Annotated in this window: 46 protein-coding genes (1 of these 46 running past the window's edge); 27 read left to right on the top strand and 19 right to left on the bottom strand. The window is 67.0% G+C overall.

Translation table 11 applies throughout. The annotated features are described in order from the left end of the window. The 3 genes in view from AC07PA_RS09360 to AC07PA_RS09350 are tightly spaced (at most 42 nt apart) and all read left to right on the top strand, a layout consistent with a single transcriptional unit that may run on beyond the window. On the top strand, positions 1-2148 hold the 3' portion of the coding sequence (locus tag AC07PA_RS09360) for a sensor domain-containing protein (RefSeq protein ID WP_494604824.1). Its footprint begins 399 nt before the window's first position; only the last 2148 of its 2547 coding nucleotides appear in the window; its start codon lies off the left edge, out of view; its stop codon occupies positions 2146-2148. Between the two features lie 42 nt (positions 2149-2190). After that, positions 2191-7059, top strand: coding sequence for a PAS domain S-box protein (locus AC07PA_RS09355; protein ID WP_494604822.1), 4869 nt, complete (start codon positions 2191-2193; stop codon positions 7057-7059). Between the two features lie 26 nt (positions 7060-7085). Continuing rightward, positions 7086-8216 (top strand): response regulator, encoded by a 1131-nt coding sequence (locus AC07PA_RS09350; RefSeq protein WP_494604820.1) that lies wholly within the window; start codon positions 7086-7088, stop codon positions 8214-8216. A gap of 34 nt (positions 8217-8250) precedes the next feature. On the opposite strand, the gene AC07PA_RS09345 is transcribed toward AC07PA_RS09350, so the two are convergent. After that, the gene (locus tag AC07PA_RS09345; protein ID WP_494604818.1) at positions 8251-9180 is read right to left on the bottom strand and encodes an inositol monophosphatase family protein; all 930 of its coding nucleotides are present in this window, start codon (positions 9178-9180) and stop codon (positions 8251-8253) included. A gap of 158 nt (positions 9181-9338) precedes the next feature. Between AC07PA_RS09345 and AC07PA_RS09340 the strand changes: the two genes are divergently transcribed. Beyond that, positions 9339-10091 carry an RNA methyltransferase gene (locus AC07PA_RS09340; protein WP_494604816.1) on the top strand — a complete coding sequence of 251 codons (753 nt, stop codon included), beginning with the start codon at positions 9339-9341 and terminating at the stop codon, positions 10089-10091. 34 nt (positions 10092-10125) lie between these two features. After that, on the top strand, positions 10126-10905 hold the full coding sequence (cysE, locus tag AC07PA_RS09335; protein ID WP_007856437.1) for a serine O-acetyltransferase: 780 nt from the start codon (positions 10126-10128) through the stop codon (positions 10903-10905). 14 nt (positions 10906-10919) lie between these two features. Here cysE and AC07PA_RS09330 read toward each other — a convergent pair whose 3' ends face one another. From AC07PA_RS09330 to yjgA, 3 genes are all read right to left on the bottom strand, one after another. Then, complete coding sequence (locus AC07PA_RS09330; protein WP_494604814.1) at positions 10920-11813, bottom strand: hypothetical protein; 894 nt, start codon at positions 11811-11813, stop codon at positions 10920-10922. Positions 11814-11964: 151 nt separating this feature from the next. Next, positions 11965-12567, bottom strand: coding sequence for a molybdopterin adenylyltransferase (gene mog / locus AC07PA_RS09325; protein ID WP_494605253.1), 603 nt, complete (start codon positions 12565-12567; stop codon positions 11965-11967). After that, positions 12560-13219, bottom strand: coding sequence for a ribosome biogenesis factor YjgA (gene yjgA, locus AC07PA_RS09320; RefSeq protein ID WP_007856433.1), 660 nt, complete (start codon positions 13217-13219; stop codon positions 12560-12562). Before yjgA ends, mog begins: the two co-directional genes overlap by 8 nt. Before the next feature lie 63 nt (positions 13220-13282). Here yjgA and pmbA point away from each other — a divergent pair, with 63 nt between their 5' ends. Then, on the top strand, positions 13283-14713 hold the full coding sequence (pmbA, locus tag AC07PA_RS09315; RefSeq protein WP_494604812.1) for a metalloprotease PmbA: 1431 nt from the start codon (positions 13283-13285) through the stop codon (positions 14711-14713). Positions 14714-14884: 171 nt separating this feature from the next. Here pmbA and AC07PA_RS09310 read toward each other — a convergent pair whose 3' ends face one another. Next, entirely contained in the window at positions 14885-15595 is a 711-nt protein-coding gene (locus AC07PA_RS09310) for a TorF family putative porin (RefSeq protein ID WP_494604810.1), read from the bottom strand. A gap of 177 nt (positions 15596-15772) precedes the next feature. Here AC07PA_RS09310 and AC07PA_RS09305 point away from each other — a divergent pair, with 177 nt between their 5' ends. The 10 genes from AC07PA_RS09305 to AC07PA_RS09260 all read left to right on the top strand — a co-directional run bounded on the left by AC07PA_RS09305 (position 15773) and on the right by AC07PA_RS09260 (position 28590). After that, complete coding sequence (locus AC07PA_RS09305; RefSeq protein WP_494604808.1) at positions 15773-16747, top strand: magnesium and cobalt transport protein CorA; 975 nt, start codon at positions 15773-15775, stop codon at positions 16745-16747. Positions 16748-17090: 343 nt separating this feature from the next. Beyond that, on the top strand, positions 17091-17189 hold the full coding sequence (gene kdpF / locus AC07PA_RS09300; RefSeq protein ID WP_007858021.1) for a K(+)-transporting ATPase subunit F: 99 nt from the start codon (positions 17091-17093) through the stop codon (positions 17187-17189). A 1-nt stretch (position 17190) separates the two neighbouring features. Beyond that, complete coding sequence (gene kdpA / locus AC07PA_RS09295; RefSeq protein ID WP_494604805.1) at positions 17191-18996, top strand: potassium-transporting ATPase subunit KdpA; 1806 nt, start codon at positions 17191-17193, stop codon at positions 18994-18996. A gap of 10 nt (positions 18997-19006) precedes the next feature. After that, positions 19007-21100 (top strand): potassium-transporting ATPase subunit KdpB, encoded by a 2094-nt coding sequence (kdpB, locus tag AC07PA_RS09290; RefSeq protein WP_494604803.1) that lies wholly within the window; start codon positions 19007-19009, stop codon positions 21098-21100. A gap of 10 nt (positions 21101-21110) precedes the next feature. Continuing rightward, positions 21111-21683 carry a potassium-transporting ATPase subunit KdpC gene (gene kdpC, locus AC07PA_RS09285; protein WP_494604801.1) on the top strand — a complete coding sequence of 191 codons (573 nt, stop codon included), beginning with the start codon at positions 21111-21113 and terminating at the stop codon, positions 21681-21683. A gap of 62 nt (positions 21684-21745) precedes the next feature. Then, complete coding sequence (locus tag AC07PA_RS09280) at positions 21746-24508, top strand: DUF4118 domain-containing protein (protein ID WP_494604799.1); 2763 nt, start codon at positions 21746-21748, stop codon at positions 24506-24508. 4 nt (positions 24509-24512) lie between these two features. Continuing rightward, complete coding sequence (gene kdpE, locus AC07PA_RS09275; protein WP_007858026.1) at positions 24513-25217, top strand: two-component system response regulator KdpE; 705 nt, start codon at positions 24513-24515, stop codon at positions 25215-25217. Positions 25218-25395: 178 nt separating this feature from the next. Continuing rightward, positions 25396-25746 carry a hypothetical protein gene (locus AC07PA_RS09270; protein WP_007858027.1) on the top strand — a complete coding sequence of 117 codons (351 nt, stop codon included), beginning with the start codon at positions 25396-25398 and terminating at the stop codon, positions 25744-25746. Between the two features lie 200 nt (positions 25747-25946). Further along, complete coding sequence (locus tag AC07PA_RS09265; RefSeq protein ID WP_007858028.1) at positions 25947-27059, top strand: GNAT family N-acetyltransferase/peptidase C39 family protein; 1113 nt, start codon at positions 25947-25949, stop codon at positions 27057-27059. Between the two features lies 1 nt (position 27060). Beyond that, on the top strand, positions 27061-28590 hold the full coding sequence (locus tag AC07PA_RS09260; protein WP_494604796.1) for a RimK family ATP-grasp domain-containing protein: 1530 nt from the start codon (positions 27061-27063) through the stop codon (positions 28588-28590). A 267-nt stretch (positions 28591-28857) separates the two neighbouring features. Here AC07PA_RS09260 and AC07PA_RS09255 read toward each other — a convergent pair whose 3' ends face one another. The 3 genes from AC07PA_RS09255 to AC07PA_RS09245 all read right to left on the bottom strand — a co-directional run bounded on the left by AC07PA_RS09255 (position 28858) and on the right by AC07PA_RS09245 (position 32922). Further along, on the bottom strand, positions 28858-30732 hold the full coding sequence (locus AC07PA_RS09255; RefSeq protein ID WP_494604794.1) for a potassium transporter Kup: 1875 nt from the start codon (positions 30730-30732) through the stop codon (positions 28858-28860). Between the two features lie 332 nt (positions 30733-31064). After that, positions 31065-31826, bottom strand: coding sequence for an NAD(P)-dependent oxidoreductase (locus AC07PA_RS09250; RefSeq protein WP_494604792.1), 762 nt, complete (start codon positions 31824-31826; stop codon positions 31065-31067). Positions 31827-32157: 331 nt separating this feature from the next. Continuing rightward, on the bottom strand, positions 32158-32922 hold the full coding sequence (locus tag AC07PA_RS09245; protein ID WP_007858034.1) for an IclR family transcriptional regulator: 765 nt from the start codon (positions 32920-32922) through the stop codon (positions 32158-32160). Positions 32923-33019: 97 nt separating this feature from the next. Between AC07PA_RS09245 and AC07PA_RS09240 the strand changes: the two genes are divergently transcribed. From AC07PA_RS09240 to AC07PA_RS09220, 5 genes are read left to right on the top strand one after another with little or no spacing between them, the layout of a single operon-like run. Beyond that, a complete protein-coding gene (locus AC07PA_RS09240; protein ID WP_494604790.1) occupies positions 33020-33880 on the top strand; it encodes an SDR family oxidoreductase in 861 nt (286 codons plus the stop codon). A gap of 23 nt (positions 33881-33903) precedes the next feature. Further along, positions 33904-35271 (top strand): flavin-containing monooxygenase, encoded by a 1368-nt coding sequence (locus tag AC07PA_RS09235; protein ID WP_494604788.1) that lies wholly within the window; start codon positions 33904-33906, stop codon positions 35269-35271. Between the two features lie 16 nt (positions 35272-35287). After that, positions 35288-36220, top strand: a complete 933-nt coding sequence (locus tag AC07PA_RS09230; protein ID WP_494604786.1) for a bile acid:sodium symporter family protein — start codon at positions 35288-35290, stop codon at positions 36218-36220. Then, a complete protein-coding gene (locus AC07PA_RS09225) occupies positions 36217-37245 on the top strand; it encodes an SDR family oxidoreductase (RefSeq protein ID WP_494604784.1) in 1029 nt (342 codons plus the stop codon). The genes AC07PA_RS09230 and AC07PA_RS09225 overlap by 4 nt, the downstream gene beginning before the upstream one ends. Next, complete coding sequence (locus tag AC07PA_RS09220; RefSeq protein WP_494604782.1) at positions 37242-38168, top strand: EamA family transporter; 927 nt, start codon at positions 37242-37244, stop codon at positions 38166-38168. Before AC07PA_RS09225 ends, AC07PA_RS09220 begins: the two co-directional genes overlap by 4 nt. A 26-nt stretch (positions 38169-38194) precedes the next feature. On the opposite strand, the gene AC07PA_RS09215 is transcribed toward AC07PA_RS09220, so the two are convergent. After that, positions 38195-38686, bottom strand: coding sequence for a hypothetical protein (locus tag AC07PA_RS09215; RefSeq protein WP_494604780.1), 492 nt, complete (start codon positions 38684-38686; stop codon positions 38195-38197). A 101-nt stretch (positions 38687-38787) separates the two neighbouring features. Next, a complete protein-coding gene (locus AC07PA_RS09210) occupies positions 38788-39882 on the bottom strand; it encodes a tartrate dehydrogenase (RefSeq protein ID WP_007858041.1) in 1095 nt (364 codons plus the stop codon). A 115-nt stretch (positions 39883-39997) separates the two neighbouring features. Between AC07PA_RS09210 and AC07PA_RS09205 the strand changes: the two genes are divergently transcribed. Further along, on the top strand, positions 39998-40909 hold the full coding sequence (locus AC07PA_RS09205) for a LysR substrate-binding domain-containing protein (protein ID WP_494604778.1): 912 nt from the start codon (positions 39998-40000) through the stop codon (positions 40907-40909). Between the two features lie 7 nt (positions 40910-40916). Here the strand turns inward: AC07PA_RS09205 and AC07PA_RS09200 are convergent, their stop codons facing one another. Then, positions 40917-41366, bottom strand: coding sequence for a GatB/YqeY domain-containing protein (locus AC07PA_RS09200; protein WP_494604776.1), 450 nt, complete (start codon positions 41364-41366; stop codon positions 40917-40919). Positions 41367-41479: 113 nt separating this feature from the next. After that, on the bottom strand, positions 41480-41692 hold the full coding sequence (gene rpsU / locus AC07PA_RS09195) for a 30S ribosomal protein S21 (protein ID WP_007833691.1): 213 nt from the start codon (positions 41690-41692) through the stop codon (positions 41480-41482). 320 nt (positions 41693-42012) lie between these two features. Between rpsU and AC07PA_RS09190 the strand changes: the two genes are divergently transcribed. Then, positions 42013-45273, top strand: a complete 3261-nt coding sequence (locus tag AC07PA_RS09190) for an EAL domain-containing protein (protein ID WP_494604764.1) — start codon at positions 42013-42015, stop codon at positions 45271-45273. Positions 45274-45343: 70 nt separating this feature from the next. After that, positions 45344-46090, top strand: a complete 747-nt coding sequence (locus AC07PA_RS09185) for an ArsR/SmtB family transcription factor (RefSeq protein WP_494604762.1) — start codon at positions 45344-45346, stop codon at positions 46088-46090. On the opposite strand, the gene AC07PA_RS09180 is transcribed toward AC07PA_RS09185, so the two are convergent. After that, entirely contained in the window at positions 46084-47325 is a 1242-nt protein-coding gene (locus tag AC07PA_RS09180) for a BaiN/RdsA family NAD(P)/FAD-dependent oxidoreductase (protein WP_494604760.1), read from the bottom strand. The genes AC07PA_RS09185 and AC07PA_RS09180 overlap by 7 nt on opposite strands. 78 nt (positions 47326-47403) lie before the next feature. Here AC07PA_RS09180 and AC07PA_RS09175 point away from each other — a divergent pair, with 78 nt between their 5' ends. Beyond that, complete coding sequence (locus AC07PA_RS09175; RefSeq protein WP_494604758.1) at positions 47404-47883, top strand: DUF4124 domain-containing protein; 480 nt, start codon at positions 47404-47406, stop codon at positions 47881-47883. A 29-nt stretch (positions 47884-47912) separates the two neighbouring features. Here the strand turns inward: AC07PA_RS09175 and AC07PA_RS09170 are convergent, their stop codons facing one another. The 5 genes from AC07PA_RS09170 to AC07PA_RS09150 form a co-directional block, all read right to left on the bottom strand. Then, positions 47913-50369, bottom strand: coding sequence for a TonB-dependent siderophore receptor (locus tag AC07PA_RS09170; protein ID WP_494604756.1), 2457 nt, complete (start codon positions 50367-50369; stop codon positions 47913-47915). Between the two features lie 107 nt (positions 50370-50476). Beyond that, positions 50477-51502: a FecR domain-containing protein gene (locus AC07PA_RS09165; RefSeq protein ID WP_494604754.1), complete on the bottom strand. Its 1026-nt coding sequence runs from the start codon at positions 51500-51502 to the stop codon at positions 50477-50479. Next, a complete protein-coding gene (locus tag AC07PA_RS09160; RefSeq protein ID WP_494604752.1) occupies positions 51499-52092 on the bottom strand; it encodes a sigma-70 family RNA polymerase sigma factor in 594 nt (197 codons plus the stop codon). The genes AC07PA_RS09165 and AC07PA_RS09160 overlap by 4 nt, the downstream gene beginning before the upstream one ends. Next, positions 52061-54244, bottom strand: coding sequence for a TonB-dependent siderophore receptor (locus AC07PA_RS09155; protein WP_494604750.1), 2184 nt, complete (start codon positions 54242-54244; stop codon positions 52061-52063). Before AC07PA_RS09155 ends, AC07PA_RS09160 begins: the two co-directional genes overlap by 32 nt. 204 nt (positions 54245-54448) lie before the next feature. After that, entirely contained in the window at positions 54449-55582 is a 1134-nt protein-coding gene (locus AC07PA_RS09150; protein ID WP_494604748.1) for a sterol desaturase family protein, read from the bottom strand. Positions 55583-55699: 117 nt separating this feature from the next. Between AC07PA_RS09150 and AC07PA_RS09145 the strand changes: the two genes are divergently transcribed. Then, positions 55700-56203 carry an acyl-CoA thioesterase gene (locus AC07PA_RS09145; protein ID WP_494604746.1) on the top strand — a complete coding sequence of 168 codons (504 nt, stop codon included), beginning with the start codon at positions 55700-55702 and terminating at the stop codon, positions 56201-56203. Between the two features lie 276 nt (positions 56204-56479). Then, a complete protein-coding gene (locus AC07PA_RS09140) occupies positions 56480-56848 on the top strand; it encodes a nuclear transport factor 2 family protein (RefSeq protein ID WP_494604744.1) in 369 nt (122 codons plus the stop codon). 17 nt (positions 56849-56865) lie between these two features. Here the strand turns inward: AC07PA_RS09140 and AC07PA_RS09135 are convergent, their stop codons facing one another. Further along, a complete protein-coding gene (locus AC07PA_RS09135) occupies positions 56866-57549 on the bottom strand; it encodes a type IV pili methyl-accepting chemotaxis transducer N-terminal domain-containing protein (protein WP_494604742.1) in 684 nt (227 codons plus the stop codon). Positions 57550-57671: the final 122 nt, after the last annotated feature.

The following is a 57671-nucleotide window of genomic DNA, read 5'->3' as shown; positions in this document are numbered from 1 at the left end:
GCGAGCGAGGCCGAGAGCCTGCGCGCCGCGCTGGCCGCTGCCGAACATGCGCTGCAGGATGTGCGGCGCGAGTTGCGCGAGCAGACCGATGTGTTCAACACCATGGAAAGCCTGGCCCAGACCGGGCACTGGCGGCGCATCGAGGACCCGGGCGAGACGGTGCTGCTGTGGTCCCCCGGCCTGTGCGACATCGCCGGCGTGGAGCGCCAGGAGTGGATGAGCCCCGAGCGGGCCGTCAGCGGCATCCTGGCCGAGGACCGCCATGTGTTTGAGACCGCGCGCGAGCGCGGCACCGGCGCCGATGTCGAGTACCGCTGGAAGCGCCCGGATGGCGAGATCCGCTGGATGCGCTCGCGCGTGCGCCGCCTCACGGCCAAGGATGGCATGCGCGTGGACATGGGCGTGGTGCAGGACGTGACCGACGAGCGCCGCGCTGCCGAGCAACTGCGCGAGCAACTGCTGTTCATCCAGCGCATTGCCAGCCGCATCCCGGGCTTCATCTACCAGTACCGCCTGCACCTTGACGGTGTCACCAGCGTGCAGTACATCAGCGACGCGGTGCGCGACTTCATGGGCGTGGAGCCGCACGAGGTGACGGCCGACCATGGCGTGCTCTCCAACTGGGTGCTGGCCGAGGACCGGCCGGTGCTGCAGCGCTCGGCCCTGCAGTCGGTGCGCAAGCTCGTGCCCTGGCAGTGCGAGTACCGGGTGCGCATGCCCGATGGCAGCATCCGCTGGCACATGACGAATGCCGTGCCGCACCGCGAGGCCGACGGCTCGGTGATCTCGCATGGCTTCACCATGGACATCACCGACCGCAAGCGCGCAGAGCAGGAGATCGAGCGCCTGGCCTTCTACGACGCGCTCACGGGCCTGCCCAACCGGCGCCTGCTGCTGGACCGCCTGCAACGCTCCATCGCCGCCTGCCAGCGCAGCAAGAACCTGGGTGCCCTGCTGTTCATCGACCTCGACAACTTCAAGGACCTCAACGACACCCTGGGCCACGACATGGGCGACCAGCTCCTGTCCCAGGTCGCCACCCGCCTGGTGGGCAGCGTGCGCGAAGCCGACACCGTGGCGCGCTTTGGCGGCGACGAATTCGTCGTCATGCTGGACAACCTGAACCCCGAGCTGCAGGACGCCGCCGCCCAGGCCGAAACCGTCGCCGAAAAACTCCTGGCCAGCCTGAACCAGCCCTTCGCCCTCGGGGGCCAGCAGCACTACAGCACCCCCAGCATCGGCATCACCCTGTTTGGAGACGAACGCCTGTCGGTCGACGAACTCCTCAAACGGGCGGACCTCGCCATGTACCAGGCCAAGGCCGCCGGGCGCAACACCCAGCGCTTCTTCGACCCGGACATGCAAGCGGCCGTCAACGCCCGCTCCAACCTGGAAGCCGACCTGCGCCAGGGCCTGGCCCGAAACGAGTTGCTCGTGCACTACCAGCCCGTCGTCGACCACCAGGCACGTCTCGTAGGCGCCGAAGCCCTGGTGCGCTGGCGCCACCCCCAGCGCGGCATGATCAGCCCCGGCGACTTCATCCCCCTGGCCGAGCAGACCGGCCTGATCCTCCCACTGGGCCAGTACGTGCTGGAAACCGCCTGCAGGCAACTGCAGCGCTGGAGCCAATCGCCCGCCACCGCCCAGCTGTCCATCTCGGTGAACGTCAGCGCGCGCCAGTTCAGGCAGCCGGGCTTCGTCGCCGAAGTGCTGGGCACCTTGAAGGACTGCCAGGCCCGGCCCCAACTGCTCAAACTGGAACTCACCGAAAGCCTGCTGCTCGGGGACATCGAAGACACCATCGTGCGCATGGAGCAACTCAAGGCCGAAGGCGTGGGCTTCGCGCTCGATGACTTCGGCACCGGCTACTCGTCCCTGTCCTACCTCAAGCGGCTGCCGCTGGACCAGATCAAGATCGACCAGAGCTTCGTGCGCGACGTGCTGAGCGACCCCAATGATGCGGCCATCGTGCGCACCATCCTGGCGCTGGCCAAGAGCCTGGATTTGCAGGTGGTGGCCGAGGGGGTGGAGACGACGGGGCAGCTGGGGTTCCTTCGGCTGCATGGCTGCGAGGGGTTCCAGGGCTATCTGTTTGGCAGGCCTGTGCCGGTGGAGGAAATCGATGCAATGCTGGATCCGACGCGTTGATGATGGTCCTTGGGCGGTACCCCCGCCTGGCGGAGGCTGCGCATGGCGCAGGTGAGCAAGAACGACGGTGGCGGAAGATTCCTGGATCGCGTGCTCGAACGCGATCCCGCCTGGACGCGGGGCCTGGCACTGGTGGTGGCGCTGTCGCTGCTCGGGGCCTGGCTGGTGGTGCAGGCCGTGGTCTACTGGCGCGGCCAGGAGCGTGCGCTGGAGCGCACGCGCATCGTGCAGCAGGCGGCCGATGCGTTGATCACGCAGACCACGGGGGGCGGCCTGATCGGTGCCGTCTCGCTCATGGGCCTGAGCGAGCCCCAGCTCAAGGACATGGCGCGCGGCTACACGCCGCCGGACGATCCGGGCTCGCTGGCGCGGCTGGCCGTGGCACGCGGGCGCTTTCTGATCAGTGGCGTGTACGTGATGTCGGCCGATGGCACCGTGGTCGCGCACGAAACCGCCGGTGAGCGTGCGACCGGCTCGAACCTGGCCTTTCGCCCCTACTTCCAGTCTGCCATGAAGGGCGCCATCAGCGTCTATGCGGCCATCGGCGTGAACAGCCAGGAGCGGGGCCTGTACTACGCGGCGCCCCTGTACGAGACCGACTCGCCCACCAGCGCCATCATCGGGGTGGTGATGTTCAAGGTGGGGTTCGAGGTGGTCGATGCGCTGCTGGCGAGCACCGGCATCCCGGCCCTGCTGCTGTCACCCCAGGGCGTGGCCTTCTCGTCCACCCGGCCCGAATGGCAGTTCGCCGTGGCGCCGCCGCTCACGCAGGCGCGCATCGACGCGATCCGTGCATCGCGCCAGTTCGGGCGCCATTTCGAGAACGGCGTGGCCTCCGCCCTGCCGTTTGCACCCGATGCCAGCGAGGTGCTGCTCAATGGGGTGACCTATGCGGTGGCGAGCCGCGGCATCGAGTGGAACGACCCGGGAGGCCAGTGGCAGCTGGTGGTGCTCGACGATGTCAGCACCCTGGTGCCCACCCTGCTGCGCTGGCAGGTGGGCACAGCCGCCTTTGTGCTGCTGGCCTTGCTCGGGCTGCTGCTGCTGGACCTGCTGCGCAGCCGCGCACGCATGGCGGCTGCGCTGGAGCGTTTCCGGGTGCTGGGCGCGGCGCTGGAGAGCAGCCCCGTGGCCGTGGTCATCACCGATGGCGAGGGGCGCATCGACTGGGTGAACCCCCAGTACGAACGCAACACCGGCTATGCGCTGGACGAGGTGCGCGGCAAGAAGCCGTCCATCGTCTCCACCGACCAGACGCCGCCTCAGACCTACAAGGACATGTGGGCCACCTTGCTGTCGGGCCGGTCCTGGCGCGGCAGCTTCGTCAACCGGCGCCGCGACGCGAGCATCTACCACGACGAGGCCACGCTGTCGCCCGTGTTCGATGAGCGGGGCAAGCGCATCGCCATCGTCGGGCTGCACGAGGATGTCTCGGAGCGCATGCGTGCGCAATCCGAACTGGAGCGGCGCGAGCGCCTGCTCAACGAGCTGCTGGAGCAGCAGACGGCCATCTTCGACAATGCGCCGCCGATCCTGCTGGTCTGCGAAGGGCAGTTCCGCCAATTCAATCCGGCCTTCGTGGAGCTCATGCGCGGCACGGCTTCGCAACTGCTGGGCGGCGAGGTGACCACGCTGTTCGGCGACCAGGCGCAGTCGGACAGCTTCACGGCGCTCATCGCGCAGCGGCTGGCTTCGGGCCAGGCGCTGCGCGAGCGGGCCACGCTGCGCCGCCTGGATGGCAGCAGCTTCGAGGCCCGGCTGGCCGGGCGGCGCATCAACATGGAGGGCTACCGCTCGGCCTCCATCTGGGTCATCGAGGACGTGACCGAGGCGCGCAAGGGCGAGATCGCCATCCAGCAGGCCAATGAGCGGCTGGAAATCGCCCAGGAGGCCGGCAAGGTGGGCGTGTTCGATATCGACCTGGTGGCCGATACCGTGGTCTGGTCCGACAAGCTCGTGTCCATGCTGGGCCTGCCCGCCGGCACGCAACCCATGGGGCTAGGTTACTGGCTCGATCGCCTGCATCCGGATGACCGCGAAGAAGCCAGTGCGCACTTCAGGGCCAGCCTGGAAGGCGGCGCTACCGATCTGCGCAACTCCTGGCGCATCGTGCGCCCGGACGGCGAGGTGCGCTGGTTCCTGCTGGCCGCGCGCATCCTGCGCGACGATGCGGGCCGTGCGGTGCGCGTGGTGGGCGTGAGCGTGGACATCCAGGACCAAAAGCAGCTCGAGGAGCAGGTGGAAGAGCAACTGGGCTTCCAGCAGGCGCTGATCGATGCGATTCCCGTGCCGCTGTTCTACAAGGGGGCGGACGGGCGCTACATCGGCTTCAACCGCGCCTACGAGCAGGCCTTCGGGGTGCGCCGCAGCGACCTGGTGGGCAAGACGGTGCTCGACCTCGACTTCCTGCCGCCCGAGCAGCGCACGCGCTTCCAGGGCGACAACCTGCAGGCGATGAACGGGCTGGACTCGGTGCACCGGGAAGTGGACCTGCCGTACGCCGACGGACGGGTGCACCACACCCTGTTCTGGCTGCACGCCTTCGCGCGTGCCGATGGCTCGCCCGGTGGCGCCATCGGCACCTTCGTGGACATCACCGACCGCCGGCGTGCCGAGGAGGACCTGCGCCGCGCCAAGGAACTGGCCGAGGAGTCCACGGCACTCAAGTCCAACTTCCTGGCCAACATGAGCCACGAGATCCGCACGCCGATGAACGCCATCATCGGCATGTCGCACCTGGCGCTCAAATCGGGGCTGAACACGCGCCAGCACGACTACGTGAGCAAGATCCAGCAGGCCGGCCAGCACCTCCTGGGCGTGATCAACGACATCCTGGACTTCTCCAAGATCGAGGCCGGCAAGCTCACGGTGGAAAAGCAGCCCTTCGTGCTCGACCGCATGCTCGAGAGCGTGACCGACGTGGTCGGCTACAAGGCCGGGGCCAAGGGGCTGGAGCTGGTGTGCGACGTGGCCGCCAACGTGCCGCCCAACCTCTTGGGCGATTCGCTGCGCCTGGGCCAGATCCTGATCAACTTTGCCAACAACGCGATCAAGTTCACCGACCAGGGCGAGATCAGCATTGCCGTGCGGTTGCTCGAAGAGAGCGAAAAGCGCGTGAGCCTGCGTTTCGAGGTGCGCGACACGGGCATCGGCCTCACGGCCGAGCAGATGGGGCGCCTGTTCGAGAGCTTCCAGCAGGCCGACACCTCCACCACGCGCCGCTATGGCGGCACCGGCCTGGGCCTGGCCATCTGCAAGAGCCTGGCCGAGCTGATGGGCGGCGAGGTCGGGGTGATCAGCGAGTTCGGCAACGGCTCGACCTTCTGGGTCAGCCTGCCGCTGGAGCGCGGCGCACCGGCCCGGGTGGTGCTGCCGCCACCGGACCTGGTGGGGCGCCGGGTGCTGGTGGTGGACGACAACCACACGGCGGCCACGGTGCTGTCGGACATGCTTCAGGCCATGGGCTTCGAGGTCGAGCAGGCCTATTCGGGCCTGCAGGCGCTGGAGATCCTGCGCGAGGCCATGGCCAAGAACCGCTTTTTCGGCCTGCTGCTGCTCGACTGGCACATGCCGGGCATGGATGGTGTCGAGCTGGCCGGGCACATCCGCAGTCTGGGCATGCCCCAGGTGCCGCAGATGCTCATGGTCACGGCCTACGGGCGCGAGGACGTGATGCGCGCCGCGCGCGCGCAGGGCATCGAGACGGTGCTGATCAAGCCCGTGAATGCCTCGCTGCTGCTCGAGACCCTGATGCAGCCGCTGGAGCATGCCCTGCCCGCGCTGCAGCGCCAGTACGTGCCGCCGCCCGTGGCCGACGAGCTGCCGCTGGCCATCCGCGGTGCGCGGGTGCTGCTGGTCGAGGACAACGAGCTCAACCAGATGGTGGCCGTGGAACTGTTGCGCGATGCGGGCTTCGACGTGGATGTGGCCGGCAACGGGCAGGTGGCCATCCAGCGGCTGCACGAGGACAGCTACGACCTGGTGCTGATGGACATGCAGATGCCCGTGATGGACGGCGAGACGGCCACCCGGCACCTGCGCGCCGACCCGCGCTTTGCGCGCCTGCCCATCGTGGCCATGACGGCCAATGCCATGGATGCCGATCGCCAGCGCTGCTTTGATGCCGGCATGAACGACCATGTGGCCAAGCCCATCGACCCGGCCGCCCTGTGGAAGGCACTGGCGCGCTGGATACAGCCGCGCCCCGGGCTGGGCGTGCCCCAGGGATTGCCGCCGCCGCCGCTGCGCAACGGCGCTGGCGTGCCACCCAGCCCCCCCAGGCCCGTGGCCTGGCCCCAGGTGGCCGGGCTGGATACGGCGCTGGGGCTGCAGCGTGCCCTGGGCAAGCCGGCGCTCTACGGCGACATGCTGGGCCGGTTCGCACAAGGGCAGGCGACGGTGGTGCGTGAGATACAGGCTGCGCTCGATGCAGGCGAGGTGGGCCTGGCGGAGCGCCTGGCGCACACGCTGCGTTCGGTGGCCGCCAACATCGGTGCGCAGCCCGTGGCAGACCGCGCCTACCAGCTCGAAGACCTGCTGCGCAAGGGCCCGCAGCCGCCAGAGACCACCGCCCCCTTGCTGGCGGCGCTGGATGCGGTGCTCGCGCCCCTGATCGGCGCGCTGGAGCAGTGGCTTGCCAGTGCGCCGGGCCTGGGCGATGCCGACGGTGCGGTGCCGACCAAGGCCCCCGCGGAGCTGCTGCACCAGCTGCGCACCCTGTTGTTGCAGGACGACCCGGCAGCCGCCGAGTTTTTGCAACACAATGCCATCGTGTTGGAGGGATTCCTGGACCCGGTGTTCAAGGCAGTGGACGTGCACATTCGGAACTTTGATTTCGAACAGGCGCTGGATACCATCGCCTCTGTGGTCCCCGAGCCGCCGTCCTCGCCTGATTCCGCCACCGCCCCCTGAATGGTTCCCCCTTCGCAGGAAAGCCCATGGACAACGCGCCCTTCGCTTCTCAGCAGCCGACCCTTGTGGACAAGCCGATTGCCACGGTACTGGTGGTGGACGATACGCCCGACAACCTCACGCTGATGGGCAGCCTGCTGCGTGAGCACTACCTGGTCAAGGTTGCCAACCACGGGGAGAAGGCGCTCAAGATCGCCCAGTCGGGCACGCAGCCCGACCTCATCCTGCTGGACATCATGATGCCCGAGGTGGATGGCTACGAGGTCTGCCGGCGCCTGAAGGCATCGCCCTCCACGCGCGACATCCCGGTGATCTTCCTCACGGCCCGCTCTGACCCCGATGACGAGCGCATGGGCCTGGCGCTGGGCGCTGTGGACTACATCACCAAGCCGATCAGCCCGCCCATCCTGCTGGCGCGCGTGAACACCCACCTGGCGCTCAAGGCCACGGCCGACTTCCTGCGCGACAAGAGCGCCTACCTGGAGCGCGAGGTGGCCCTGCGCACGCTGGAGGTGCAGGCCATCCAGGACGTGACCATCATGGCCATGACCTCGCTGGCCGAAACCCGCGACAACGAGACCGGCAACCACATCCGGCGCACCCAGCTGTACGTGAAGACGCTGGCCGAGCGCCTGCGCCACCACCCGCGCTTCGAGCATGTGCTCAACGACCGCATGATCGACCTGCTGTACAAGTCGGCGCCGCTGCACGACATCGGCAAGATCGGCATTCCGGACAGCATCCTGCTCAAGCCCGGCAAGCTCACGGTGGAAGAGTTCGAGGTCATGAAGACCCACACCACGCTGGGTCGCGCCGCCATCGAGGATGCCGAAAAGCGCCTGGGCATGCGCGTGGCGTTCCTGAGCGTCTCCAAGGAGATCGCCTACAGCCACCAGGAAAAGTGGGACGGCTCGGGCTACCCGGAGGGCCTCGCGGGCGACGCCATTCCCGTGTCGGCCCGGCTCATGGCCGTGGCCGACGTGTACGACGCGCTGATCAGCAAGCGCGTGTACAAGCCCGCCTTCTCGCACGACCAGGCCTGCAGCACCATCGTGCGCGGCCGGGGCTCGCACTTCGACCCGGACATGGTCGATGCCTTCGTGGACATCGCCGAAGACTTCCGCGTCATCGCCCAGAAGTACCCAGATCCGGGGTGAGGGCAGGGCGGCGCACAGCCGCCCTGTGGATCCATCAGAGCGGGGCGCTCTGGTCCTGGCCGTCCTGGCCTTCAGCCGCCGCCTCGGCAACCGGGGCGGCGTCGGAATCGCCACTGTCGGTGGTTGCCTGGCGCACGGCCGCCTTGTCGCCAGCGCTCGCGAACTTGCTGTACTTGCCCAGGATGGGCACCAGCTGGCCATAGATGCGGGGCGTGCCGGCCAGGCACTCGCGCTGCTCCAGGAACTCGGCCTCGCCCGTGAAATTGCCCATCAGGCCACCGGCCTCGGTCACCAGGAGCGAGCCGGCGGCAATGTCCCAGATGGACAGGCCGGTCTCGAAGAAGCCGTCGGTGAAGCCCGCAGCCACGTAGGCCAGGTCGAGCGCGGCAGAGCCGGGGCGGCGCAGGCCGGCCGTGCGCTGCATCACGTCGGCCATCATGTTCATGTAGGCCTTGAAGTTGTCGCCCGGGCGGAAGGGGAAGCCCGTGGAGATCAGGCAGTCCTTGAGCTGGGTGCGCTTGCTCACGCGGATGCGGCGCTCGTTCATGTAGGCGCCACGGCCCTTGGTGGCGGTGAACAGGTCGTTGCGCGAGGGGTCGTAGATGACCGCCTGCTCGATCTTGCCCTTGACGGACAAGGCGATGCTCACGCAGTACACGGGAAAGCCGTGGATGAAGTTGGTGGTGCCGTCCAGCGGGTCGATGATCCAGACGAATTCCGAATCCTTGGCGCCGTATTCCGAACCCGACTCCTCGGCCAGGATGCCGTGGCCGGGGTAGGCCGTCAGCAGGGTTTCGATGATGATCTTCTCGGCCGCGTGGTCCACCTCGGTCACAAAGTCGTTCACCTGCTTTTGCGAGATGCGCACGGCCTCCACGTCGAGGGCCGCGCGGTTGATGATGGCGCCGGCGGCGCGTGCGGCCTTGATGGCCACGTTGAGCATGGGGTGCAGGTTGGACGACATAAATTGTGGTTTCAAGCAGTGCGCCGGCAGGGGGCGCCTTGCGAAAGAGGAGCGTGGACCACCGCCCGGCGATGCGGGCGGCGACAATAGGGCGCTAATTTTACCTGCTTTGCCGTTTTTTGTCCCGGTTTGGGGCTTATCCGGCCCCCTGTTACCCCATGAAGACCCGTTTTGTCCTGATCAACACCAGCCATGCCGGCAATGTGGGCGCCGCCGCACGCGCCCTGAAGACCATGGGCTTCGACGACCTCGTGCTGGTCGAGCCGCGCTGGGCCAACGTGCTGCGCCGCGAAGAGACCATCCAGCGCGCCAGCGGCGCCCTGGACGTGCTGGACAAGGCGCGCATCGTCGCCACGCTGGACGAGGCGCTCGACGGCATGAGCCACCTGTGCGCCACGGCCATGACGCCCAGGGACTTCGGTCCGCCGACCCGCTCGCCGCGTGAGCACTTTGCGCAACTGACCGCCCCCAGAGCGGTGGATGCTCCGCTGGAGTCGGGCGTGGCCTTCCTGTTTGGCTCCGAGCGCTTCGGCATGGCCAACGAAGACGTCTACCGCTGCCATGTGGCGCTCTCGATCCCCACGAACCCCGGTTTCGGCTCGCTGAACCTGGGCGCGGCCATCCAGGTCGTTGCCTACGACTGGCGCATGGCGCTGGGCGGCTTCGGTGCGCAGGCGGAGTCCGCGCCCGCCCCGGAACGCGAGGTGGCCGATGCCGCCCAGGTGGCCGGCATGCTGGCGCACTGGGAGCGGGCGCTGGTGGACATCGGCTTCCTCGACCCGGAGGCGCCCAAGAAGCTCATGCCGCGTCTGAACCAGCTTTTCAACCGCGCGCAACTGGGTGCCGAGGAAATCCACATCCTGCGTGGTGTCGCAAAAGCCATGATCGAGACGGCGCAGGCAAAGCGCTAGACTGCATTTCCATATTCCAAAAACAACCATAGCCATGTTTGCACGCCTGCGTTCCGACATCCAGTGCATCCTCGACCGCGATCCCGCTGCGCGCAGCACCTGGGAGGTGATCACCTGCTACCCCGGCCTGCACGCCATCTGGCTGCACCGTCCGGCGCACTGGTGCTGGGGACACGGCTTCAAGTGGCTGGGGCGCTTCATCTCGCACATCGCGCGCTGGCTCACGGGCATCGAGATCCACCCGGGCGCGAAGATCGGCGAGCGCGTGTTCTTCGACCACGCCATGGGCGTGGTGGTCGGCGAGACGGCCGAGATCGGCGACGGCTGCACCATCTACCAGGGCGTGACCCTGGGCGGCACCTCGCTCTACAAGGGCGCCAAGCGCCACCCGACGCTGGGCAAGGACGTGGTGGTGAGTGCCGGCGCCAAAGTGCTGGGCGGCTTCGAGGTCGGCGATGGCGCCAAGATCGGCAGCAATGCCGTGGTCATCAAGCCCGTGCCCGCCGGGGCCACGGCCGTGGGCATTCCGGCGCGCATCATTCCGTCCAAGGCGGGCCAGAGCGCCGATGTGACCGAGCCGCAGTCGCGCAAGTTCACGGCCTACGGCATCACGCAGGAGGATGACCCGCTGTCGCAGGCCATGCGGGGCCTGATCGACAACGCCTCCTCCCAGGAGCACCAGATCATGCTGCTGTGGCAGGCCATCGAGAAGCTCTCGACGGCGGCACCGGCCACCAAGGACTGCGTGCCCTGCGACGCAGCGACCACCGAGCAGTTCGAGGCCGGCAAGCTCAACGAACTGGTGGGCAAGTAAGCCTGGCCCCGGGCCTACTGCTTGAGGAAGCGGCGGTAGACCGCCCGCGTCTCGGCCTCGAAATAGCGCCCGGCGGTCTGCCTGGACAGCTCCGAAGTCTCCTGCCAGCCAAAGAAGATGATGGCGTCGTAGCTGTCGGAGATCTGCAGTTCCGTCTGCATGAACTCGCGAAAGGCCTGTTTGTCCCAGGCGGGCTCGCGAAAGGCCTGGGCGATGTACCAGGTCTCCACCTTGGGCTGTGCGGCCCGCGCGAGGGCCGGCAGGGTGCGCGACCAGTCGTGCAGCGCGCCGGTGGTGGCCTTGTCGCCGAGCCAGTAGGTGGTGGTGCCCACCCAGTCCACCAGCGCGATCGCCCGCGCGATGAAGGGCATCACCTGGGGATGGCCGAAGGTGGCATGCGGGCTGAACGACAGGCCGATCTTCACCTGCGGCAGGCGCTGGCGCACCAGCGCGACGGCGCGCCGCAGGTCGTCGAGTTGCGCGAGGTATTCCACCGGGTCGTCCGCCACCAGCGAGGCCTTGAGGTACATCTCGTCGAGCAGGTACACATAGACGCCGGGCTGCAGCAGGTCGGCATTCCTGGCGATGTAGGCGTCCAGCACGGCGGGGGCATCGCCCACCAGGCGGGCAGCCCCCTTGTCGGAGATGGTGAACAGGAACAAAAAGTCCAGCATGTTGGTCTTGCCGGCCTTCTGGATCGCGCGCGAGGTTTCCAGTGCGCCACCGTAACCGCCGTAGCCGGCATTGGTCATGAGGTCCGAGGTGGCCACCTGCTCGGGCGTGCCGAAGATCTCGCCCACCAGGCGTGGGGGTGGTGGCGTGGGGCCGTCGCTGCTGCTGCCGCCGCCACCGCCGCAGGCAGTGAGCAGGGCCACCAGGGCGAGCTGGAGAAGAAGTCTTTTCTTCATCATGCGGTCGGTGGGAGGTGAAGTGGATCTGCCGGCCAGTCTAGGACGGGTGCATGCCACTTCCTTGTGACCGGGCGCACCTGCGCCGGTCGAGAACCGCATCCCTGGTTACCAAATGCAAACCCGGCGCGGCGCGCCAGGCCCACGTGGCTCAGCGGTTGCGCACTGCGCTCTTGGGCCGAAAGGCCTTGCAGACCTCGTCGCGGGTTTCGAGGTAGGGGCCGCCGATCAGGTCGATGCAGTAGGGCACGGCGGCGAAGATGCCGGGCACGACGGGGCTGCCGTCGGCAGCGCGCAGGCCTTCCAGCGTCTCGGCAATCGCCTTGGGCTGGCCGGGCAGGTTGATGACCAGGCTCTGTCCGCGCACCACCGCCACCTGGCGCGAGAGGATGGCCGTGGGCACGAATCTGAGGCTGATCTGGCGCATCTGCTCGCCAAAGCCCGGCATTTCCTTGTGGGCCACGGCCAACGTGGCCTCGGGCGTCACGTCGCGCAGGGCCGGGCCGGTGCCGCCGGTGGTGAGCACCAGGCTGCAGCCCGCGCTGTCCACCAGCTCGATCAGCGTGGCGCTGATGTCCGCCTGTTCGTCAGGGATCAGCCGGGACTCGAAGGTGACGGGGTTGCGCAGTGCGCGCGTGAGCCAGTCCTGCAGCGCGGGCAGGCCCTTGTCCTCGTACACGCCGCTGCTGGCGCGGTCGCTGATGGAGACGATGCCGATGCGCACGGGGTCGTGCGTGGCGGCTGCTTCAGTCATCGCCATCGTCCTCTTCCTCTTCTTCATCGCCTGCGGGGGCGCCGCCCAGGTGCTCGCGCACCAGCTGGAAAAGCTCGCGGTAGGCGCGGCCCTTGCGCGGCGCCAGGCCTTGCGACACGGCGGCCTTGTCGGCCGGTGGTGCATCTTTGCGCGCCTGGCGGATCAGGGCGCGCAGCTGCTGGGTGTCGGTATCGGGGTGCTCGGCCATCCAGGGGGCCAGGGCCTCGTCATCGGCAATCAGGCGGTCGCGCCAGTGCTCGGCCAGGTGCAGGGCCAGCTTGTCGTCGGCCGAGCCCTTGTGCTGCTCTTCGAGCGCCTGGCGGGCGGCCTCGACCACGCTGGGTTCGAGCTTGCGCATGAGTTTGCCCACGTACTGCATCTGGCGGCGCTTGCCTTCGAAGTTGGTGATGCGCTTGGCCTCGGCCAGCGCATCCACCAGCTTGTCGGGCAGGCCCACCTTGTCGAACAGATCGGTGCGCAGGGTCAGAAGCTCCTTGCCCAGGTCCTGCAGGGCATCGCTTTCGCGCTTGAGATCGGTTCGGCTGGCATCGGGCGTGCCTTTGAGTTCGGCCTTGAGCTGAAGGTCCAGTTCGCTGCCTTCGGCAACGAAATGGCCCTTCACAAAGTAGCCTTTTTTGGGTTTGCGTGACATGGGTGGGGGCAAAAGGGAGGTGGCGCAGCGCGCGCCACAGCGGCAAGTATCATAGCTGCCGCTATGAATAAACCCTCCATCCGCGCCCCGCGCGCCCCCGGCGCCCCGGCCGCCACCGCATCCGGCACCCCCGACAACGGCTTCAGCTATAGCCGTCCGTTCTTCGAAGAACTGGTGGACCGCGCCCTCGCGCATGCCAAAAAGCTGGGCGCCACCGACGCCGGTGCCGAGGCCTCGGAAGGCTGCGGCCTCTCGGTCAGCGTGCGCAAGGGCGAGCTCGAGACCGTGGAGCGCAACCGCGACAAGTCGCTCGGCATCACCGTCTACATCGGCAACCGCCGCGGCAATGCCAGCACCTCCGATTTTTCCAGCAAGGCCATCGAGCAGACGGCGCAGGCCGCCTACGACATTGCCCGCTTCACGGCCGAAGACCCGATGGCCGGCCTGCCCGATGCCGACGACATTGCGCCCACGGACACGCACCGCGACCTGGACCTGTTCCACCCCTGGTCCATCGACAGCGAGCAGGCCGCGAAGATGGCCATGGAATGCGAGGCCGCGGCCCTGAAGGCCAGCCGCCGCATCACCAACAGCGAAGGTGCGGGCGTATCGGCCCAGCAAAGCCATTTCTTCAGTGCCCACACGCGCGGTTTCCGCGGTGGCTATGCCTCGTCGCGCCACAGCTTCTCGGTGGCGCCCATCGCCTCGCTGCCCGGCCGCAACGCCGAAATGCAGCGCGACGCCTGGTACAGCTCCATGCGCGATGCGGCCGAACTGGCCTCGCCGCAGGCCGTGGGCCGCTACGCGGCCCAGCGGGCCCTGTCCCGCCTGGGCAGCCGCAAGATCCCCACCACGCAGTGCCCGGTGCTGTTCGAATCCACCCTGGCCGCGGGCCTGCTCGGCGGCTTCGTGCAGGCCGTGAGCGGCGGCGCGCTCTACCGCAAGAGCAGCTTTTTGCTCGACTCGCTGGGCAAGCGCGTTTTTCCCAAGCACATCGACATCGAAGAGGACCCCTTCATCCTGCGCGGCAAGGGCAGCTCGCCCTTCGACGATGAAGGCGTGCGCGTGGCACCGCGCAAGGTGGTCAAGGGCGGGCGCGTGGAGGGCTATTTCCTGTCCACCTACTCGGCGCGCAAGCTGGGCATGAAGACCACCGGCAATGCCGGCGGCTCGCACAACCTGACCATGACCTCGCGCCTGACCCAGGCCAGCGACGACCTCGACGCCATGCTGCAAAAGCTGGGCACGGGCCTGTTCGTGATCGAGCTCATGGGCCAGGGCGTGAACTACGTGACCGGCGACTACTCGCGCGGCGCGAGCGGCTTCTGGGTCGAGAACGGCCGCATCGCCTACCCCGTGCACGAGATCACCATCGCCGGCAACCTCAAGGACATGCTGCAGGGCATCGAGGCAGTCGGTGCCGACACCTACAACTACGGTGCCAAGTCCGTGGGCTCCATCCTCGTGAACCGCATGAAGGTGGCGGGCAGCTGACAGAGGCCCGCTGCCACCTTACCCATCAGCGTGCCGGCGCGGAACGCTGATGCTTCCTTTTCCCGGTGGCGGGGCATGCCTGCCGCCACCGCTGCCAGGTCGAGGGGCATGGGCGCGCGCCTGGCCAGCCGTGCAAGCGCCGGCGGCACCGTGCGCCGCTGGGCAGGAGGGTCACAGCGTCTTGGTCAGCGTGACGATCACGCGCGATTGGTTGACGGGACCGAAGTAGTCCTTCTTGGTGGCGCCCACCACGGCAGCGCCCAGCGACAGGCCCGAACCGAAGTCATAGGCACCGCCGACGCTGTAGTCCAGGTAGTTGGGAGCAGCGATGTCGCCACCGAAGCGCGTGTAGCCCACCGAGGCCTTGGCGGTGATCTTGGGTGCCACTTCCTGCGCGAACGCCAGGTTCAGGTAGCCGGTGTTGCGGCCCTTGAAGCCAGGACCGGCGTAGGCGAAGTAGTCCTTGGACAGCGTGTGCGAGTACTTGGCCGTCACGGGGCCGAAGGTGGCCGCGCCATAGACTTCGGTGGTGTTGCCGTTGCTGTTGCCGGGGTAGATGTAGGTCAGCAGGCCCACGTCCAGGTCGACCGAGCCGGCCTTGAACTTGTAGCCGCCATAGATGTCGGACTCGATGGAGTTGCGGGGCAGCCAGTCGACGCTGGAGTTCCAGTTGCCGACATAGAAACCGGATTCGCCGAAAGCGTAGTCGAAGCCGCCCTGGATGGCGGGCTTGACCGCCCGGGCCTTGGAGACATCCTGGTCCTGGCCACGGAACTTGTAGTTGGTGGTCAGGCTGACGTTGCCCGTCAGCTGGGCGCTGGCCAGAAGGGGGAGAGCGGCCACTGCAGCCGTGAAGAGCACTTTGGGGGACAGCATTTTCATGAAACGATTCGCAGAAAGAGGTGAGCGCGCAAGCGTAAAAAAGACGGCGTATAAAGTCCGTAAAAAATGCGCTTGTTTCCGTAAATGTTGCCCGGGCCACACAGCGATATGACCCTTTGATTGCACGGCACGATCCCGGTGGCACCATGCCAGGCATAGGAACTGCGAGGTGCCCAGGTGTTGATCAATTGTGTGGTGTACGAGGATGGCACCAAGCTGGCAGACATCCCCGTGAGCGAGATCCGTGAGCACATTTCACTGCCCGGTTGCTTCGTGTGGGTGGCTCTTCAGGACGCGACCCCTGAAGAGCTCGATGAGTTGCAGCGGGAGTTCGGCTTGCATCCGCTGGCGGTGGAGGATGCGCGCCATGGGCACCAGCGGCCCAAGGTGGAGGAGTACGGCGCCTCCCTCTTCGTCGTTCTTCATTTGCTCGAGTCCAGTGGAACTGCGGATGCGGTTTGCCGGCTGGGCGAGCTGAATGTGTTCGTGGGCAAGAACTACCTGGTGTCGGTGCGCAACCACAGCGAACGCGGCTTCCTGGAGGTGCGCGAACGCTGCGAACGCGAGCCCGCGCTGCTGCGCAACGGACCGGGCTTCGTGCTCTACGCCTTGATGGACGCAGTGGTGGACCGCTACTTCCCCGTCATCGACGCGTTCGAGGTCGAGCTCGAAACGATCGAGCAGCAGATCTTTGCCCAAGGTGCCGCGCGCACCAGCATCAAGCGGCTGTATGGGCTCAAGCAGCGCCTCACCGTGCTCAAGCACGCCATCGCCCCTCTGCTCGAGGGTGCCGCGAAGCTCCATGGCGGGCGGGTGCCGCAGATCTGCCTGAGTTCGCAGGAGTATTTTCGGGACGTGGTCGATCACCTCGACCGCATCAATGCGTCCATCGATGCCATCCGCGACACGATCGCGACGGCCATCCAGGTCAACCTCTCCATGGTCACCATCGAGGATGGCGAGGTCGTCAAGCGCCTGGCCGCATGGGCCAGCCTTTTCGCCGTGTGCACGGCATTCGCCGGCATCTGGGGCATGAATTTCGAGCACATGCCAGAGCTCAAATGGCGCTACGGCTATGCGGCTGCGCTCACGCTCATCGCGGGTACATGTGGCTACCTCTACTACCGCTTTCGCAAGGCGGGTTGGTTGTAGGTGGCACTCCTGCCCGGGGCGGGTGAAACGATGGGCCTGTGCCGCTGAGTGCCCATCGGGTGTTTGGCGCACCGTTCTTCCCGGTGCGCCGAGGGTCGTTGCGACAGGCCTGAAGGCTCTTCGCGAGCCCCATCCGGCGGCCCGATTTTTACGGCATTTTTACGCTCCACGGGGCAGTCTGTGCACACTTTTTACGGCGACATCTTGAGAATCAAACACACGTTTTGATGCAGGAGTTGTCGATGGACGTCGTATGGGTCGCCGCAGTAGCGGCATTGTGGATAGTCATGGCGGAAGCCGTGATCCTGCTGGGCAAGTTCGGCCCGGCCAAGGGGGAGCGGGCATGATCGGCGTAGAAGTTCTATATGGCTTTGGGGCACTTGTGGCCATCGCCTTGCTGGCCTACCTCGTGTTCGCGCTGATCTGCGCAGAGGAGTTCTGACATGGACGCCTTTGCATGGGGCCTCCTTGGGCTCTTTCTGGCTGTGCTGGGCCTCTTGGCATGGCCTCTTGGCAAGTTCCTTGCCGCGTTGTGCGACGGCAGGCTCCCGAGGTGGATGCACGCTGTCGAAAGGCCGCTGTACAAGTTGGCCGGTGTAGCGCCGGACCAGTCGATGCACTGGCGCGCCTATGCGCTGGCACTGCTTGCATTCAACGCCATTGGCGCGTTCGTGGTGTATGGCCTGCAGCGCTTTCAACACCTGCTGCCGCTCAACCCGCAGGGCATGGCGGCCGTGTCCGGCGATTCCTCGTTCAACACCGCCGTGAGCTTCGTGGCCAATACCAACTGGCAAGGCTACGCGGGCGAGTCCACCATGAGCTACCTCACGCAGATGCTCGGCCTGTCGGTGCAGAACTTCTTCTCGGCTGCCACCGGCATTGCCGTGGCGTTTGCATTGGCGCGTGGCTTTGCCGCGCGGCGCACGGATGGCCAGGGCTTCGTCGGCAATTTCTGGACCGACGTGACGCGCATCACGGCCTGGGTCCTGGTGCCGATCTCCTTTGTGATCGCTGTGGTCCTGGTCGGACAGGGTGTCATCCAGAACTTCGACTCCTACAAGGACGTTACGACGCTGGAGCCCACGGCCTACTCCATTCCCAAGCTGGATGAAGCAGGCCAGCCAGTCAATGGCGCTGACGGCGTCCCGGTCATGGAGGACAAGACCACCACAATCCAGACACTCGCAATGGGACCCGTGGCCTCGCAGGAAGCCATCAAGATGCTGGGTACGAATGGCGGCGGGTTCTTCAACGCCAACTCAGCCCACCCCTACGAGAACCCGACGGCGCTGACCAACTTCGTGCAGATGCTGGCGATCTTTCTGATACCTGCTGCGCTGTGCTTTGCGTTTGGCCGCGTCGTTGGCGATCAACGCCAGGGTGTCGCGATCCTCGCTGCAATGACCATCATGTTTGTCGTTGCCGTCACCGCTGTCGTTTCTGCAGAGCAAGCTGGCAATCCTCAATGGACGTCTCTCGGAGTGAACCAGGCTGCCAGTCCCCTGCAATCGGGCGGCAACATGGAAGGCAAGGAAGTTCGATTCGGCATCACTGCATCGGCACTTTTTGCTGCGGTCACGACCGCTGCGTCTTGCGGCGCCGTGAACTCCATGCACGATTCATTCACTCCCCTGGGCGGAATGGTTCCGATGGTGCTGATGCAGTTGGGTGAAGTGGTGTTCGGCGGTGTAGGTACCGGCCTCTATGGGATGCTGGTGTTCGCCATCCTCGCGGTCTTCATGGCCGGCCTCATGATTGGCCGCACGCCAGAGTATTTGGGCAAGAAGATCGAAGTGCGTGAGATGAAGCTCACTTCGGTCGCCATCCTGGTGACGCCAATATTGGTGCTGGTCGGCACTGCCATCGCCGTCAGTGCGGGTGCAGGCAAGGCAGGCATTGCCAACCCCGGTGCCCACGGGTTCTCCGAAATCCTGTACGCGCTGACCTCGGCTGCCAACAACAACGGCAGCGCCTTCGCCGGCCTGTCTGCCAACACGCCGTTCTACAACGTGCTGCTGGCCTTGGCGATGTGGTTCGGTCGCTTTGGCGTGATCGTGCCGGTGCTGGCCATCGCCGGCTCGCTGGCGGCCAAGAAGCGCCTGCCCGCCACGGCGGGCACCATGCCCACCCATGGCCCGCTTTTCGTGGTGCTGCTGATCGGTACGGTGCTTCTCGTGGGTCTTCTCAACTATGTGCCTTCTCTGGCGTTGGGCCCGGTGATCGAGCATTTGATGCTCTGGGCCAAGTGAGGGTTTGCTGATGACTACTAAAAAATCTTCCATTTCGTTGCTGGATCCAGCGCTGATGAAAACAGCGCTGTGGGGTGCCCTGGCCAAGCTCAGTCCCATGGTGCAGTGGCGCAACCCGGTGATGTTCATCGTCTACATCGGCAGCATCTTCACGACGCTGCTGTGGGTGCATGCCCTCAACGCGCCGCAGGACGCGAGCATGCGCCCGGCGTTCGTGCTGGCGATCACGGTGTGGCTCTGGTTCACCGTGCTGTTCGCGAACTTCGCGGAAGCCCTGGCCGAAGGCCGCAGCAAGGCGCAAGCCGCATCGCTGCGCGGGCTGCGCAAGGAAACCTGGGCCAAGAAGCTCAAGGAGCCAGTCTATGGTTCCACCTTCCTGCCCGAGCAGGCCACCAACCTGCGCCGCGGCGACGTGGTGCTGGTGGAGACCGGTGACGTCATTCCCTTGGACGGCGAAGTGATCGAAGGCGTGGCCTCCGTCGACGAAAGCGCCATCACCGGCGAATCGGCACCCGTGGTGCGCGAGTCGGGCGGCGACTTCTCTGCGGTCACGGGGGGCACCCGCGTGCTTTCCGACTGGCTGGTGGTGCGCATTTCGGTGAATCCGGGCGAGTCGTTCCTGGACCGGATGATCGGCATGGTGGAAGCCGCCAAACGCCAGAAGACGCCCAACGAGGTGGCATTGACCATCCTGCTGGTGGCGTTGACGATCGTGTTCCTGGTCGTCACTGTCACCCTGCTGCCCTTCTCGCTGTTCAGCGTGCAGGCCTCGCAGGCCGGAACGGTCGTTTCGCTGACCGCCCTGGTGGCCCTGCTGGTGTGCCTGATCCCGACCACGATTGGCGGTTTGCTGTCTGCCGTCGGTGTGGCCGGCATGAGCCGCATGATGCAGGCCAACGTGATCGCGACCTCCGGCCGCGCCGTGGAAGCAGCCGGTGACGTGGACGTGCTGCTGCTCGACAAGACCGGCACCATCACGCACGGCAACCGCCAGGCCAGCACCTTCCTGCCTGCACCGGGGGTGACGCCTGCCCGCCTGGCACGTGCCGCCCTGCTGGCCTCCCTGGCCGATGAAACGCCCGAGGGGCGCAGCATCGTCGAGCTCGCCCGCCGCGCCAACGTGGACGAAAAGAACCCGGAGGGCGTGGTGCTGGTGCCCTTCACGGCGCAGACGCGCATGAGCGGCGTGGACCTCCCGGCCGAAGGCGCTACGGGCCGATCTGCAACCATGCTGCGCAAGGGCGCCGTGCAGGCGATCGCTCGCCATGTCGAAAGCCTGGGCGGCACCATGCCGCGTGAAGTGAACACGGCCGCCGACCAGGTCGCCCAGCGCGGCAGCACGCCCCTGGTGGTCACCGAGGGCAACCAGGTGCTGGGCGTGGTCGAGCTCAAGGACGTCGTCAAGGCGGGCATCAAGGAACGCTTCATCGAGCTGCGCCGCATGGGCATCCGCACGGTGATGATCACCGGCGACAACAAGCTCACGGCCGCCTATATCGCCGCGGAAGCCGGCGTCGATGACTTCCTGGCCGAGGCCACCCCGGAGGACAAGCTCGCGCTCATCCGCAAGTACCAGTCCGAGGGGCGCCTGGTCGCCATGACCGGCGATGGCACCAACGATGCACCCGCGCTGGCCCAGGCCGACGTGGCGGTGGCGATGGGCAGCGGAACCCAGGCCGCCAAGGAAGCTGGCAACATGGTCGACCTGGACTCCAATCCGACCAAGCTGCTGGAGGTGGTCGAAACCGGCAAGGCGCTGTTGATGACCCGTGGATCCCTGACGACCTTTTCGATTGCGAACGATGTGGCGAAATACTTCGCCATCATTCCCGCGATCTTCGTGTCGACCTACCCGCAGCTGTCGGCCCTCAACGTGATGCAGCTGGCGAGCCCGTCGTCTGCCATCCTGTCGGCGGTGATCTTCAATGCGCTGGTGATCGTGTTCCTGATCCCCCTGGCATTGCGGGGGGTGCGCTATCGCCCGGTAGGCGCTGCTGCGCTGCTGCGCCGCAACCTGGCGATCTATGGATTGGGGGGCCTGCTGGTACCCTTCGTCGGCATCAAGCTGATCGATTTGATGCTCGTGGCCGTTGGCCTGATTTGAGGAGCTTGTGATGAAAGACATTCTTCGCCCCGCCATCGTGGTGTTCGCCGCCCTGAGCGTGCTCACCGGGTTGCTTTACCCCCTGGCCGTCACGGGTGCCGCCAAGGCCATGTTCCCCAACGAGGCGGCGGGCAGCCTGGTGCAACGCAATGGCCAGACGGTCGGATCGTCGCTGATCGGCCAGAACTTCTCCGATCCCGGCCATTTCTGGGGCCGGCCATCGGCCACGGCGACCATGCCCTACAACGCAGCCGCCTCGGGTGGGTCCAACCAGGGTCCGCTCAACCCAGCGCTGAGCGACGCCATCAAGGCGCGCGTGGAGGCATTGCGCGCGGCCGACCCTGGCAACACGGCGGTGGTGCCGGTGGACCTGGTCACCACGTCCGCCAGTGGCCTGGACCCCCACATCAGCCCGGCGGCAGCGCAATACCAGGTGGCACGCATCGCACGCGTGCGCAATCTGCCGGCCGCAAGCGTGAACGCGCTTGTCGACAAACACACGGAGCGCCCGCTCTTCGGTGTTCTCGGTGAAGCGAGGGTGAACGTACTGGCGTTGAATCTTTCCTTGGACAATGTGCGATAGCGCAATGCCCTGCTGCTGCGCTACGTCGGTAGCCATGTGCTTTGCTTTGGAGCGGGGCTTGCATGGCTGACGCACAGCGGCCGGATCCCGATGCGTTGATTGCGCAGCTGCGCGCGCAGGAAGAACAGACCAGCCGCGGCAAGCTGCGCATCTACTTTGGCGCCAATGCCGGCGTAGGGAAGACCTGGGCCATGCTGAGCGCGGCCCAGCGTGAGCGCAGCGCCGGCCGCGACATCCTGATCGGTGTGGTGGAAACGCATGGTCGGGCCGAAACGGCAGCGCTGTTGGATGGGCTGCAGGCATTGCCTCTCAGGGAGGTGGAGTACCGTGGCCGGCTCCTTCCTGAATTTGACCTGGACGCGGCCCTTGCACGCAAGCCGGCCATTCTCCTGGTGGATGAGCTCGCTCACTCCAACGTGCAAGGCTCCCGCCATGCCAAGCGCTGGCAGGATGTCCAGGAACTGCTCGCCGCGGGCATCGACGTGTGGACCGCTCTCAATGTCCAGCACCTGGAAAGCCTCAATGGGACTGTGGGTGCGATCACCGGAATCCGGGTGCATGAAACGGTGCCCGATACGGTGCTGGACGACGCGGACGAGGTGGTGCTGGTCGATGCAACCCCGGATGAGCTGATCGCCCGGCTGAGTGCCGGCAAGGTCTACGTGCCCCAGCAGGCGGATCGTGCCGCGAGGAGCTTCTTTCGCAAGGGCAACCTGATCGCTCTGCGAGAAATCGCCTTGCGCCGCACGGCCGAGCACGTGGAAGATGACGTGCTGGGCTGGCGCATCGAGCAGTCCGGCGGTGCCGGGGGCGGTGTGGCTGGAGCCTGGAACACATCGGGCAGCATCCTGGCCTGTGTGGGGCCCCACGAAGATGCGGCCCAGACGGTACGGACGGCCGCACGCCTGGCCGGCCAGCTCAATGTGAAGTGGCACGCAGCCTATGTGGAGACACCTCGGCTGCAGCGATTGGCGGCGAAGCGGCGCGACAAGATTCTGGCGGTGCTGCAATTGGCGCAGGAGCTTGGGGCCGAGACGGCCGTGCTTACCGGTGACCGGGTGGCTCCGGTGTTGGCTTCCCAGGCGCTCCATCTGAACTGTGCGACGGTCGTTCTGGGGCGGCCGGCGAATCCGGAAAGCTGGAGGAAGTGGCTTCCCACCAAGCCCGTGGGAAGAGAACTTGCCGCATTGGCGCCTTCGCTGGACATCGTGGAGACCGCGCACGCGGGCAGTTCGAGGCGCTTGTCAGAGGCGCTGCGCAGTTCCAGATCGGGCGTGGATGCGTTGGAGACGGACGAAGTCAACCACGCGCGCTGGCCAGGATTCCTGTGGGCGCTGGGGGCCAGCATTGCGGTTACCTTGCTCGCGACTCCGTTGCACGGGGTGCTGGAGCTGACCAACATCGTCATGCTTTACCTTCTGGCCGTTGTCGGCGTGGCCATGCGCTTTGGCAGAGGGCCTGCGGCAATGGCAGCACTGCTCAATGTGCTGGCATTCGATTTCTTCTTCGTCTCGCCCCGACTGTCCTTTGCAGTGAGCGATGTGCAGTACATCGTTACCTTCGCCGTCATGCTGGGAGTCGGCCTGCTGGTGGGTCAGCTCACGGCAGGCCTCCGGTTCGCGGCGGGAGTGTCGAACAGCCGGGAGCGGCGTGCCCAATCCTTGTTCGAGCTCACCCGGGAGCTGTCTGCAGCCCTTGAGACAAGCCAGGTCATCGACATTGGTGCCTCGGCGGTGCAAGAGCATTTTGGCGGCCGAGCGGTGGTGGTGGCAATGGATGAGGCGGACAACCTCCACTACCCTGACGATCTTCCAGCGGGCTTTGACAAGAGCGTGGCCGACTGGACTCTGCGCCAAGGCCAGAGTGCCGGGCTGGCGACGAGTACCCTTGCAGCGCAGTCCTGGCGCTATGTGCCATTGAAAGCACCCATGCGGGTCCGTGGCGTGCTGGCATTGGAGCCTGCGCATCCGCGGTGGCTGCTCATTCCGGAACAGGCCCAGCAGCTCGAGACACAGGCCCGGCAGATCGCCATTGCGCTCGAACGCGTGCACTACGTCGATATTGCGCAGAAGGCGGTGCTGGACGTCGAGTCCGAGCGGCTGCGCAATGCGCTGCTGGGTGCCGTGTCCCATGATGTGCGCACGCCGCTCACAGCGCTCATCACTCTGGCCGAATCGCTCAGGTCGGCGCCGCCGCACGAGCGGGAGTCGGTGGCGCAAGCCATCGTGCACCAGGCGCACCAACTCAACGCGCTCGTCAGCAACCTGCTGGACATGGCCCGGTTGGAAAGCGATGTATCGGGCCAGAGCGTCAGCTTGCGCCGCGACTGGCAATCGGTGGAGGAGGTCGTCGGCGCGTCCATCCGGGCAGCCCAGGCCGCGCTGGGCGGCACGACCGTGCGCACAGACATCCCGGCAGATTTGCCCTTGGTGGAGTTCGACGCTGTGCTCATCGAACGCGTGCTCGTCAACCTTCTGGAAAACGCCGCCAAGTACGGGGCACCACCCATTGTCGTGAAAGCCTCCACGACCGAAAGCAGCCTGGTGCTGGAGGTGACGGACCATGGGGCTGGGCTGCCTCTTTCGGTCCGAGGAAAAGAGCACACGTTGTTTGAGAAGTTCACGCGCGGGCAGGCGGAGAGCGCAACGCCAGGTGTGGGGCTGGGCCTGGCCATCTGCAAAGCCGTGGTGCACGCCCATGGCGGAACGATCTCGGCAGCAAGCGCGTCTGGAGGTGGCGCGCAGTTCATGATCACCATTCCACGGCGCGAACCCCCGCCCGAACCCGATTTTGAAGACATGGAGCGGGGCCCTGTGGCCCCTTGATGCAATGCAGATACGTACCGTTTTGGTGGTGGAAGACGAGCCTCAGATCCGGCGCTTCGTACGCAGCGCGCTGGAGGCGGAAGGCTGGCAGGTGAACGAGGCCGCAACGCTGCGCGAGGGCCTGTCCGCCGCAGGAACCCGCCAGCCGGATCTGCTGGTGCTCGATCTGGGCCTGCCGGATGGAGATGGCATCGACCTTATCCGTGACGTGCGCGGCTGGTCTGCTGTGCCGATCATCGTCCTGTCCGCGCGCACCGATGAGGCTGACAAGATCAACGCGCTGGATGCGGGAGCCGATGACTACCTCACCAAGCCCTTCGGGACGGGAGAGCTGCTTGCGCGGGTGCGTGCGAACCTGCGCCGCCCACGTGTGGCCACAGGCAATGGGTTGGCAGCCGACGGGGTGGAGCCGGCGTTTCAATTCGGCGACGTGGAGGTGGACCGCACTGCGCGCGTGGTGCGCAAGGCCGGGGTGGAGGTCCATCTGACGCCTACCGAGTACCGCATGCTGTCGGTTCTCGTCACCAATGCAGGACGCGTCATCACCCAGAAGCAATTGCTTCGCGAGGTGTGGGGTCCCATGCGATCAGACCAGAGCCACTACTTGCGTATCTACATGGGACACCTGCGACAAAAGCTCGAGGCGGATCCGGCACAGCCTCGCCATTTGCTGACCGAATCGGGTGTGGGCTACCGGTTGTCGGTGTGACGAAACCGATTTGGGGCGATTGGGTGCACACGTTTTCCAGGGCCAGCTGAGCGCCGGTACAGATAAATTGACGGTGATTTGACGGTAAGGCCCTCCGTTTTTACGAAGGATTTACACCAAACTTCCTAGACTGGGTGCATGTTCAACACCTGCCAGCCGAGCCACACACGCGGGGCTCATGCTGGCCATAGACATGCTGCAGAAATGCCCGAGCACCAGCCTGCACCGGATACCGGCGCTCCCTTTTACCGAGCCGGGCACCGATCCCAATCCATTGGTGGAGCTACCGCTCCTCACGCCATGCGCCAATGCGCAAAGCTTGCGAACCACGCTGCATGCCGTGCTGGGGTCGCAGCTGCGCGGCTATGGCCTAGCCCTGGATCCTGTTCGCCAACTGGCGACGGTCACCCTGCATGTCCATCTGGGAGACGTCGAGCAGACGATGCGCTGCCTGATGGCCGCATTGCCCACCGCCCAGTTTGGACGCATTGCCAAGATCGCCATGGACGAGGTGCGTCGGTGCCATTGAAACCCTGCTGTCGGGTCAGCAAGCCGGCCATTGGGGCCGGCCCCCTTGCCTGCCTGCAGGGCGGCGTTGGGGTGCTGTGCCATGGATGACTGGCTGCATGTGCTGCTCGCTCTTCTGGTGCTGGTGGCGCCGATTGCAACGGGATGGCTGGCTTTGAAGCTGTCCGATCGCAGGGAGCGAAAGTCCCGCCGGAGCTTGCGATGAAGCGAGCGATCCAGGGCCAGGAGGTCGAATTGGCCAGCGTTGAAGACCTGGAAAAACTGGACGGACTTGAGCGTTCGGCGTTCGAGAGCGATCGGATTTCCCGGCGCAGTTGGCAGCGAATGCTGGCCAGTCCTTCGGCCCGTGTCCTGGTCAGCAGGTCCAAGGATGCGCTGGAGGGTGCCTGCGTGGTGTTGCGCCGCAAAGGCTCGTCGGTGGCGCGTCTGTACTCCATTGCGGTGGCGCCGGCGGCGCGGGGTTCGGGGATCGCCGCGAAGCTGCTGGGTGCAGCGCTGAGCGATGCACGGCGCTCGGGGTGCGCGGTACTGCGGCTTGAAAGCCGTCTGGACAATGCGGCTGCACACCGCCTCTTCGAACGCCATGGGTTCTCGCAATCGGGGCGCAAGGCGGCGTACTACGAGGATGGCGAGGACGCCCTGTGCTTTCAGCGGGACCTGTTCGACGGAGCGCTGATGCAAGGTGGTGTCGCACACCGGGTGCGCCACTACGCCCAGACGCTCGATTTCACCTGCGGACCTTGCGCGCTGCTGATGGCCATGTCGGCGATGGACCCTTCCACCCCCGTGAACCAGGCCGCAGAGATCCGCTTGTGGAGAGAGGCCACCACGGTCTTCATGGCGGCCGGCCATGGCGGCTCTGGGCCGTTCGGGCTGGCGCGCTCCGCACTGAAGCGCGGCTTTGGCGTGTCGGTGTATGCGGCCGCTGGCGCATCCCTGTTCATGGACAGCGTGCGTGACCAGCACAAGAAGGACGTCATCCAGCTGGTGGAGAACGACTTCCGATCCGAGCTGGTGGAACATCAAGTTCCCATCTACGCGCGGCCTGTGTCTCCCGAAAGCCTGATCGATCATCTGCGCGCGGGGCGCCTGCCCATCGTGCTCATCAGCCTGTGGCGGCTCCACCGCGAGAAAACGCCCCATTGGGTGGTGATTGTCGGCTTCGATGGAGCAGTGTTTCGCGTCCTCGACCCCATGGCCCGCTCCAGCGATCCCGATGGAGGCATGTCCATCAGCCTGGGTGAATTCAAGAAGATCGCCAGATACGGGCGCCGAAGGCGCACGGCGGCGGTCGTCATCTCTGGAAAGAAATAAATTGTCCTCAGAACACGTCATCGTTGTAGAAAAGCTCGCCGACTTCCGATGGGATGATTCGGAACTCAAGGTCATCACCGCAGACCAGTTCGTGGCAGAGGAGCCAGGGGCCCGCGGGCAACTGCGCAAGGTCACCAACCTGTGCCGGACCTACGGGTACCTGAGCATGGGGTACTACTGCTCCCTGCTCGCGGAGGCCCGGGGCGACCGCGTGACCCCGAGCGTGGACACCATCCTCAGCCTGCAGCGCAAGCGCATGCAACCGGCCGCCCTGGCCCAGCTCAACCGGCTGATCGGTCCGCTCAAAGAAATACCCAGGTCGGTGAACACCTTGACGCTGCACGTGTTCTTCGGCGTCATCGAGGACCCGGCCCTGGCAGCACTGGCGCGCAAGAGTTTCGAGCTGTTTCGCTGCCCGTTGATGCAGATCACGCTGGAGCGGCAAGAGCAGTCCCTGAGTTGGCAGATTGGCGACATGCAGGCGCTGGACCTGCGCGATGTGGATGCGGCGCGCGATGGGGTCTTCGTGCAGGCGCTGCGCCAGTACACACGCCGCAGCTGGCGCCCCATGATCGCCATGCCCTTGCCGAGGATGGACCTGGCCGTCTTGCACGACCCCTCCGATCCGCTGCCGCCGTCCAACCTCAAGACGCTCAGGAAGCTGGTCGACGTGGGGCAGGACATGGGCATCGCAGTCGAGCTCATCGAGAAGAAGGATTTCTCGCGCCTGACCCAGTTCGACGCGCTCTTCATCCGCGAGACCACGGCGGTCACGCACCACACCTTCCAGTTCGCCAAGAAGGCCGTGGCCGAAGGCATGCCGGTGATTGATGACCCGGTGTCCATCCTGCGTTGCACCAACAAGGCCTTTCTGGCCGAAATCCTGCGCGAGAACTCCATCGCGACGCCCATGACCCACATGGCCAGCCGGCGCACCATTGGCGACATGCACAACCGGCTGACCTACCCGCTGGTCGTGAAGGTGCCAGACGGAGCGTTCAGCCGAAGCGTCAAGAAGGCGGACAGCTTTGAGCACCTTCAGGACATCGCAAAGGACATGCTCAAGGAGTCCGAAATCATCCTGCTGCAGGAGTTCATGTACACGGACTTCGACTGGCGCATCGGCGTGCTCGCGGGGCAGCCGGTCTTTGCGGCAAAGTACTTCATGTGCGATGGCCACTGGCAGATACTGCAGCACGCCGACAATGGAAAGTACACCGAGGGTCGGGTACAGGCGGTGCCCCTGGATGAGGTACCGCCAGAGGTGCTGCATGCCGCTGTCAGCTCGACGCGTCTGGTGGGCAACAGCTTTTACGGCGTGGATCTGAAATCCACCGCCTCTGGCGTCTTTGTCATCGAGATCAACGACAATCCCAACCTCGATGTCGGTGTAGAAGACGCGGCCTTGGGCGATGCGCTTTACGTGATGCTGCTTTCGCACTTTTTGAAGCAGGTAGAGCTTCGATTCAACTCAAGTACCGCACGGCCGATCAAGCAAGGCGCTCCCTTTCTCGCACTGGCCGTCGGGTAGCAGCGGGATGCAGTTGCCGCAAGCGGGCCGGTCGACAGGGCATTTCAACGCTGACCAGGTCGTGGTCGTTTCCGGGCCCCACCCTGTGCCATAGGTTCGCCATCGCAGCAAGCAAGGGTTCCTGGGCGTGCGAGATCGCAGCGAGCGAGCGCCTGATTCGCTCCGCAACGGCTCGGACCCTGTCCTTGGTGCGCCGACGGAGGCTGTGTTTGCTCCTTGCTTTCCTGTCGTCGCTGCAGTCCACGCAGCGTTGGAGAAGATCGGGCATCAGATTTGCACGCGCGTTCCCAGTTCCACCACTCCATTGTGTGGAAGTCTCAGGAAATCCCCGATGCTGCCGGCATTGCGTGCCATGGTTGCGAACAGCGCCTCGCGCCAGTGCGCCATTCCTGCTCCCCGGGTCGGGATCACGATCTCTCGGCTCAGGAAATAGGACAGCTGGAATTCGTCGATCAGCAGGCCTTCCTTCGCGCAGAGGCGAAGTGCGCGCGGCACGTCGGGCTCATCCTTGAAACCGAAATTCACCTGGACTTTCCAGAATCCGTCGACCAGCGGTTCCACATGCAGCCGTTCTTCCTGCGGCACCCAAGGTACCTCCTGGAACCGCACGGTGAGAATAAGGTTCTGCTCATGCAGCACTTGGTAGTGCTTGAGGTTATGCATCAACGCCTGGGGGACGGTATCGGGGTTGGCGACGGCATACACCGCGGTCCTGGGCGTGCGGCGCACGTTCTCGTCGACTGCCAGCGTGGTGATGAATGGCAGCAGCTCCGGATCGTCACGCTGGATGTGCTCCATCAGCAATTCCCGGCCACGCCGCCAGGTCGCCATGACCACGAAGATCACGCCGCCCAACACAATCGGGAACCAGCCTCCCTGCCAGAACTTCAGCGCACACGAAACCACCAGTACGGCATCAATCAGCAAGAAGGCACCTGTCGCGGCCAAAGCCAGTGGCAACGGATATCCCCATGCATGCCGGACTACGAAGAAGGTCAGCAAGGTGGTGATGAGCATCGTGACCGTCACAGCGATGCCATATGCGGAGGCCAGTGCCGAAGAGCTTCCGAAGCCCACCATGGCCAGCAGCACCGCCACCATCACCGCCCAGTTCACAAACGGAACGTAGATCTGCCCCACCTCGTTCTCAGAAGTGTGGAAGATTCGCATGCGGGGCAGCAGCCCGAGTTGGATGGCCTGCTTCGTCAGCGAGTAGGCGCCGGAGATCGTGGCTTGGGATGCAATCACCGAAGCCAGGGTTGCCAGCACGACGGCGGGTATCAGCCAGGAAGTCGGAAAGAGGTTGAAGAACGGGTTTCCGAGCGAGGAGGGATCGCTCATGAGAAGCGCCCCCTGTCCCATGTAGTTGAGCGCCAGCGCGGGCAAAACGAAGGTGTTCCAGGCCAGGCGAATCGGCTTTTTGCCGAAATGCCCCATGTCTGCGTACAGAGCCTCGGCTCCCGTCAGTGCCAGAACGATCGCCCCCATGACGACGAACAGGTGCCATCCACGGGCCTGCATGAACTCCAAGGCACGCAGCGGGTTGACCGCCGCCAGGATCGCCGGATTCTGGATGATTTGCACCAGGCCCGTGATGGCGAGGACAGAGAACCAGAGGACGACGACCGGACCAAACAGCTTGCCTACGATGGCCGTACCATAGCGTTGCCCGAGGAACAGGCCTACGATCACGGCGGTCGAGATGGGCAGCACGTAGGGTTTGAGTGCAGGCGTGATGGTTTCCAGCCCTTCCACAGCGCTCAACACCGATATCGCCGGCGTGATCACGGCGTCTCCGTAGAAAAGGGCCGCGCCCAGGACGCCCACCAGCAAAAGAATGGTGTGGCGCCGAGGGGTGCTGCCAGCTGCCTTCGCAGCGAGCGCGGTCAGTGCCATGATTCCGCCTTCCCCCCGGTTGTTGGCGCGAAGGATCAGGACGACGTACTTGAGTGTCACTACGACCATCAGCGCCCACAGGATCGTCGATACAGCGCCAACGATGTTCGCTGCGTCAAGCGCGAGCGAGTGGGCCGGATTGAAGACCTCCTTCATGGTGTACAGGGGGCTTGTGCCGATGTCTCCGTAGACGACTCCCAGTGCACTGAGGGTAAGAACTCCCAAGCCTTGCCGCGGTGGTTGCATTCTGGACTTTCTTTTGAGTGAAGCTGGCCAGGCGGCCTTTGCGGGGTATGGGGGGACTTGGCCGGCATGGTGGTGCGGCGATGCGCTTTCAATGCCCTTCCTTGCAGACATCCTGGCCCCGGTTCAACGGCGCCCTGCCATATTGCCACGGGTTGAACGGGGCATAGTGGTGGCTTGCCAACGGACGGCGCTACATCAAGCCGCATCGGTTGCAAGACGATCTGCCATCCAGTGAGCAAGGCACACCTGGGCAGAGTTCGTGGCCTTCCTCCATGGCACCGTGGCCAACCCGCCGCCCGGCCGTTGCGGCCCACCGGCAACCTGGCGGGCGCTCAGGCGGCTGCGGCGGGCCTTGCTGCCCAGGTGTCCTTCTTGCCGCGCATGCCCACGGGCAGCGCCAGCCCCACGCGGTGGCGCGACAGGGGGCCGGCAGGTTCCAGGTGGGCGAGCATCAGCGTGGCGGCGTCGGCATACGGGACGATCATCTCCGGCACCTTGGATGCGAAAACCAGCAGGAGCAGGGGGGCCGGCAGCGCGCTGGCAAAACCCGCAATGCGCACCGGCAGCTGCTCCGTGGACAGCCGCATCCGTGCCAGGCCGAGCGCGGCCTGCTCGGCCATGGGGCCGGGGCACAGCATGCGCCAGTCCAGCGGCGATGCGCAGATGCGCTCGTAGTTCTTGCCGTGCGGCCAGTAGGTGTCGCGCACCTTAGGCAGGGCCACGCCCTTGCGGCCGGTCTGGCCGATGTCCAGCGCCGCGGCGCCGCCCAGGAACCAGCAGACGGGTCGCTCCACGGCGGGCAGCGACTCGACGCCTTCGACGATGCGCTCCACCAGGTCCACGAAGACCTGGCCCTCGGTGACCATGCCCGCGCAGTTGATGAGCGCGTCGTGGCCGCGGACGATGCTTGCCAGGTCTCCCGCGGCGATCTGGCCGAGGTCGGCCTGGTGCACGGTGACCAGCGATCGGGTCTCCGCAGGCATTTTGGAGGGATTGCGGACCAGCACGGAGACCTGGTGGCCGGCAGTGACGGCCTGTTCGAGCACGTGGCGGCCGAGGGAGCCGGTGGCGCCGAGGATGAGGATGCGTTTCATGGGATCTGGATGGGGTGGTGTGGAGGGCTTCGAGAGCCTGGCCGCGATCATTCCATGCAGTCCCTTGGAAGTCACCGCCCCTCTCGGTGATGCGGTGGCGGGGTGGTGAATTTGTTCACGGCTTGGGTTGCATTTGTTGCCTTGCTTGCTGGTGCTTTTGGGGGGGCTTGGCGGGGTTTGTGATGGATTTCACGGAACGTTTTTTGTGGTGGGTGGGTGCCTGATCACGCTGCGCGGCCAGCGGCCCACGCCCAGCACCGAGCAACTGATCGGTTGCATCCGCCAGGTGGCGGGCGGCATGCGCAGGACGCCACGCGCCAAGCCTGGCGCCTCAGTTCCAGGTCCGCGCCAACGCCGCGGCCGCTGCCTGCAGCCGCGGCAGCTTGTCCAGCGCCTGCGCCAGCGACATGCGTGCCACGGGGGCCTGCAGTGCCACGGCGCAGCGGATGCTCTTGCCGTCGGCACCGCGCACCGGCACAGCCACGCAGACCAGGCCTTCGACGAACTCTTCGGCATCCACCGCATAGTCGTCCTTGCGGATGCGCCTGAACTCCGCATCGAGTGCGGCGCGCGTGGTCAGCGTGGTGGCGGTGTGGCGCGTGAGGGCCAGGCCTTCGAGCAGCCGGTTGCGCTGGCCCGCAGCCATGTGCGCGAGCAGCAGCTTGCCACTGGCAGAGCAGTGCACCGGCACGCGCGTGCCGGGCCGCAGCTGCATCTGCAGCGGAAAGGCCGACTCGATGCGGTCCAGGTACACCACCTCGACACCCGACAGGGCGGTGAAGTTGCAGCTCTCGCCCACCTCGGCCACCAGTTGGCGCAGCACGGCATGGCGCACGCCCTGTTGCGTGCTGCCGGCCAGCGTGGCCTCGGCCAGGCGCAGCAGGCGCGGTGCGGGCGCATAGCGCCGGCCGTCGGGCTCGCGCGCCAGCAGCCCGCCGGACTCCAGCTGTACCAGCAGCCGGTGCACGCTGGGCTTGGGCCAGCCGCTGGCCGCCACGGCCTCGGCCAGCGTGAGCGGGCGCGCCTCGCGCACCAGCACCTCGAGCAGGTCGAACAGGCGCAGGCCGGGCGATGTGGTGGCGGTGTTTTCTGTCATGAATCTCTGATTCCGAGACGTAATAAGAAAATATTCCGGGATTTATAAGGCCTGCCCTACAGTGGGCGCAACCCCTCTCCCGGACATACCCCCGCCCATGGCCCCATCTCCCGCACCCTTTCGCAATGCCGTCGTGACCGGTGCCTGTGGCGGGCTGGGCCAGGCCCTGGTGCGCGAGCTGCTGGCCCAGGGGGCGCAGGTGGCCTTGGTGGGCTTGCAGCGCGACGTGCTCGACGCTCTGGCCGCCACGGCGCCCGGGCGCTGTGCGGTGTACACACCCGACGTGGCCGATGCGGCCGCCATGGCGCAGGTGGCGGCCGACTGGATGGCGCGCGCCGGCCTGCCCGACCTGGTGGTCGCCAACGCCGGTGTGGCCGGCGGCTTCGACACCGGCGAGGCCGGTGACCTGGCCGTGATGCGCCGCATGCTGGAGATCAACCTGCTGGGGCCCGCCACCACCTTCCAGCCCTTCGTGCAGGCGCTGCGTGCGCACGCCGTGCAGGGGCCGCGCTGCGCCCTGGTAGGTGTGGCCAGCATCGCGGGCTGGCGCGGCATGCCCGGCAATGGCGCCTACTGCGCCAGCAAGGGCGGGCTGATCCGCTACCTCGAAAGCCTGCGCGCCGAGTGCCGGGGCTCGCGCCTGTCCGTGCACACCGTGAGCCCGGGCTACCTGCGCACGGCGCTGACCGCCGGCAACCGCTTCGCCATGCCCGGCCTGATGGAGCCCGATGCCGCCGCGCGTGCCCTGCTGGCCGGCGTGGCGCGCGGGCGCGCGCACATCGTGCTGCCACGGCATATCGGCTGGCTCTCGCGCCTGCTGGCCTGCCTGCCCGCCGCCAGCTACGACCGCCTGCTGCGCGGCCAGCCGCGCAAGCCGCGCGTGGGCGAGGCGGGGGCCACCGCCATCCCGGGCCTGCCGGGTGCCGCCGATGGCACAGCGCCCGCCAAGCCCCGTTGAATTTCCACTTCCAGGCCCAGCCCATGCAAGACGACCTTCGCAACGCATCCGCCGACCTGCAGGCCTGCGTGGACAGCACCACGCCCACCACGCGGGGCTCCATTGCGCTGATCGGCGCCGGCCCCTCGGGCCTGGCCGGCGCGCGCAACCTGCAAAAGCTCGGCATTCCGTTCCAGGGCTTCGAGGCCTATACCGACGTGGGCGGGCTGTGGAACATCGCCAACCCGCGCTCCACGGTCTATGCGTCGGCCCACCTGATCTCGAGCAAGCGCACCACCGAGTTCAGCGAATTCCCCATGGCCGACAGCGTGGCCGACTACCCCAGCCACCGCGAGCTGTGCCGCTACTTCGCAGCCTTTGCCGACCATTTCGACCTGCGCCGGTATTTCCGCTTCGGTGTGCGCGTGCTGAAGGTGGAACCCCTGAACGACAGCGAAGACAGCCTGTGGCGCGTGACCATCGCCACGGCCGATGGACGCACCGAGTGCGCCGAGTACAAGGGCGTGGTGATCGCCAACGGCACGCTGGCCGAGCCCAGCATGCCGCGCTTCGAGGGCCATTTCAGCGGCGAGCTGCTGCACACCTCGGCCTACAAGCATGCCGAGCAGTTCAAGGGCAAGCGTGTGCTCATCGTCGGCGCCGGCAACTCGGGCTGCGACATTGCGGTGGACGCGGTGCACTATGCCGAGGGCGTGGACATCTCGGTGCGGCGCGGCTACTACTTCGTGCCCAAGTACGTGTTCGGCAAGCCGGCCGACACGCTGGGCGGCAAGCGCCCGCTGCCGCCCTGGCTCAAGCAGAAGGTGGACAGCACGGTGCTCAAATGGTTCACGGGCGACCCCACGCGCTTCGGCTTTCCCAAGCCCACCTACAAGATGTACGAGTCGCACCCCATCGTGAACTCGCTGATCCTGCACCACCTGGGCCATGGCGACATCCATGTGAAACCCGACATCGCAGGCTTCGACGGCGCCACCGTGCACTTCAAGGACGGCACGCAGCAGGACTACGACATGGTGCTGGCCGCCACGGGCTATACGCTGCACTACCCCTTCATCGCGCGCGGGCTGCTCAACTGGCAGGGCATGGCGCCGCGCCTGCACCTGAACATCTTTGCACCAGGGCGCCGCCGCCTGGCCGTGCTGGGCATGATCGAGGCCAGTGGCATCGGCTGGCAGGGCCGCTACGAGCAGGCCGAGCTGGTGGCGCGCTACTTCAAGGCGCTCGATGCCGGCACGCCCGCCGCCCAGGCCTTCACGGCCGCGGTACAGGGCCCGCCGCCCGACCTGTCGGGCGGCTTCAAGTACCTGCAGCTCGAACGCATGGCCTACTACGTGCACAAGGACACCTACCGCGCCGCCGTGCGCAACGCATCGGCGCAACTGGCCTGAACAGGAGACATTGACCATGCTGCCCGTCGACGAGATCCGCCTGAACTTCAACCCCGCGTCGCTGATGCTGCTCAATGCGGTGCTGGCCTTCCTGATGTTCGGCATCGCGCTCGACACGCGGATGGACGACTTCCGCCGCGTGGCCAAGATGCCCTGGGCCATGGCCGTGGGCATTGCCGCGCAGTTCATCGTGCTGCCGGCGGTGACCTATGTGCTCACGCTGCTGCTGGGCGTGGGCCCGAGCATTGCGCTGGGCATGATCCTCGTGGCCTGCTGCCCGCCGGGCAATGTGTCCAACATCCTCACCCACCGCGCGCGCGGCAACGTGGCGCTGTCGGTGTCCATGACGGCGATCTCCAACGCCATCGCCATCGTGGCCATGCCGCTCAACTTTGCCTTCTGGGGCGGCATGCACCCCACGGCCGCGCCGCTCCTGAAGACCATTGCGCTCGACCCGCTGGAGATGGTGGGCCACATCGTCGCCATCATCGGCGTGCCCTTCGTGCTGGGTCTCGCGTGCGCGCACCAGCTGCCGCGCCTCACGCAGCGCGTGAAGAAGACCGTGCGCATCGTCAGCTTCCTGGCGCTCATCGGCTTCATCCTCGGGGCCATCGCGGGCAACTGGCGCTTCTTCCTCGACTATGTGGGCATGGTGCTGCTGGCCGTGGCGCTGCACGATGCGCTGGCCTTCGGCACGGGCTACCTGTGCGCGCGCGCCACCGGCCTGCAGGACTACGACCGGCGCGCCGTGGCCATCGAGGTCGGCATCCGCAACGCGGGCCTGGGCCTGGTGGTGATCTTCAGCTTCTTCGGCGGCCTGGGCGGCATGGCCGTGGTGGCCGGTGTCTGGGGCTTCTGGGACATCATCGCCGGCCTGGCGCTGGCCAGCTGGTGGGGCCGCAAGGACCCGGTGGGTGCGCCCGTGCTGGCGCAAGGGGAGGGCGCATGACCGCGCCGGTCGCACCGGTCCCGCGCGCCCGCAACATCCTCGTCACCGGGGCCGACGGTTTCCTGGGCCGGGGCGTGGTGGCGGCGCTGGCGCGGCGCCCGGATACCGGCAGCGTGGTCGCGCTCGATGTGCGCGAGGTGCCACCCGAGCGCCGCCAGCCAGGCGTCACCTACCAGGCCCAGGACGTGCGCGACAAGGCCCTGGCCGCCACGCTGCAGCGCCATGCCATCGACACCGTGGTGCACCTGGCCTCCATCGTCACGCCGGGGCGGGACTCGAACCGGGCCTTCGAGTACGACGTGGACGTGAACGGCACGCGCAACGTGCTCGAAGCCTGCGCGGCCCAGGGCGTGCGGCACCTGGTGGTGTCCTCCAGCGGCGCGGCCTATGGCTACCATGCCGACAACGCGCCTTGGCTCACCGAATCGCACCCGCTGCGCGGCAACGAAAGCTTTGCCTACGCGCACCACAAGCGCCTGGTCGAGGAGATGCTGGGGCAGTGGCGCCAGAGCCACCCAGGGCTGGCGCAGACCATCTTGCGCATCGGCACCATCCTGGGTGAGCAGGTCGACAACCAGATCACCGCGCTGTTCGAAAAGCCGCGCCTTCTGGCCATCCGCGGCAGCGACAGCCCCTTCGTCTTCATCTGGGACGAGGACGTGACCGGCTCCCTGCTGCATGCGCTCGATGGCGCGGCCCCGGGCTGCTACAACCTGGCGGGCGACGGCGCGCTGACCATCCACCAGATCGCCGCGCGCCTGGGCAAGACCACGCTCGACCTGCCGGCCTGGCTGCTGCAGTCTGCACTGTTCGTGGGTTCGCGCCTGGGCATCAGCCGCTATGGGCCCGAGCAGCTCGACTTCCTGCGCTACCGGCCGGTGCTGCTCAATACCGCGCTCAAGGAGCAACTCGGTTACCTGCCGCGCAAGACCAGCGCCCAGGCCTTCGATGCCTTCGTGGCGGCGCGCCAGCAGCAGGGGCGGCCCGTGGCCGTGGCCGGCGCGCTGGCAGGCAGCCGCGCATGAGCAGCACGGCATTGGGCGCAGCGCCGGCCCGTGCGCTGTCGCAGGGCGACCTGGCCTGCGCGCTGGCGGTCATCGTCATCTGGGGGTCGAACTTCGTGGTCATGAAGATGGGCCTGCAGGCGCTCAGCCCCATGCTGCTGGGCGCCCTGCGCTTCATGGCGGCCTCGCTGCCCTTCTTGCTCTTCGTGCGCCGGCCGCAGCTGCCCTGGCGCTTCATCGTGGCCTATGGCCTGGCGCAGGGCCTGGGGCAGTTCGGCCTGCTGTTCCTGGGCCTGCGCCTGGGCATGACGGCGGGCATGGCCTCGGTGGTCATGCAGACCCAGGCCTTCTTCACGCTGATCCTCGCGGTCACGCTGCTGCACGAGCGCGCGCGCCCGGCGCAGTGGCTGGGCCTGGCGGTGGCCTTCGCGGGCCTGCTGGTAATCGCCAGCGCCCATGGCGAGGGCGCGCTGCAGATGAGCCTGGCGGGCTTCGTGCTCACGCTGGGCGCGGCCTTCATGTGGGCCCTATCCAACCTGGTGGTGCGCCTTGCGGCGCGCGTGGGGGGCGATTACGCACCATTCCCTTTCGTCGTGTGGAGCAGCACGGTGCCCATCGTGCCCTTCTTCGCGCTGGCGCTGTGGCTCGATGGCCCCGCCGCGGTGGCCGCGCAGCTCGCAGCGTTCAATGGCCAGGCACTGTTCGCCGTGCTCTACCTGGCCCTGCTGGCGACCTTGCTGGCCTACAGCCTGTGGACGCGGCTGCTGCAGCGCCACCCGGCCGGGCGCGTGTCACCGTTCTCGCTGCTGATCCCGGTGGTCGGCCTGTTGGCGGCCATGCTGGTGCTGGGTGAGCAGCCCAGCAAAGCGCAGTGGGGCGGCACGGCCATCGTGCTCTGCGGCATGCTCATCAACCAGTTTGGACCCCGGTGGGGTCGCGGCTGAGGCACTTCGCGCCCGAGAGCGAGCCCTTATTGCGGCTTTCGGCTGAACCAAAAGCCCGCAATTCCCAAGACCATTGCAATCCAGCCAGCCACGTAGCCGCCGCTGTTCGACTCCACGAGTTTGTGTTTGTAGGCAGCCGTGTCACGGTAGGCAACCACCTGGCGGCTTGGCGTGCTGAGGCTGAATATCGTCTTTTCGTCCTTGGGGTCGAATTTCGCGGTGACGGTTTCCCCGCTCAGCCCATTGAGCAAGCGCTCGGAGTGCGGGTCTCCCAGGCGCAGGGTGACGACGCCGTCGGGGCCCTTGACGTCGAGTTCGGTGTAGCGGCTGGCCAGCACATTCTTCTTGGACTTGTGTTCCACCACGCGGGCACCGATGGCCTTGCCCGAGACCGTGCTCAGCTCTGCTTCGGTGGGGACCTTCAGCCGCGAAGGCCGTTTGCGGTTCTCTGCATACTCGGCTCCCAGCCATGCGAGGCCACCGATGATCAGTACAAGCGAGACAGTTCTGACACCCAAGGCAACTCTCCTGGCAAAGACGTGGAAATGGAGGTCGATAGTCTGCCATCACATCGGCGGCGCGCGGTTTTTTGCGCCGGATTTGCAGGAGCCGAGGGCGCTCAGTGGCTTGCAACCAACGCTGCAATCGCTTGTCCCACGTCCACCGTACTCGCTGTGCCCCCCAGATCCGGCGTGCGGGGGCCGTCCTTGAGCACCTTTTCGATCGCCTCCACGATGGCATCGTGCGCGGCGCGGCCGGCCCCCTGGCCCTGGGTCAAAAAGTCCAGCATCAGCGCGCCCGACCAGATCATGGCGATGGGATTGGCGATGTTCTTGCCGTAGATGTCGGGCGCCGAGCCGTGCACGGGCTCGAACAGCGACGGGAAGCTGCGCTCGGGGTTCAGGTTGGCCGAGGGCGCCAGGCCGATGGTGCCGGTGGTCGCGGGGCCCAGGTCCGAGAGAATGTCGCCGAACAGGTTGGTCGCGGCCACCACGTCGAAGCGCCCGGGCTGCAGCACGAAGCGCGCGGTCAGGATGTCGATATGCTGCTTGTCCAGCGTGATTTCGGGGTAGTCCTTGGCCACCTCGTCAGCGCGCTTGTCCCACCAGGGCATGCTGATGGCGATGCCGTTGCTCTTGGTGGCCAGGGTCACGTGCTTGCGCGGGCGGCTCTGGGCCAGGTCGAAGGCGAAGCGCAGCAGGCGGTCCGTGCCCTTGCGCGAGTAGACCGACTCCTGGATCACGATCTCGCGGTCCGTGCCTTCGTACATGATGCCGCCCAGCGAGGTGTATTCGCCCTCGGTGTTCTCGCGCACCACGAAGTAGTCGATGTCGCCGGGCTTGCGGCCGGCCAGCGGGCAGGGCACGCCCTCGAACAGGCGCACGGGGCGCAGATTGATGTACTGGTCGAACTCGCGGCGGAACTTGAGCAGCGAACCCCACAGCGAGACATGGTCGGGCACGGTGGCCGGCCAGCCCACGGCGCCGAAGAAGATTGCGTCCACGTCCGAGAGCTGCGCCTTCCAGTCGTCGGGCATCATCTGGCCGTGCTCGGCGTAGTAGTCGCAGCTGGCCCAATCGATGGTGCGGTAGGTGAGGGCAATGCCGAAGCGCTCGGCCGCGGCCTTCACGGCGCGCAGGCCTTCGGGCATGACTTCCTTGCCGATGCCGTCGCCGGGGATCACGGCGATCGTGTACTGGGTGGTGCTGCTCATCAGATGTCTTCCTTGGATGGTTGGCTAAGCCCGTGCAAACAGGGCATGGCGTGCATTGTTGGACAGCCCTCACCAAAATACAATCTGCCGCCTGTGCATCCATTGTTCACACTTCGTGCATAAAACACCCTCCAACGACGACCTGCGCGTGTTCACCGTGGTCGTGCGCAAATCGAGCTTTGCCGACGCCGCCACCGAGCTGGGCACCTCGCCCGCCTACGTGAGCAAGCGCATCCGCCTGCTCGAGGAAGACCTGGCCGTGAAGCTGCTGCACCGCACCACGCGGCGCGTGGCGGTGACGGAGGAGGGCGAGCGCGTGTTCCACTGGGCCCAGCGCATCCTGGACGACGTGGACCAGCTGCTGCAGGAGGTGGCGGTCACGCGCCGTGAGCCGCGCGGCCTGCTGCGCGTGAGCAGCAGCTTCGGCTTTGGCCGGCGCATCGTGGCGCCCGCGCTCTCGCGCCTGGTGGAGCGGCACCCGGGCTTGCAGGCGCGGCTGGAGGTGTTCGACCGGCTGGTGGACGTGGCCGGCGAGGGCTTCGATCTGGACGTGCGCGTGGGTGACGAGATCGCCCCGCACCTGATCGCGCGGCGCCTGGCCGACAACCACCGCGTGCTGTGCGCCGCCCCGGCCTACCTGGCGCGCCACGGCACGCCGCGCGCGCTGGCCGAGCTGTCGAGCCACGACTGCCTGGTGATCAAGGAGCGCGACCACCCCATCGGCGTGTGGCGCCTGCGTGCCGGCGCCGTGGAGGAGATGGTCAAGGTGCGCGGGCCGCTGTCGGCCAACAACGGCGAGATGGTGGTGCAATGGGCCGTGGACGGGCGCGGCATTGCGCTGCGCTCGCTGTGGGACGTGCAGCCCCACCTGCAGGCCGGGCAGCTGGTGCAGGTGCTGCCCGAATGGCGCCAGGACGCCAACGTCTGGGCCGTCTACCCCACGCGGCTGCACCTGTCGGCCAAGGTGCGCGTGTGCGTGGAGTTCTTGCAGGACCACTTCCAGAAGGAGTGGTCCGCGATCGGCTGATGGCCGATCAGCCGCCGGAAAGCGCGGTTTTCACCGCGGCGGAGACCTGGCCCATGTCGGCCTTGCCGGCCAGGCGCGTCTTGACCACGCCCATCACCTTGCCCATGTCGCCAGGGCCCGAGGCGCCGAGTTCGGCCACGATGGCCTTCACGGCGGCCAGGGTCTCCTCGGCCGACATGCGCTCGGGCAGGTAGGCCTGCAGCACCACCAGCTCGGACTTCTCCTTGTCGGCCAGGTCCTGGCGCGCGGCCTGTTCGAAGGCGGCGATGGAGTCCTTGCGCTGCTTGATCAGCTTGTCCACGATGGCGACCACGGCCGCGTCGTCGAGCACCACGCGCTCGTCGACTTCCTTTTGCTTCATGGCCGCCAGCAGCAGGCGGATGGTGCCCAGGCGCTCGCTGTCCTTGGCGCGCATGGCGGTCTTCATGTCTTCGGTGATCTGGTCCTTGAGGGACATGGCATTTCTCCTGAGGGTCTTGTCGTTGAATCTGCAAAAAGAGAGCGCAAAAAGCAAAAAACCCGCGCCTGGCGTCCCGAGCGCGGGTTGATGCGGCCTGTGAAGGCCAGCGATCAGTACAGCTTCTTGGGCAGCTGCATGCTGCGCACGCGCTTGTAGTGGCGCTTGACGGCGGCAGCCTTCTTGCGCTTGCGCTCGGCCGTTGGCTTTTCGTAGAACTCGCGGGCGCGCAGGTCGGTCAGCAGGCCGAGCTTTTCAATGGTGCGCTTGAAGCGGCGCAGTGCAACGTCAAAGGGTTCGTTTTCTTTTACGCGGATCGTAGTCATTAGCTAATGGTTTCCAAATTTTTTTGCCCGCAGAGGGTCTTGGGGAGATCGGGCCTCAAGACCGTGCGTGGCGGTTGTCCCCGTCTGTAACTAGTATTGGCCGACGGGGCATGCCAGCGAAGCCGAGCATTATAGCAGTTGGATGCGGGAATTGTGCAAGTGCGTTCTGGTTGCCCCAAGGTGGTGCGTGTGGCGCGGAAATTGCATGTGTACTTACAGAGTGTTTCCATTGCGTCCGACCCGGGCGCAACGGCGCACGACCTCACTGCCCGGCGCCGAACCGCCGGGCGCATCTTGCAGGAACGGGAAACTGGGCACCCATGGCAATCATGCATCGCGTATCGGGTTGGCTTGGCCGGCTCAGTGTGGGCCGCAAGCTCATGCTCATCTATCTGCTGGACCTCACGGCGGTCATCTACGTCTCCAGCATCCTGATCCACGAGAAGAACCAGGCCATCGACTTCACGCGCAAGGAGATCGTGGGCACGAGCTACGCCACCGTGGTGCGCGACGGCCTGCTCGGCCGCTTCCTGCAGCCGGGCGAGCCGTCCCTCTCGGTGGCCCAGACACTGGAGCGCCTGGGCACCGTGCGTGCCGCGCACGACGAGGCCCTGCACACGCAGGAGGCCGGCCAGCGCTTCCAGGATGCGCTCGAGCGCCTGGGCACCGATGCCGCCGCCACAGCCGATCCGCAGGCCCTCACGCGCCTGCGCAGCCAACTGCTGCGCGATGGGCGCGAGCTGCTCACCACCGTGGGCAACCAGTCCAACCTGATCCTCGATCCCGATCTCGACAGCTATTACGAGATGTCGCTGTCGGTGCTGCGTTTCCCTGAGCTGCTGCAGGCCGTGCACGACACCGTGAGCTTCCTGAACTCGCCGCGCACCGCGCGCGGGCCGCAGTGGTCGTCGGAGCTGCTCACGCTGGTGGGGCGGCTGGAGGCCGTCACGCTGGGGATCGAGTCGGACTACAACCAGGCCTTCATCGCCGGCTCGCCCGAGCTGCGTACGGCGCTGGTGCACGACCGCGAGGCGCTCAACGCCACGCTGCTCGAATTCCAGTCGCACCTGCAGGCCATCGCCAGCGGGGAGTCGCGCCTGACCATGGCGCAACTGGCCGAGCAGGAGGCCAGGGTGCTCGGCGCCCTGCAGGCCGCCTGGGGCTCGGGCATCAACGACCTCGATCGCCTGCTGCACCAGCGCGTGGGCAGCCTGTACTCGCGCATGTGGCTGCACCTGGGCACGGCGCTGGTGCTGCTGGGTTGCATCCTGTCGCTGGTGACGCTGGTGGCGCGCCAGATCGCCAAGCCCCTGCAGCAACTGGCCCGCGTGGCCGACGAGGTGAGAAAGAGCGGCGACCACACGCTGCGCGCCCACTGGAACAGCAGCGACGAGATCGGCCGCCTGGTCACGGCCTTCAACGGCATGCTGGCCCAGCTCGACCACGAGCGCCTGCTGCAGCAGGAGCTGGCCGCCAGCGCGCGCGCCGCCGAGGCGCAGCGCGAACTGGTGGAGGCCTTCCCCATTCCCATCATGGTCACCTCGATCCCCGAGCACGAGGTGCTGCACTCGAACACGCCTGCGGGCCAGTGGCTCAACGGCCGCACCATCGATCCCTGGGTGGCGGGGCTGGAGCCGGGCGTGCGCGGGCGCTTCTTCCAGCGCCTGGCGGACCAGGGCTCGGTCGACGAGTTCGAGGTGCGCTGGAAGGGCGGGCCCGAGCCCTCCTGGGCCGTGCTGTCGGCGCGGCGCCTGGTGTTCCAGGGGCGCGACGCGGTGCTCACGGCCTTCACACCGATCAACGTGCTCAAGGTCATGGAGCAGCGCCTGGAGCTGTGGGCCAAGGTGTTCGAGGCCTCGTCCGAGGGCATCATCATCATGAATGCCGACCAGCAGATCATCAGCGTGAACAAGGCCTTCTGCCGCAGCACGCACTACGACTTCTACGAGGTGATCGGCGAGGGCCTGGGCTTTCTGCAGGAAGACAGTGAAGGGCAGGAGCCGCTGTCGGCGCAGATCGCGCGCGCCATGCAGGACAAGGAGTCCTGGCAGGGCGAGGTGCGCTTTCGCCGCCGCTCGGGCGAGACCTACCCGGCCTGGCTCATGGTCTCGGCCGTGCGCGAGGGCAAGGCCGGGGCCGTGGTCAACCACATCGGCATCGCCATCGACATCACCGACCGCAAGCAGAACGAGGAGCGCATCCAGTTCCTGGCGCACCACGACGTGCTCACCGAGCTGCCCAACCGCTCGCTGTGCGTGCAGCGCCTGCAGCTGGCGCTGGCCCACGCGAATGCCTTCGGCGAGCGCGTCGCGGTGCTGTTCATCGACCTGGACCGCTTCAAGGCCATCAACGACACGCTGGGCCACCACATCGGCGATGGCCTGCTGCGCTCGGTGGCGCAGCGCCTCACGCAGGCCGTGCGCAGCCGCGACACCGTGAGCCGCCTGGGCGGCGACGAGTTCGTGGTCATCATGCGCGACGTGGCCGGGCCCGAGGATGTGCAGCAACTGGTCGAAAACCGCCTGATCCCGCTGATCCGCCAGCCGCATCCGGTGGAGGGCCATGAGCTCAACGTGAGCTGCAGCGTGGGCATCGCGGTCTATCCCGAGGATGGCGGCGACATCGACGAGCTCATGCGCCGTGCCGATGCCGCCATGTACGAGGCCAAGACCACCGGCCGCGACATGGCCCTGTTCTATTCGGCCGAGACCGACCAGCGCGCGCTGGCCCGCCAGTCCATGGAGCAGCACCTGCGCCGGGCCCTGGGGCGTGGGGAACTGAGCCTGCACTACCAGCCGCGCCTGAGCGCCCGGGGCTCGCGTGTGCTGGGCGTGGAGGCGCTGCTGCGCTGGAACAACCCGGTGCTGGGCATGGTGCCGCCCAGCGAGTTCATCCCCATTGCCGAAGAGACCGGCATGATCCGCGCCATCGGCGCCTGGGTGCTGCAGCAGGCCTGCTCGCAGTGGCTGGCCTGGCAGTCGCTGGAGCACGAAGGGCCGCAGGGCTCTGTGCCGCACCCGCTGGCACAGGTCTCGGTGTCGGTGAACCTTTCGGCGGCGCAGCTGGCCGACCCCCAGCTCGTGCCCGACATCGAGGCGCTGCTCACGCGCTGCGGCATGCCGGCGCACCGGCTGGAGCTGGAGATCACCGAGTCGCAGCTCATGGACCATGCCAACTCGGCCGAGCGCCAGCTGGCAGCGCTCAAGGCCCTGGGCGTGCAGCTGTCCATCGACGACTTCGGCACGGGCTACTCGAGCCTGGCCTACCTGAAGCGCTTCGACATCGACCGGCTCAAGGTCGACAAGTCCTTCATCCACGACATGCTCACCAACCCGGCCGACATGGCCATCACGCGCGCCATCATCGCGCTGGGCCACACGCTGGGCCTGAAGATCGTGGCCGAAGGCGTGGAGGACCTGGCCACGGTGCAGGTGCTCGATGCGCTCGACTGCGAGGAGCTGCAGGGCTTTCACTTCACCCGGCCGCTGCCGGTGGCGCAGCTGCAGGAATGGGTGCTGCTGCATGCCCAGCGCCCGGCGCTCGGGGATTCGCGTTTCGGGGAACTGGTGAGCGTTCCCTGAAAGGCGCCTGGGCCGCCCGCTTCGCTGGCGAGCGAAGTGTGGCCGCGCCGATGCGGTGCACACTGGGGGCATGAACACCAACCAGATCGCCCACATCGCCGGCCTCGTCGGCGAGCCCGCGCGCACGGCCATGCTGATGGCGCTGATGGACGGGCGCGCGCTCACGGCGCGCGAGCTGGCCGATGCCGGCCACATCACCGCGCAGACCGCGAGCCGCCACCTGGCCCTGCTGGTCGAGGCCGGCCTGCTGCGCCTGGAACGCCAGGGCCGCCACCGCTACCACCGCCTGGCCTCGGCCGACGTGGCGCGCGTGCTCGAAGGCCTGATGCAGCTGGCCGTGCAGCAGCCGGCGCCTGCAACGGCACCCCGGCGCGTGGTGGTGGGCCCGCGCGATGCGGCCCTGCGCACCGCGCGCACCTGCTACGACCACATTGCCGGGCGCCTGGGCGTGGCCATCACCGAGCACCTGCTGGACGAGGGGGCCATGGCCTTCGACGGCGATGCGGGCGGCCATGTCACCGCGCAGGCGGCAGCTGTGCTGCAGCGCCTGGGCCTGGATGAAGGGGCCAGCCAGGGCGCGGCTGGCGGCAGTGGCAAGCGCCCGCACTGCCGCCCCTGTCTGGACTGGAGCGAGCGGCGCATGCACGTGGCCGGCAAGCTCGGCGCCATGATCTGCAGCCACTGTCTTCAAGAGGGCTGGCTGCTGCGCCGTGCCGACAGCCGCGCGCTGGAGATCACGCCCGGCGGCGCCGTGGCGCTGCGCAACTGGCTAGGGCATGTGCGCTGGGGCCAGGTGGCCAGTGCGTCCAGTCACTGAGCCGCTTTGGCGGCCAGACCTTCTGCACAGGCGTGGGCACTGGCCCAGGCCCACTGGAAGTTGTAGCCGCCCAGCCAGCCGGTCACGTCGACCACCTCGCCGATGAAGTACAGCCCAGGCTGCGCCTTGCATTCCATGGTCTGCTGCGACAGGGCGCGCGTGTCCACGCCGCCCAGCGTCACCTCGGCCTTCCTGTAGCCCTCGGTGCCCGTGGGGGTGAGCTCCCAGCGCGCCAGCTGCTCGGCCAGGCGCGCCAGCGCCTTGTCCGAGGCCTCGGCGATGGGGCGCTGCCAGTCCGCCTCGCGCTGGGCCCAGGCATCGGCCAGGCGGCTCGGCACCAGGGTGGCCAGTTCGTTGGCGATGAGCTTGCGCGAGCGCATCTTGGCCTGCGCCAGCGCGGCGGGCAGGTCCACCGTGGGGGCCAGGTCGATGGCCAGGGGCGTGCCCTCCTGCCAGTAGCTCGATATCTGCAGCACCGCCGGGCCCGACAGGCCACGGTGCGTGAACAGCAGGTCCTCGTCGAACACCATGCGCGCCTTCTTGGCCCCGGTGCTGATCCGCACCGGCAGCGCCAGGCCTGCGAGCTGGGCATACGGCGCCCAGCCGACACCGTCGAAGGTCATGGGCACCAGCCCCGGGCGTTGCTCAATGAGCGGAACGTCGAACTGCCGGGCCAGCCGGTAGCCGAAGTCGGTGGCGCCGATCTTCGGGATCGACAGCCCGCCGGTGGCCACCACCAGGCTGCGCGCCAGCACCGGGCCCCGGTCGGTCTCCACCCGGTAGCCGCCCTGGCCATCGTCCAGCGGCTCGGGCGCGACCTTCTTGACGCCGCAGGGCTGCCAGTGGGTGACGCCGCCCTCGGCGCACTCGGCCAGCAGCATGGCGATCAGGTCCTCGGCCGAGCGGTCGGCGAACAGCTGGCCCTTGTGCTTTTCGTGGTGGGGGATGCCATGCCTGTCCACCAGCGCTATGAAGTCCTGCGGCGTGTAGCGCGACAGTGCCGAGCGGCAGAACTGCGGGTTCTGCCCCACGAAGTGCTTGTGGGGGGCCGCCGGGTCGAGGTCGCGGTTGGTGAAGTTGCAGCGCCCCCCGCCCGAGATGCGGATCTTCTCGGCCACCTTCTCGGCGTGGTCGATGAGCAGGACCGACAGGCCGCGCTGGCCCGCCTGGCCCGCGCAGAACAGGCCGGCTGCGCCGGCGCCGATGATGATGGCGTCAAAGAAAGGGATGGTCATGGAAGCCGCGGATTGTAGGGTGCCGCATGAACCGCAGCGCGGTTAGCATGTGCCATCCATCCCGCAAGGACTGCCCCCATGACCGTGATCCGCTACGCCGCCTGCACCCTGGCACTGGGTTTTCTGGCCCCTGCCTGGGCCATCAACAAGTGCACGGATGCCGATGGCAAGGTGTCCTTCCAGGACGCGTCCTGCCCGGGCCAGGGCGAGAAGATCGAGGTGCGCCCCGCCCTGGAGGGTGCCACGCCGATCCCGTCCCCGCCCTCCACCTCCAGGGAGGGGGCGTTCGGCCCCACCTGGCAGCGCAAAAACCACCTGCAGAACCAGGGCGTGCCCCAGGCGCGAGCGGCTTTGGATCGCAACCAGAAGGAATGTGGAGCGCAACCCGCGGAGGCCGTGGCCAGCGCGGGTCCGCTGCGCAGCACCCTGGCATCGGGCACCCAGTTTGCGCAGGAGCGGGCGGCCGCAGCCGGCCAGGGCAAGGCGGCGTGCGAGGCCCGCAGCGAGGAGCTGCGCAAGCAACTGAAAGCGCTGGAAGAGGAGCTTGGCGCCCCGTAGTCCTGCGCCGGTCAGGACGCGCAGGCGCGTCAGAACTCCGTGCTGACCGAGAACAGGGCGGTACGCGGGGTGCTGCGCGAGAGGAAGCCGGTGCGCACCGAGAGCCAGTGCGACGAATCCGCCACGTTTTCAACGGCCAGGCGGAACACGGTCGGCTTGCCGCCGATGCGCGTTGCATAGCGCAGGCCCAGGTCGTAGCTGTCGAAGCCGGGGATGCTCTGCTTGTTGTCCACGCTGGCCATCTGGCGAGCCACCTTGGTGTACCGGCCGGTCACCGTCAGGCCGGGCAGTGCCGCGATGTCCCATTCGGCGCCCAGCACCAGATTGTGGTCGGGAATGCCGATGGCCTTCTTGCCGTCGTTGGCGCCGTTCAAGGTCTTGGACTGCACGGCGTCGAACAGCGCCAGGCCGGCATTCAGGCGCAGGTTCCTCGCCGCCTCGCCGTAAACCGACAGCTCCAGGCCGCGGTTGCGCTGCTCGCCATCAACCACGAGGAAGTTCGCTCCGTTGACATAGGACACCGGCTGGCGGATCTGGAACAGGGCGGCGCTGGCGCCAAAGGAGCCACCGTCGTACTTCAGGCCCGCCTCGATCTGCTTGCCCTTGAAGGGGGGGAATACCGTGCCGAGGTTGGCGGTCGAGGCCGGTGCCACCGGCCCTTGCGCCAGGCCTTCGGCGTAGTTGGCATACACCGAGAAGGTGGGTGCCAGCTTGTAGCTGGCACCCAGCGAGGGCGCCGTGGCCGTCTGCTCGAAGCGGCGCTGCTCCACGCCTGCGGAAAATTCGCCAATGTCCAGCTTCTGGTAGCGCAGCCCGCCGACCAGGTGCAGGCGGTCGTCCAGCAGGTGCATGGAGTCCATCACGGCCAGGCTGTCGGAGACGCTGTCCTGAAAGCGCAGCGGGACGCCGCCGGTGGGCAGGGTGGGCCGCGCGACGAAGACGGGGTTGTTGAAGTTGCTGGTGAACGCGCTGCCCATGGACTGGCTCAAGCTCGCGCCATCCCCCGTGAAGCGTGAATAGCCCAGCACCACCCGGTGCTTGACGGGGCCCGTGGCAAAGCGCATGCGCCAGCCCAGCTCACCCGAGCGCAGGGACGAACCGGTCCTGAAAATGCTGGGCTGGGCCGTGAAGTTGCCGCTGGCCGAGGTGATGCGGGGGTTGCCCGCGTTGATGTTCGACTCCTCGTAGTCGACGCCGCCGAGCACGCCGAACACGGTGGAGTCGGGCGAGATGTCGAACTCCACGCGCGAGACGGCAGAAGAGCTCTTGGTGTCGCTGCTGTCCCAGGGTTGGCTGAAGGCTTGGCTGGTCGCCGGCGGTGCGGGCAGGGCAAAGCCCTCGTTGAACCGGAAGAACTGGGGGAAGCCGTCGAAGTGCCGGCGGTTCTGGGCGAGGTCCAGGCTCAGGCGCAGCCTGTCACCCGCGTAGTCGAGTGCAGCCGACAGATGGTCGGTGCCCACCTTCTCGTTGGGCACGCCGGTGGAACCACCGCCCCGGCTGGCGGCGTTGATGCGCACGCCCCATTCGTTGTCGGTGCCGAAGCGGCGCCCCACATCCAGGTGGGCCCCCAACTGGCCGTGGGACGAGGCGGACAGGGTCAGCCGGGTCAGCGGAACGTCCGTGCCGCGCTTGGGCACCAGGTTGATCGTGCCGCCCGTGGTGCTGCTGCTCGGACCGATGCCGTTGAGCAAGGCGCTCGGGCCCTTGAGCACCTCGATGCGCTCGAACTGCTCCACCGCGATGCGCCGCGTGTCCACCACCGCGAAGGTCTCGTTGAACGAGATGTCCTGGCTCAGCATGGGCAGGCCGCGCAGGAAGAACACGTCCACCGCATTGCTCTCGGAGTTGGTGGAGCGCACGGCCGGGTCCACGGCCAGCACGTCGATCAGGCGCCGGGCCTGCGCATCGCGTGTGGCCTGCTCGGTGTAGCCACTGATGGCGAAGGGTGCATCGAGCAGGGCGGTGTTGCCCAGGGCCCCCAGGCGCGCACCCTTGGCCACCTGACCGCCCGGGAAGGGCTGGTACACCTGATTGGGGTCGCGCGAGCCCTCGACCGTCACGGTCGCCATGCTGCGCTCCGCCGTGCCGGGCGCGGCTGCGGCCGGTGCCGCAGCGGGGGCGGCAGGAGGGGCAGAAGGCGCGGGGCGCACGGTCAGGGTGTCACTGCCCAGGCGCACCAGCCCCAGCCCCGAGCCTGCCAGCGCACGCTGCGCCGCTTCTTCGAGGGCAAAGCTGCCGCGCACGGCCGGGGCGGTCTTGCCGCGCAGCAGGGCCGGATCGGCCGTGAGGATCTTGCCGCCCTGGCGGGCGATGCGGGCCAGGGTCTCGTCCAGGGCGCCAGCAGGCAGGTCCCAGTTCTGCACGGCGCCAGCCTGGGCCACCAGCGGAGTACCGGCAGCGGACGGGGCTTGGGCAAAGCTGGCGCTGCCGAGGGCGGCGCTCAGGGCCGCCACGAGCAGGCGGGGTCGAAAGGAGGGGCTGTGCATGGGATCGGGTTCCTGTGCGGGAGGTGGAAAAAGGGGTTCTTTCCCCCTTGTCCAACGAGCCGTGCCAAACCCCTCAACCGGTGACAAAAAAAGTCCGGCAGACCGTATCAGCCGGCAGCCAGGTCGATCAGGGTCAGCATCGGGCCGTAGCGCGTGACGCGGATGGGCTGGGTGTCCACCAGGGCCTGCAAGGCCTGCTCAGTGTCCTTCAGCCGGAAGACGCCGAACACCCGGAGCCGGGCGGCCGCCGGGCTGACGCGCACCGGGCCCCTGCGCCAGGCGCCCAGTGCGGCGACCACCTCGCCCAGCGGTTCGTCGCGCACATCCAGCACCCCTTCGGTCCAGCTGGCATGGTGGGCCATGCGCTGCTCCACCATCTCGATGCGCTGGCCATCCATCCAGGCGGCCTGGCCTTCGCGCAGCAGGCGCCGCACGCCGTCGCCGGTCTGAATGGCCACGCTGTGCTCCAGCACCACCACCAGGCTGCGCTGCGCCTCCTGGCGTACCAGGTAGCGGGTGCCCAGGGCCTGGGCCGTGCCATGCCGGGTCTGGACGACGAAAGGGCGCGCCGGCAGGCCCGAAGAGGGGTCGGCCACGGCATCGCGCGCCACCTGCACCAGCAGTTCACCGGCGCGCAGCCGCACCAGGCGCTGCCCGTGGTCAAAGCGCAGGTCGGCCGCACTGCGGGCGTTCAGGTCCAGCGTACTGCCGTCGGGCAACACGCTGTGGCGGGTTTCGGCGGTGCCGGTGTGCACATCGGCCAGCAGTTCGCCCAGTGGCTGGCTGCGGTGGGCCAGGCAAGCGGCGCCCACGCCGGTGGCCAGCAGCAGGGCCGAGCCACCGAGCAGGCTTCTGCGCCGGCGCGACGCCGGTCCTGCGCCCGCAGCCAGGCTCTGGTGGACGGCCGGCAACTGGCCCGGGCTGCGCTGGTCGATGCGGTGGATCTGTTCCACGGGCTCCGCGAGCACACCCTGCACGCGCTGCCAGGCGGCCCGGTGGCGCGCATCGGCGGCCAGCCAGCGCGCAAAGTCCGCGTGCTCGTGTGCATGTGCGCTGCCGGAGGTCAGCCTCACCTGCCAGTCCACCGCGGCCGTGATGGCGTCCTGCGCCGATCCGGGAGGGGCGCTGCTCATGGGGCGTCTGCGTCCTGCCTGCAGCAGTGCAGATAGGCCTGTTTCACGTAACGCTCCACGCTGGCCACCGAGACGCCCATCTCGCGCGCGATCTGCACATGCGTCAGTTCGTCGATGCGGTGCAGCAAAAAGGCCTGGCGGACCTTGCCGGGCAGGCCGGCGAGGCGCTGGTCGATGGCCAGCAATGCCTCGTGCAGCAGAGCCAGGTCTTCTGCCGAGGGCGCCGTGGCCTGCGGCGACCCGGCCAGCGCCTGCAGGTAGGCCTGCTCCAGCTCGCGCCGGCGCCAGTGGCTGAACAGCACCCGCTTGGCCAGCGTGGTCAGGAAGGCGCGCGGCTCCGCCACCTGCTCGATCCCGCGCGCGGCGAGCACGCGCAGGAAGGTGTCCTGCGCCAGGTCGGCGGCACCGTGCGGGCAGCCCATCTTGCGCTGCAGCCAGACCACCAGCCACGCATGGTGGCTGGTGTACCAGCGGCCGGCCGGGTGGGCCGCCTCGGCGTGCGCGGCGGCCACCGCCGTGGCGGCCGAACCCGGGCGCGCAGGCGCCTCAGGAGAAGGCTCAGAATGCAGCGCGCATCGTGAGGCTGACATTGCGCGGGTCACTGTAGTTGCCGTAGTCCAGGTTGGCCCAGTACTTCTTGTTCGTCACGTTGTTGACGGCCAGGGTGGCGCTGAGCTTGGGATTGAACTGCCACGAGGCGCGCAGGCCCAGGACGGCCGTGGGCGACTGCTTCACGGTCACCGTGCCGCTCGGATGCGGGATGTTGAAGCCCTCGACCGAGCTTTGCCAGACCAGGTTGCCGCCCACCGACAGCGGGGCCAGCGCACCCGAGAACTGGTAGTCGGTGCCCAGTTGCAGCAGGTACTCGGGCAGGTTGGCGTAGATCAGGTCCGTGGCTGCGCGCGTGACCTTGGCGCGGGTGAGGCCTGCGCTCACGCGCCACTGCCTGGTGGCCATGCCCGCGAACTCGAGCTCGAAACCGGTGGACTTGGTGCCGTTGACCGCCACGTAGGGCAGGGTGCCATCGGGCAGCGGCGTGGTGATGGCGCCATCGCGCACGCCGTAGTTGTCCTGCTTGGTCTGGAACACCGCGAAATGCGCCTGGATGCGGCGGTCCAGCAGCTCGGCCTTGAGGCCGGCCTCCGTGTTGCTGCCGATGACCGGCGACAGCGGGTTGTTGTTGCGGTCCTTGTAGTTCTGCGGGTTGAAGATGCGCGTGTAGCTCGCATAGGCCGACAGCGTGGGCGTGATGTCGTACACGGCGCCGACGTAGGGCGTGACCTTGCGGTTCTCGTCCTGGATGGCGCTCTTGCCGGCATAGGTGCCGGTGGTGGCGTAGCTGTCGCTGTGGCGGTGCCAGTCGGTCAGGCGCACGCCGGTGAGTACCGACAGCGGCTCGGCGACGCGCCAGCGCGCCGAGGTGAACAGGCCCGTCTGCTGCGTGATCTGCGTGCGCCAGGCGCCGGTCTTGGAGTACACGGGTTCGGGCGCATTGCCGTCCCAGGTGTAGATGTTGGGGATCACGTAGCTCCAGTTGGCCACCGAGCTGTAGCCATCGGTGCGCGTGGCGATGCGCGTGGAGCTCACGCCCACCATCAGGTCGTGCTTGCGGCCGCCGAGCTCGAACTTGCCCGACAGGTAGGCGTCCACCGTGTCCTGCTTTTCGCTGCCGCCGCCCACGGCCGCGTACAGCGTGGTGCCGGCGCCCGTGGTGGGGTTGACGAAGGGCGCCAGCGACACGGTGCGGCCATAGCCGTAGGTGCGCAGGCTGAAGGTGTCGCCCTCGGTGTGGTTCAGGGCGGCCTTCACGCTCCAGTCGTCATTGAGCTGGTGCTCCAGCGTGGCGTACAGCGTGCCCGAGGTGCGCTCCCAGCGTGTCCATGGGGGCGAGAAGCTCACCGAGGTGGGCAGGTCGATGGGCGAGCCATTGGTTGCAAAGCGCGGGATCGTGCCCCAGATCGGCGCCTTGGGGTCGTTGGACTGGCGCTGGTAGCCCAGCGTAGCCACCGTGGACGAGCCCAGGTCGGCCTCGATGGCGGCGAGCAGCGCCGTCTTGTCTTCGGAGTAGCGATCGCGGAAGCTGTCCTTCTTCTGTGGCGCGATCACCAGGCGGCTGCGCACGCTGCCATCCTTGGTCAGCGGGGCGTTGATGTCGAGCTCGCCGCGGTACAGGTTCCACGAACCGGCGGTGAGTGCCACCGAGGCCGCGAACTCGCGCTGCGGCCGCTTGCGGATCATGTTGATCGTGGCCGAGGGCACGCCCACGCCGGTCAGGATGCCGTTGGCGCCGCGCACGATCTCGACGCGCTCGTACAGGGCCGTGTCGTATTCCTGGTTGGTGCTGCTGCTGTACGAGGGCAGGCCGTCGATCTGGAAGTCGGTGATCTGGAAGCCGCGAGCGTAGTACAGCGGGCGCTGCGTGTCGTAGAAGCTCACGGCCACGCCGTTCACGTTGCGCAGCACGGCGTCGATGCTGGTCAGCGACTGGCGCTCGATCTGTTCGCGCGTCACCGTGGTGGTGGACTGCGGCGTTTCACGTGCGGTCAGCTGCAGGCGCGTGGAGGCGCTTTCGCGCGAGCCCGACACGGTGACGCTGTCCAGCGCCTTGGGGGCCGTGATCTGGTCGGTGGAGGCCGCTGGGGCGGCGTCCTGGGCCTGGGCTGCGCCGGCCAGCACAGTGGCGATGGCGGCCAGCGCCAATGGGTTCAGGCGGCAAACGGGCTGCCTACGGGAAACGGACATGGAGCACTCCTCGAGTTGTTGAATCTGGCAACTGGCTGGCTGCGCAACAACAAGAAGAGCACGGCGTGGCTGGTTTATGGCTCCAATTGTAACTTTTAAATAACAATCATTCTTAATGGCAGTGCCTGGGATGGGCGCCATTCGGGCCAGGCGCGTTGCTTTTGCGCCTCATTTGCAACCCGGACGGCCCCTCGGGGCGGCTGCTCAGCCCTTCCAGGTGAACGGAAACTTGAACTGCTTGACGAAGCCGTTGGGCACATAGTCGCCCAGCACGCCGTACTTTTCGGGCCAGAGCTTGGTGCTCTTCACGGCGGTACCGAACAGGTAGTCCAGGAAGGCGAAGTGCGCCGCATAGTTCTTGTCCAGCGCCTCCTGGTCCTGGCTGTGGTGCCAGTGGTGGAAGTTGGGCGTGACCAGCACGTAGCGCAGCGGCCCCAGGCGCACGCTGACGTTGGCGTGGTTGAACACCGCCTGGAAGCCCACGACGACGATGTAGGCGTCGATCACTTCCTTGGAGAAACCGAACACGTAGATGGGGGCCAGCACCAGCGTGCGCGTGATCAGCAACTCCAGGATGTGCTGGCGCGAGCCGGCCATCCAGTCCATGCTTTTCACGCTGTGGTGCACGGCGTGCAGGCGCCACAGCACGGGCACCTCGTGGTAGGCGCGGTGCGTCCAGTACTGCACCAGGTCGGCCACCAGCACGATGAGGAACAGCGCCACCCAGAAGTTCAGGCCCTGCACCCAGCCGCGGATGCCGTCGCTCGCGGCCCAGCCGAAGAACCTGTGCACGAGGAGGTTGGTGGCCAGCAGCACGAAGCCCACCACCATGTGGTTCACGATGAAGTGGTGGAAGTCGGTCTGCCACTCTTCGCGGAAGATGGGCTGGTCCTTGCGCAGCGCGAACAGCTTCTCGATGAAGATGAAGATCAGCGAGCTGCCCAGCAGGTCGAGGATGAACCAATCGAGGCCGATGTAGGGCGTGTTGTCGGGGAAGTTCGGGTCCACTTCCACCTTGTGGCCGCCCAGGATGGCGGCCAGCGCCACGGTCGCGAAGGCGAAGGTGGCCAGCCAGCGCGAGCGGTTGAACAGGATGTTGACCAGCGAGATGCCGCCCGCGATGGCCATGGCCGCCAGCATGATGTAGCGGATCACGGTCACGTCGTAGCTCTTGCGCAGCTGGGGCGTGGTCAGGTACTCGGGGAAGTGGAAGGCCAGCACGCCCAGGAAGCACAGGATGGCCAGCGTGAGCGCGATGACGCCCGATACCAATCCGCGCCCGGTGCGCAGCGCACCATGGCTTTCGGTGAATTCATTGAGCTTGTCGATTTCCAGCATGCTTTACCCCTCTGCGCCCGGATCGTGGAGTGGTGTTGCCCAGGCTTGTGTGTTGCGCAGTGTAGCGGCGGCGTGTGCATCCTTGTGTAACCGCCATCGCACGTAAAATCGGGGCCCATGAACATCCCCTCGCACCAGCTGAGCATGACCGTGCTCATGTCCCCGGACATGGCCAATTTTTCCGGCAACGTCCACGGCGGCGCTATCCTGAAACTGCTCGACCAGGTGGCCTACTCCTGCGCCAGCCGCTACTCGGCCTGCTACGTGGTCACGCTCAGCGTGGACCAGGTGATGTTCCTGCAGCCCATCCACGTGGGCGAGCTCGTGACCTTCCTGGCCAGCGTCAACTACACCGGCTCCTCCTCAATGGAGATCGGCATCAAGGTGGTGGCCGAGGACATCCGCTCGCAGGTCGTGCGGCACGTGAACAGCTGCTTTTTCACCATGGTGGCCGTGGACGAGGCGCGCAAGCCCGTGCAGGTGCCCCCGCTGTCGCCTTCCACCGCGGAAGAGCGCCGCCGCTGGGATGCCGCCGTGATGCGCAAGACCCTGCGCAAGGAACTGGCGGCGCGCTTCGAGCAGGCCCGCTCGGCCCCGGTGCCTGCGCCCCTGGCGGCTTGAATGTAAGCACCCCCTGAGTCGCTTCGCGCCTTCCCCCTCTCTCATATTGCTTGGCAATCTGGGAGGGGGACGCCCCCAGCGCGGCGGGGCGGCCCTTGCGCGGGGGCACTGGCCTTGGCCGCGCCAGTTTCGACTCAGCTGGTGCTAAACAGCGCCGTGTCTGGATGTGTTTGGTTGGCGCCTGGAACATGTGCTAACAGGCCTCCGTGTTCGCTGGAGTAGCCTTGTCCCTTTGGAGCGCTCAGGCGCTCCTTCCCAATGGGGAGACAAGCCACCATGAACGATGCCACCGCCCTGGTGCGTGCCAGCTACGAGGCCTATGTCCGCAAGGACCGCGAGGCCCTCGAGGCGCTGATCGACGAGAACTTCCATTTCTCGAGCCCGCTCGACAACCGCATCGACCGGGCCACCTACTTCGCGCGCTGCTGGCCCAACAGCGAGGGCATCAGCGGCTTCCAGTTCATCCACCTGGTCCAGCAGGGCCATACCGTCTTCGTCACCTACGAGGGCACGCGCCAGGGCGGCGGGCGCTTTCGCAACACCGAGGTGGTGACCACCCGCGAGGGGCGCATCGTGGAGGTGGAGGTCTATTTCGGCTGGTCCCTTCCCCATCCCGCGCCTGCCGGGGGCTTCACCAATCTGTGAGCTCGCTGCCCGGCTGTTCAGCGGTTGCGCCCCGCCAGCGACACGGCCTGCAGCGAGAGCCCGTCGATCTCGTTGGTGATGCCCGAGAGCACATTGGCCACCACCGCGAACTCGCGGCCGTGCTGGCCCGCGCGCGCGGCCATCACCTGGGCGTTGAAGCTCACCACCTTGGCCTCGCGCGCCACGGTCTGGATGGAAGCCACGATGCCCGCCAGCTCCTTCATCAGCGTCTCGGACTTGGCCTTGCCCAACTGGTCGAAGGCGGTGGTGGCGGTGTTCAGGGCATCGAGTGCGCCGTCGGTGATCTCCACCAGGCGGGCCAGGGCTTCTTCCATGCGGGGGCTCTGCCGCTCGGCCAGCTCCAGGGTGCGCTCCACCTGCTGCATGAAGGCATCGATGGTGGGGCCCACGCCGGTGGCACCCTGGTAGGTCATGCGGATGCGTTCGCCCATGGCCGTGTCGAGGTGGCGCGGCGTGTCCACCAGCCGGGCGTGGCTTTCGCTGAACAGCGCGAGCGAGCTGCGTGCCGCTTTCAGATGCAGGTCGCTGCCGCGCGTGGCCAATACCGTCTGCAGCACCATGCGCTGCGACAGCATGCGCTGGCGGGCCGCGATGTTGACCAGGGACATGTCGCCATCGCGCGATGCCGCAGCGGGCGTGGATGGCGTGCTGCGGGCCGTGGAGAGAGGGTAGGCTGCCATGGTGTGATCCTGTGTAGTGAGCCCTCGGGCTTTGTCACAGTGCAACTAGTGTGCTGTCCCGCAGATAACTGGCATTAGTCGTGCATGCCTTTTGGGTATCCTTGCAACGGAGATACCGCAAT

The sequence above is a fragment of the Acidovorax sp. GW821-FHT09B03 genome, assembly GCF_059418305.1.
The sequence above is the reverse complement of the archived record's forward strand: the minus strand, read 5'-3'. Positions and strand labels throughout refer to the sequence as shown.

Bases quoted from the DNA above. Each gene is read 5' to 3' on its own strand.
- AC07PA_RS09145 (WP_494604746.1), top strand. From the start codon at position 55,700: ATGAACATCCCCTCGCACCAGCTGAGCATGACCGTGCTCATGTCCCCG.
- AC07PA_RS09345 (WP_494604818.1), bottom strand. From the start codon at position 9,180: ATGTCGTCCAACCTGCACCCCATGCTCAACGTGGCCATCAAGGCCGCA.
- AC07PA_RS09190 (WP_494604764.1), top strand. From the start codon at position 42,013: ATGGCAATCATGCATCGCGTATCGGGTTGGCTTGGCCGGCTCAGTGTG.
- AC07PA_RS09200 (WP_494604776.1), bottom strand. From the start codon at position 41,366: ATGTCCCTCAAGGACCAGATCACCGAAGACATGAAGACCGCCATGCGC.
- AC07PA_RS09180 (WP_494604760.1), bottom strand. From the start codon at position 47,325: ATGACCATCCCTTTCTTTGACGCCATCATCATCGGCGCCGGCGCAGCC.
- AC07PA_RS09140 (WP_494604744.1), top strand. From the start codon at position 56,480: ATGAACGATGCCACCGCCCTGGTGCGTGCCAGCTACGAGGCCTATGTC.
- AC07PA_RS09245 (WP_007858034.1), bottom strand. From the start codon at position 32,922: ATGACAGAAAACACCGCCACCACATCGCCCGGCCTGCGCCTGTTCGAC.
- yjgA (WP_007856433.1), bottom strand. From the start codon at position 13,219: ATGTCACGCAAACCCAAAAAAGGCTACTTTGTGAAGGGCCATTTCGTT.
- AC07PA_RS09150 (WP_494604748.1), bottom strand. From the start codon at position 55,582: ATGCTGGAAATCGACAAGCTCAATGAATTCACCGAAAGCCATGGTGCG.
- AC07PA_RS09250 (WP_494604792.1), bottom strand. From the start codon at position 31,826: ATGAAACGCATCCTCATCCTCGGCGCCACCGGCTCCCTCGGCCGCCAC.
- AC07PA_RS09235 (WP_494604788.1), top strand. From the start codon at position 33,904: ATGCAAGACGACCTTCGCAACGCATCCGCCGACCTGCAGGCCTGCGTG.
- AC07PA_RS09220 (WP_494604782.1), top strand. From the start codon at position 37,242: ATGAGCAGCACGGCATTGGGCGCAGCGCCGGCCCGTGCGCTGTCGCAG.
- kdpF (WP_007858021.1), top strand. From the start codon at position 17,091: ATGATCGGCGTAGAAGTTCTATATGGCTTTGGGGCACTTGTGGCCATC.
- AC07PA_RS09155 (WP_494604750.1), bottom strand. From the start codon at position 54,244: ATGTCCGTTTCCCGTAGGCAGCCCGTTTGCCGCCTGAACCCATTGGCG.
- AC07PA_RS09160 (WP_494604752.1), bottom strand. From the start codon at position 52,092: ATGTCAGCCTCACGATGCGCGCTGCATTCTGAGCCTTCTCCTGAGGCG.
- cysE (WP_007856437.1), top strand. From the start codon at position 10,126: ATGTTTGCACGCCTGCGTTCCGACATCCAGTGCATCCTCGACCGCGAT.
- pmbA (WP_494604812.1), top strand. From the start codon at position 13,283: ATGAATAAACCCTCCATCCGCGCCCCGCGCGCCCCCGGCGCCCCGGCC.
- AC07PA_RS09340 (WP_494604816.1), top strand. From the start codon at position 9,339: ATGAAGACCCGTTTTGTCCTGATCAACACCAGCCATGCCGGCAATGTG.
- AC07PA_RS09135 (WP_494604742.1), bottom strand. From the start codon at position 57,549: ATGGCAGCCTACCCTCTCTCCACGGCCCGCAGCACGCCATCCACGCCC.
- AC07PA_RS09175 (WP_494604758.1), top strand. From the start codon at position 47,404: ATGACCGTGATCCGCTACGCCGCCTGCACCCTGGCACTGGGTTTTCTG.
- AC07PA_RS09165 (WP_494604754.1), bottom strand. From the start codon at position 51,502: ATGAGCAGCGCCCCTCCCGGATCGGCGCAGGACGCCATCACGGCCGCG.
- kdpE (WP_007858026.1), top strand. From the start codon at position 24,513: ATGCAGATACGTACCGTTTTGGTGGTGGAAGACGAGCCTCAGATCCGG.
- kdpA (WP_494604805.1), top strand. From the start codon at position 17,191: ATGGACGCCTTTGCATGGGGCCTCCTTGGGCTCTTTCTGGCTGTGCTG.
- kdpB (WP_494604803.1), top strand. From the start codon at position 19,007: ATGACTACTAAAAAATCTTCCATTTCGTTGCTGGATCCAGCGCTGATG.
- AC07PA_RS09230 (WP_494604786.1), top strand. From the start codon at position 35,288: ATGCTGCCCGTCGACGAGATCCGCCTGAACTTCAACCCCGCGTCGCTG.
- AC07PA_RS09170 (WP_494604756.1), bottom strand. From the start codon at position 50,369: ATGCACAGCCCCTCCTTTCGACCCCGCCTGCTCGTGGCGGCCCTGAGC.
- rpsU (WP_007833691.1), bottom strand. From the start codon at position 41,692: ATGACTACGATCCGCGTAAAAGAAAACGAACCCTTTGACGTTGCACTG.
- AC07PA_RS09225 (WP_494604784.1), top strand. From the start codon at position 36,217: ATGACCGCGCCGGTCGCACCGGTCCCGCGCGCCCGCAACATCCTCGTC.
- AC07PA_RS09240 (WP_494604790.1), top strand. From the start codon at position 33,020: ATGGCCCCATCTCCCGCACCCTTTCGCAATGCCGTCGTGACCGGTGCC.
- kdpC (WP_494604801.1), top strand. From the start codon at position 21,111: ATGAAAGACATTCTTCGCCCCGCCATCGTGGTGTTCGCCGCCCTGAGC.
- AC07PA_RS09330 (WP_494604814.1), bottom strand. From the start codon at position 11,813: ATGAAGAAAAGACTTCTTCTCCAGCTCGCCCTGGTGGCCCTGCTCACT.
- AC07PA_RS09280 (WP_494604799.1), top strand. From the start codon at position 21,746: ATGGCTGACGCACAGCGGCCGGATCCCGATGCGTTGATTGCGCAGCTG.
- AC07PA_RS09270 (WP_007858027.1), top strand. From the start codon at position 25,396: ATGCTGGCCATAGACATGCTGCAGAAATGCCCGAGCACCAGCCTGCAC.
- AC07PA_RS09265 (WP_007858028.1), top strand. From the start codon at position 25,947: ATGAAGCGAGCGATCCAGGGCCAGGAGGTCGAATTGGCCAGCGTTGAA.
- AC07PA_RS09310 (WP_494604810.1), bottom strand. From the start codon at position 15,595: ATGAAAATGCTGTCCCCCAAAGTGCTCTTCACGGCTGCAGTGGCCGCT.
- AC07PA_RS09185 (WP_494604762.1), top strand. From the start codon at position 45,344: ATGAACACCAACCAGATCGCCCACATCGCCGGCCTCGTCGGCGAGCCC.
- AC07PA_RS09255 (WP_494604794.1), bottom strand. From the start codon at position 30,732: ATGCAACCACCGCGGCAAGGCTTGGGAGTTCTTACCCTCAGTGCACTG.
- AC07PA_RS09355 (WP_494604822.1), top strand. From the start codon at position 2,191: ATGGCGCAGGTGAGCAAGAACGACGGTGGCGGAAGATTCCTGGATCGC.
- mog (WP_494605253.1), bottom strand. From the start codon at position 12,567: ATGACTGAAGCAGCCGCCACGCACGACCCCGTGCGCATCGGCATCGTC.
- AC07PA_RS09350 (WP_494604820.1), top strand. From the start codon at position 7,086: ATGGACAACGCGCCCTTCGCTTCTCAGCAGCCGACCCTTGTGGACAAG.
- AC07PA_RS09210 (WP_007858041.1), bottom strand. From the start codon at position 39,882: ATGAGCAGCACCACCCAGTACACGATCGCCGTGATCCCCGGCGACGGC.